The 57,671-nt window shown below is 39.8% G+C and carries 52 protein-coding genes (2 of these 52 cut by a window edge); 21 read left to right on the forward strand and 31 right to left on the reverse strand.

The window, feature by feature from the left end:
* The 11 genes from AC23N5_RS19610 to AC23N5_RS19660 all read right to left on the reverse strand — a co-directional run.
* Positions 1-433, reverse strand: partial view of a hypothetical protein gene (locus AC23N5_RS19610; RefSeq protein ID WP_487756897.1) — the 5' portion only. It extends 56 nt beyond the left edge of the window; the window shows 433 of its 489 coding nt (coding positions 1-433); it begins with the start codon at positions 431-433; the stop codon falls past the left edge of the window.
* 1 nt (position 434) lies between these two features.
* Positions 435-992 (reverse strand): hypothetical protein, encoded by a 558-nt coding sequence (locus AC23N5_RS19615; protein WP_487756898.1) that lies wholly within the window; start codon positions 990-992, stop codon positions 435-437.
* A 14-nt stretch (positions 993-1,006) separates the two neighbouring features.
* Entirely contained in the window at positions 1,007-1,690 is a 684-nt protein-coding gene (locus AC23N5_RS19620) for a hypothetical protein (protein WP_487756899.1), read from the reverse strand.
* A gap of 14 nt (positions 1,691-1,704) precedes the next feature.
* Entirely contained in the window at positions 1,705-2,112 is a 408-nt protein-coding gene (gene tssD / locus AC23N5_RS19625; protein ID WP_487756900.1) for a type VI secretion system tube protein TssD, read from the reverse strand.
* A 39-nt stretch (positions 2,113-2,151) separates the two neighbouring features.
* On the reverse strand, positions 2,152-3,501 hold the full coding sequence (locus tag AC23N5_RS19630) for a type VI secretion system contractile sheath protein TssC (protein WP_487756901.1): 1,350 nt from the start codon (positions 3,499-3,501) through the stop codon (positions 2,152-2,154).
* Between the two features lie 35 nt (positions 3,502-3,536).
* Positions 3,537-3,986 carry a hypothetical protein gene (locus AC23N5_RS19635; RefSeq protein WP_487756902.1) on the reverse strand — a complete coding sequence of 150 codons (450 nt, stop codon included), beginning with the start codon at positions 3,984-3,986 and terminating at the stop codon, positions 3,537-3,539.
* Positions 3,987-4,011: 25 nt separating this feature from the next.
* On the reverse strand, positions 4,012-4,758 hold the full coding sequence (locus AC23N5_RS19640) for a hypothetical protein (protein ID WP_487756903.1): 747 nt from the start codon (positions 4,756-4,758) through the stop codon (positions 4,012-4,014).
* Between the two features lie 114 nt (positions 4,759-4,872).
* On the reverse strand, positions 4,873-5,910 hold the full coding sequence (locus AC23N5_RS19645) for a hypothetical protein (RefSeq protein WP_487756904.1): 1,038 nt from the start codon (positions 5,908-5,910) through the stop codon (positions 4,873-4,875).
* Between the two features lie 51 nt (positions 5,911-5,961).
* Entirely contained in the window at positions 5,962-6,900 is a 939-nt protein-coding gene (locus AC23N5_RS19650; RefSeq protein ID WP_487756905.1) for a hypothetical protein, read from the reverse strand.
* Positions 6,901-7,048: 148 nt separating this feature from the next.
* Complete coding sequence (locus tag AC23N5_RS19655; RefSeq protein WP_487756906.1) at positions 7,049-7,594, reverse strand: hypothetical protein; 546 nt, start codon at positions 7,592-7,594, stop codon at positions 7,049-7,051.
* A gap of 121 nt (positions 7,595-7,715) precedes the next feature.
* On the reverse strand, positions 7,716-10,214 hold the full coding sequence (locus AC23N5_RS19660) for an ATP-dependent Clp protease ATP-binding subunit (protein ID WP_487756907.1): 2,499 nt from the start codon (positions 10,212-10,214) through the stop codon (positions 7,716-7,718).
* A 248-nt stretch (positions 10,215-10,462) separates the two neighbouring features.
* On the opposite strand from AC23N5_RS19660, the gene AC23N5_RS19665 reads away from it, so the two are divergent.
* Genes AC23N5_RS19665 through AC23N5_RS19685 form a run of 5 tightly spaced genes read left to right on the forward strand, consistent with a single transcriptional unit; the run spans position 10,463 to position 15,554 of the window.
* Positions 10,463-11,197, forward strand: coding sequence for an FHA domain-containing protein (locus AC23N5_RS19665; RefSeq protein WP_487756908.1), 735 nt, complete (start codon positions 10,463-10,465; stop codon positions 11,195-11,197).
* 18 nt (positions 11,198-11,215) lie between these two features.
* Positions 11,216-12,559, forward strand: a complete 1,344-nt coding sequence (locus AC23N5_RS19670) for a hypothetical protein (protein ID WP_487756909.1) — start codon at positions 11,216-11,218, stop codon at positions 12,557-12,559.
* A 10-nt stretch (positions 12,560-12,569) separates the two neighbouring features.
* Positions 12,570-13,235: an FHA domain-containing protein gene (locus AC23N5_RS19675; RefSeq protein ID WP_487756910.1), complete on the forward strand. Its 666-nt coding sequence runs from the start codon at positions 12,570-12,572 to the stop codon at positions 13,233-13,235.
* A gap of 6 nt (positions 13,236-13,241) precedes the next feature.
* On the forward strand, positions 13,242-14,747 hold the full coding sequence (locus tag AC23N5_RS19680; RefSeq protein ID WP_487756911.1) for a PP2C family protein-serine/threonine phosphatase: 1,506 nt from the start codon (positions 13,242-13,244) through the stop codon (positions 14,745-14,747).
* Between the two features lie 3 nt (positions 14,748-14,750).
* A complete protein-coding gene (locus AC23N5_RS19685) occupies positions 14,751-15,554 on the forward strand; it encodes a caspase family protein (protein WP_487756912.1) in 804 nt (267 codons plus the stop codon).
* Positions 15,555-15,559: 5 nt separating this feature from the next.
* Here AC23N5_RS19685 and AC23N5_RS19690 read toward each other — a convergent pair whose 3' ends face one another.
* Genes AC23N5_RS19690 through AC23N5_RS19745 form a run of 12 tightly spaced genes read right to left on the reverse strand, consistent with a single transcriptional unit; the run spans position 15,560 to position 34,621 of the window.
* Positions 15,560-16,588 carry a WG repeat-containing protein gene (locus AC23N5_RS19690; RefSeq protein WP_487756913.1) on the reverse strand — a complete coding sequence of 343 codons (1,029 nt, stop codon included), beginning with the start codon at positions 16,586-16,588 and terminating at the stop codon, positions 15,560-15,562.
* Positions 16,589-16,623: 35 nt separating this feature from the next.
* The gene (locus AC23N5_RS19695; RefSeq protein WP_487756914.1) at positions 16,624-18,894 is read right to left on the reverse strand and encodes a hypothetical protein; all 2,271 of its coding nucleotides are present in this window, start codon (positions 18,892-18,894) and stop codon (positions 16,624-16,626) included.
* A gap of 13 nt (positions 18,895-18,907) precedes the next feature.
* Positions 18,908-19,849 (reverse strand): hypothetical protein, encoded by a 942-nt coding sequence (locus AC23N5_RS19700; RefSeq protein WP_487756915.1) that lies wholly within the window; start codon positions 19,847-19,849, stop codon positions 18,908-18,910.
* A gap of 6 nt (positions 19,850-19,855) precedes the next feature.
* On the reverse strand, positions 19,856-20,590 hold the full coding sequence (locus AC23N5_RS19705; protein ID WP_487756916.1) for a hypothetical protein: 735 nt from the start codon (positions 20,588-20,590) through the stop codon (positions 19,856-19,858).
* 16 nt (positions 20,591-20,606) lie between these two features.
* Positions 20,607-21,929, reverse strand: coding sequence for an OmpA family protein (locus AC23N5_RS19710; protein WP_487756917.1), 1,323 nt, complete (start codon positions 21,927-21,929; stop codon positions 20,607-20,609).
* 7 nt (positions 21,930-21,936) lie between these two features.
* Positions 21,937-23,070 carry a hypothetical protein gene (locus AC23N5_RS19715; protein ID WP_487756918.1) on the reverse strand — a complete coding sequence of 378 codons (1,134 nt, stop codon included), beginning with the start codon at positions 23,068-23,070 and terminating at the stop codon, positions 21,937-21,939.
* Between the two features lie 4 nt (positions 23,071-23,074).
* A complete protein-coding gene (locus tag AC23N5_RS19720) occupies positions 23,075-24,208 on the reverse strand; it encodes a hypothetical protein (protein ID WP_487756919.1) in 1,134 nt (377 codons plus the stop codon).
* A 27-nt stretch (positions 24,209-24,235) separates the two neighbouring features.
* Positions 24,236-25,210: a TolB family protein gene (locus tag AC23N5_RS19725; RefSeq protein ID WP_487756920.1), complete on the reverse strand. Its 975-nt coding sequence runs from the start codon at positions 25,208-25,210 to the stop codon at positions 24,236-24,238.
* A 28-nt stretch (positions 25,211-25,238) separates the two neighbouring features.
* Positions 25,239-26,777 carry a hypothetical protein gene (locus tag AC23N5_RS19730; protein WP_487756921.1) on the reverse strand — a complete coding sequence of 513 codons (1,539 nt, stop codon included), beginning with the start codon at positions 26,775-26,777 and terminating at the stop codon, positions 25,239-25,241.
* Between the two features lie 40 nt (positions 26,778-26,817).
* Complete coding sequence (locus AC23N5_RS19735; protein WP_487756922.1) at positions 26,818-27,726, reverse strand: formylglycine-generating enzyme family protein; 909 nt, start codon at positions 27,724-27,726, stop codon at positions 26,818-26,820.
* Positions 27,723-31,307: a T9SS type A sorting domain-containing protein gene (locus tag AC23N5_RS19740; protein ID WP_487756923.1), complete on the reverse strand. Its 3,585-nt coding sequence runs from the start codon at positions 31,305-31,307 to the stop codon at positions 27,723-27,725. The genes AC23N5_RS19735 and AC23N5_RS19740 overlap by 4 nt, the downstream gene beginning before the upstream one ends.
* A complete protein-coding gene (locus tag AC23N5_RS19745; protein ID WP_487756924.1) occupies positions 31,304-34,621 on the reverse strand; it encodes a T9SS type A sorting domain-containing protein in 3,318 nt (1,105 codons plus the stop codon). The genes AC23N5_RS19740 and AC23N5_RS19745 overlap by 4 nt, the downstream gene beginning before the upstream one ends.
* Before the next feature lie 968 nt (positions 34,622-35,589).
* Between AC23N5_RS19745 and AC23N5_RS19750 the strand changes: the two genes are divergently transcribed.
* The 5 genes from AC23N5_RS19750 to AC23N5_RS19770 all read left to right on the forward strand — a co-directional run bounded on the left by AC23N5_RS19750 (position 35,590) and on the right by AC23N5_RS19770 (position 41,589).
* Positions 35,590-35,937, forward strand: a complete 348-nt coding sequence (locus tag AC23N5_RS19750; protein WP_487756925.1) for a hypothetical protein — start codon at positions 35,590-35,592, stop codon at positions 35,935-35,937.
* Positions 35,938-35,951: 14 nt separating this feature from the next.
* Positions 35,952-36,761 carry a hypothetical protein gene (locus AC23N5_RS19755; RefSeq protein WP_487756926.1) on the forward strand — a complete coding sequence of 270 codons (810 nt, stop codon included), beginning with the start codon at positions 35,952-35,954 and terminating at the stop codon, positions 36,759-36,761.
* A gap of 9 nt (positions 36,762-36,770) precedes the next feature.
* Positions 36,771-38,279, forward strand: coding sequence for a serine/threonine-protein kinase (locus tag AC23N5_RS19760; RefSeq protein WP_487756927.1), 1,509 nt, complete (start codon positions 36,771-36,773; stop codon positions 38,277-38,279).
* Between the two features lie 21 nt (positions 38,280-38,300).
* Positions 38,301-39,038, forward strand: coding sequence for a lysozyme family protein (locus tag AC23N5_RS19765; protein ID WP_487756928.1), 738 nt, complete (start codon positions 38,301-38,303; stop codon positions 39,036-39,038).
* A gap of 901 nt (positions 39,039-39,939) precedes the next feature.
* Complete coding sequence (locus AC23N5_RS19770; protein WP_487756929.1) at positions 39,940-41,589, forward strand: IS1182 family transposase; 1,650 nt, start codon at positions 39,940-39,942, stop codon at positions 41,587-41,589.
* A 46-nt stretch (positions 41,590-41,635) separates the two neighbouring features.
* On the opposite strand, the gene AC23N5_RS19775 is transcribed toward AC23N5_RS19770, so the two are convergent.
* From AC23N5_RS19775 to AC23N5_RS19810, 8 genes are all read right to left on the reverse strand, one after another.
* Complete coding sequence (locus AC23N5_RS19775) at positions 41,636-42,295, reverse strand: PD-(D/E)XK nuclease-like domain-containing protein (RefSeq protein WP_183980053.1); 660 nt, start codon at positions 42,293-42,295, stop codon at positions 41,636-41,638.
* A 73-nt stretch (positions 42,296-42,368) separates the two neighbouring features.
* Entirely contained in the window at positions 42,369-43,187 is an 819-nt protein-coding gene (locus AC23N5_RS19780; RefSeq protein WP_487756930.1) for a DUF932 domain-containing protein, read from the reverse strand.
* Between the two features lie 83 nt (positions 43,188-43,270).
* On the reverse strand, positions 43,271-43,930 hold the full coding sequence (locus AC23N5_RS19785; RefSeq protein ID WP_487756931.1) for a hypothetical protein: 660 nt from the start codon (positions 43,928-43,930) through the stop codon (positions 43,271-43,273).
* 412 nt (positions 43,931-44,342) lie between these two features.
* On the reverse strand, positions 44,343-45,773 hold the full coding sequence (locus AC23N5_RS19790; protein WP_487756932.1) for an AAA family ATPase: 1,431 nt from the start codon (positions 45,771-45,773) through the stop codon (positions 44,343-44,345).
* 250 nt (positions 45,774-46,023) lie between these two features.
* On the reverse strand, positions 46,024-47,019 hold the full coding sequence (locus tag AC23N5_RS19795; RefSeq protein ID WP_487756933.1) for a hypothetical protein: 996 nt from the start codon (positions 47,017-47,019) through the stop codon (positions 46,024-46,026).
* Positions 47,020-47,024: 5 nt separating this feature from the next.
* Positions 47,025-47,981: a ParA family protein gene (locus AC23N5_RS19800; protein WP_028524410.1), complete on the reverse strand. Its 957-nt coding sequence runs from the start codon at positions 47,979-47,981 to the stop codon at positions 47,025-47,027.
* Positions 47,982-48,046: 65 nt separating this feature from the next.
* Positions 48,047-48,958, reverse strand: coding sequence for a relaxase/mobilization nuclease domain-containing protein (locus tag AC23N5_RS19805; RefSeq protein WP_487756934.1), 912 nt, complete (start codon positions 48,956-48,958; stop codon positions 48,047-48,049).
* 41 nt (positions 48,959-48,999) lie between these two features.
* Complete coding sequence (locus AC23N5_RS19810) at positions 49,000-49,281, reverse strand: plasmid mobilization protein (protein ID WP_487756935.1); 282 nt, start codon at positions 49,279-49,281, stop codon at positions 49,000-49,002.
* Positions 49,282-49,420: 139 nt separating this feature from the next.
* Here AC23N5_RS19810 and AC23N5_RS19815 point away from each other — a divergent pair, with 139 nt between their 5' ends.
* From AC23N5_RS19815 to AC23N5_RS19865, 11 genes are all read left to right on the forward strand, one after another.
* Positions 49,421-49,846, forward strand: a complete 426-nt coding sequence (locus AC23N5_RS19815; RefSeq protein ID WP_487756936.1) for a hypothetical protein — start codon at positions 49,421-49,423, stop codon at positions 49,844-49,846.
* Between the two features lie 5 nt (positions 49,847-49,851).
* Positions 49,852-50,550: a P-loop NTPase family protein gene (locus AC23N5_RS19820; protein WP_487756937.1), complete on the forward strand. Its 699-nt coding sequence runs from the start codon at positions 49,852-49,854 to the stop codon at positions 50,548-50,550.
* Positions 50,547-51,056, forward strand: a complete 510-nt coding sequence (locus AC23N5_RS19825; RefSeq protein WP_487756938.1) for a hypothetical protein — start codon at positions 50,547-50,549, stop codon at positions 51,054-51,056. The genes AC23N5_RS19820 and AC23N5_RS19825 overlap by 4 nt, the downstream gene beginning before the upstream one ends.
* A gap of 93 nt (positions 51,057-51,149) precedes the next feature.
* Complete coding sequence (locus AC23N5_RS19830) at positions 51,150-51,812, forward strand: hypothetical protein (protein WP_487756939.1); 663 nt, start codon at positions 51,150-51,152, stop codon at positions 51,810-51,812.
* Positions 51,813-51,830: 18 nt separating this feature from the next.
* Entirely contained in the window at positions 51,831-52,154 is a 324-nt protein-coding gene (locus AC23N5_RS19835; RefSeq protein ID WP_487756940.1) for a DUF4134 domain-containing protein, read from the forward strand.
* Position 52,155: 1 nt separating this feature from the next.
* Positions 52,156-52,485, forward strand: a complete 330-nt coding sequence (locus AC23N5_RS19840; RefSeq protein ID WP_221225785.1) for a DUF4134 family protein — start codon at positions 52,156-52,158, stop codon at positions 52,483-52,485.
* Entirely contained in the window at positions 52,482-52,928 is a 447-nt protein-coding gene (locus AC23N5_RS19845; protein ID WP_487756941.1) for a DUF4134 family protein, read from the forward strand. Before AC23N5_RS19840 ends, AC23N5_RS19845 begins: the two co-directional genes overlap by 4 nt.
* Before the next feature lie 4 nt (positions 52,929-52,932).
* Positions 52,933-53,274 carry a DUF4133 domain-containing protein gene (locus tag AC23N5_RS19850; protein WP_028524419.1) on the forward strand — a complete coding sequence of 114 codons (342 nt, stop codon included), beginning with the start codon at positions 52,933-52,935 and terminating at the stop codon, positions 53,272-53,274.
* The gene (locus AC23N5_RS19855) at positions 53,271-55,775 is read left to right on the forward strand and encodes a TraG family conjugative transposon ATPase (protein WP_487756942.1); all 2,505 of its coding nucleotides are present in this window, start codon (positions 53,271-53,273) and stop codon (positions 55,773-55,775) included. Before AC23N5_RS19850 ends, AC23N5_RS19855 begins: the two co-directional genes overlap by 4 nt.
* Positions 55,776-55,794: 19 nt before the next feature.
* On the forward strand, positions 55,795-56,703 hold the full coding sequence (locus AC23N5_RS19860; RefSeq protein ID WP_487756943.1) for a hypothetical protein: 909 nt from the start codon (positions 55,795-55,797) through the stop codon (positions 56,701-56,703).
* Between the two features lie 6 nt (positions 56,704-56,709).
* Positions 56,710-57,671 carry the 5' portion of a TraJ family protein gene (locus tag AC23N5_RS19865; RefSeq protein WP_487756944.1) on the forward strand. 91 nt of this gene lie beyond the right edge of the window, so the window shows 962 of its 1,053 coding nt (coding positions 1-962); the start codon lies at positions 56,710-56,712; the stop codon falls past the right edge of the window.

The following is a 57,671-nucleotide window of genomic DNA, read 5'->3' on the forward strand; positions in this document are numbered from 1 at the left end:
ATACTTCACTATATAGTTTTTTTAAATTTGTTATATAGTTCACTCGTCCCTTATTATCAAGCACAGTACTTGAATTTGGCAAGTCAAAAACAACTTTTGAACCCCGACCGTGAAGGCCATTATAGTAATTATGCACTTCATAGTGTATCAATACACAAGGGATAACATTTTGATAAAAATTACTTAGTTCTAATTCTGAAAACAAGGGTTTTAAGTGCGTTTTTTCAATAATATGATGCCAGTGCCAATTTTTATCTAATCGTATTTTAAACTCATCTGATATTATACTTTTCAAACCACTATTTTTGGCATCAGCATACCTGCTACAGAAGTAATAACTATCTGTTGTCTGGGGTTTTCTAAACACGAACAGAAGTACACCATTGTAAAAAGGCACTAAACCAGAATATGAACCCTCGTAACTTATATTCATTTTAAATCAGTTTAAAATCCTTCAAAAACGCTTGTATCGCTTTCACATCATCTCTGATATACACCGTGGTGGGTGGCACAATTTCTTTGATGTATTGTCGTTCAAGGTGAGGAAGGCATACCTGTGAAGCTCCTCCCCAAAAATTGAGTCGCGTCGTAAAATGACGTGCATACGTTTGGCCTTCTTTGGCATAACCTTTCTCGGTTTGGGGGCCAATATCCCCCGCAAAACCCACAATGGGTTGCGTGGTTTGTATCACAATAAGGCAAGTGAGGCCGTTCCAATTGTGTAATACGGCATTTCGGGCGCGTACACATTCCAACAAGGTTTTGCCTGTTTTTTGGGCATACGCAAGGATGTCAGCCAAATCGCCCATCGTTCCCCAAAAAGGAGAAATCGTTTCTTTGCATTCTTTATCCAAATTGAACAGTTCCCAGTCAGTAAACTTATAGAAGTAGGTGCCTACTGGGATAGTCACTTTCTGAGCTCTTCGTCCGTTAAAGGAGTTTTTCTGAGATTCTTTTAAATCTTCAAAAGTGAGTGTTTGATTGAGAATCATACGTCATTTCAGGTTTAAAATTCGTCACCAAGGGTTCTAAGTATCCAGTTTTTAGTGGTCAAGTCACTTGCTTTGGGCGTTCCCCATCCTTCGTCACTGTTTGGTTTGATGTACAGCGTGGTATCAGCTTTTGCTTGCTTCCACTGCTGTTTAGCCTTTTTGAGTGCCTTTACTCTCTCGTTGTATTCCTGAGCGGGCAAGGTTTTCAACTGCGTGCCTTGGATAAGTTGCCTCTCAATGTCGGCGTCAAATGCTTTTGGCTGGTACCATACCCTCAGGTGGATAATCTCAATACCCACCTGCTGTTTTTGATAAACAAACCGCCTCACAACCGTCTTGGTCTTGGCAACCATGTACTCGGTACTGAGGGTAGAGTCCGTCTCCAAAACTTTGTAGCTGAGCGCTCTCCACTTTTGCGCTGTTTGCTTTTGAGAACCTACAAAGGGGAGCATAAGCACGAGATCATTTGTACGGCCATCGTACTTTTCCGTCGGTACCACAATGTCTTGATGCCATCCTATCCAAATAGTCGGCTGACTTAGTCGGTGCTTTTGTAACGCGGTCGGAATCGTTGTTTGAACGCCAAATAATGATTCCGACCACAATTGTGGCAGTTGATGGCCTGTGTAAGCACAAAGACTTAGGGCGCCCAGCAACCCTAAAATGTTTTGAATGTGCTGTTTGTTATCTTGAGCCATCAGTTCAATACTTTTTATTCGCGATTCAGCACCAACGTTTTTCCATCAACGTCTAAATCTCGAACCGTGATGGTAAAGCTTTGAGTACCTGCATGTTCACCACCAAGGGAGAACGTTTCGCTAAAATTGACTACAGCACCATGCTTGAAAGTAATTTTACGTACCGATTCATTCTTTTGGTTGAAAAACTCTGCATTTCCCGAGACATCGTCCTTGTGGGGTAGCAGCATCAACTCAATGATTTTGGCATTATCGCCCATTTTATCACCCTTGCGCGTTGCGACAGTGAAATCAATATTACCCCCAAAAATCTCTGAGGTAGTTTCGTTGGTATGCGGGTTTACGTGTTGGTGAAAAGAGTACGAACAGTTCAGTACTTCAAACTTTACACCATCAATTTCAAGCGTTGCTTTGTGTGCCATTGTTGTATTGGTTTTGGGTAAATATAAAATTGTTTGATTTTAAGATTTAATGTCTGAGTCCCAGTCACCTTTGGTTCCAGTGAGGCTAATATTAAATACCTTAGCAGGAAAATAGGGCTTCAATTTGACATCTATTATGATTCGTGTTGGGTTCGTTTTATCTCTTTCTACTTTTAATTCGGAATAGCCTTCAATTACTTTTCCTTGAATCGAGCTAAGAAAACGTGAGGTCTGCTTTTTTATATCTTCAAGCATCGCATTACTAATATTCTCGAACGTTCGTCGGTTGAGAAAATCTTGCATGATTTTGCCAATCCAGTCGAAAACCCGTACTACACTGTACGTTTGAAGGCCCACGTTGTCACCATCAAAGAGGGTTTTTGCCGATTGGGGTATCACACGCCCCCACGAATAGTCAAGAGGGATAAGCCCCATGCTTTCGAGTTGTGCCACTTCATTTTTACGCATTGTAAAACGTGTACCGCTTGCCATCTTGAGCTTACCATGCTGCAAGCCTGCCGATGGTTGTGCAATGCTACCTCCCCAAAGAAGTCCACCAAGGGCCATGGCGGGAGAAGCATAAAGATGTTCTTCTTGGCCCAGTTCGGTATAGGCTTCGCGTCCTACAATGTAGTTGCAGGGCATCATCACGTGGGCTTTGTGGGCGTCTGAACCAGTGAGTTTGTCTTTGGCAAAAGCCACTTCAACATCTTCGGCACTATCCAAGTGGCGATAGTCAGTGATAAGCATCACTTTGTTTTTGTGTGCCAACTCTGCCCACTTGTCCACGATGGTATTTTTCTTTAGCCATCCTGGAATGATAAGTAGGGAGTAGTTGTTGGTCAGGTCAAATTTATCGTAACCCTCGTTGAGTTCAAACGCTACCTGAGAGAAAATTCCTTTGGGATTACTGAAACTATCGGCATCGGTGGTGGCATCGTTGCCTGCATCGAATAGTACCAAATTTTTGATTTTTTCCTCGGCTGTATTTTCAAAGAAAAGTCCCAACGAGCGATACGATTGTTCTAACTCTTGCGTTTGTTCTAAGCAATTGAGAAGATTTTTTTTGAGGGTTTCGGAAGCAGAAGCTGCACGCTTTTCAGCATCAGACACCATATCGGCTATATTTTCGTGGGCAGATACGATGTCGGCAATTGCCAAGAGCCTTGCTTTTAATTTCTTACGGTCGGCTTTGTTGTCTTCCTCTTCCATAAACATCGCTTTGCGAGCCTTTTTGGAAGGATCCATATTGTCAGCACCATCTATAATGGTTTTGAGGAAGTCAAAGCCGCCAAATTTTCCGAGTGCCGACACTGATTCGGATAAGGGGCGGGCGGGCTGCCGTTCTTTGAGTTGGGTTTCTTTGCGTTGTAGTTCTTCTGCTGCCATTTTGTTTTTTGTTAAAGGTTATTTGCCCTACTTGGCTAATCTGCATTGTCCAATTCTTCGACCATGGCGTTGATGGCATCCAAAAAAGCGGCTTTTCCAGCAGGGTCAGCGAGCATTTTTTGAAATACTTTGTTGGACATGAGGCGCTTAATGAGGGTTTCAAAGTCTTCCTTTTTCCCTTCTAACTCTTGTAAAAAGCCGCTTTGCTCAATCATTCCTTTCACTGTAAAGGCAGATAGATTGGTAAAATGCAGCGTTTCGTTTACATCCGCCCCATCCTCTGTTTGGTGCGTTACATCCACCTTGGGTTCAAACCGGTCAAAGGCATCTTGAAGTTTTTGGATACCTTCTACGGGCGAGGCATCCAATGAGTCTGCGGTCAGTTTAGTGACCATTGCGGTTTTATTATCATGAAGCAATTTGATGGCTTCACTCGTGCCTTCATCTATGATGACACCGCCAAGTTGTGGTTTTTCGATTGCCATGAGGTTATTAAGTTATAGTTACTTGTTATTTAATTTTCCTGAAACTTTCATCTGCTTTTTCTTGATTGGGGGTGCGCTGTAAAAATAGATTGGTTTTTCCAGCTCCAACAGATTCAACAAAATAGTATGTAAATGGTACTTCCTTACCGTCTGCGAGTTTAAAACAAATAGTACCATTTTTGGTAAACCATCGCGCACCAGAATTGATGAGGTTTTGTACGTCTGTAGCTTGCTCCCAGCCATCGTCAAAACTTACACCGTATCCACCACTGTAGGTTACCGCCGAGGTCCGCGTTACAATTTCCATTCGCCCATCTTCGTACAAACCCAATCTTTTTTGATTTTTAACTCCCGCCCTACTTTGTCGAATACTTTCCCAGACCCCTACTAAACGCGCGTCGCGAGGGAGGTTTGCCACACCCGCTGCTGGTTTGGATGTACCTTGGGCTCCCGAAGGCTTTTGAGCTGTGGGAGTAGTACCGTTGTTTTTTTGAAACTCACCACTAAGTATCACAATGTCAAACTGATGAGCCTCTAAGTAAATTCCTTTTTTTGAGGGGTTTATTACACTAATATTAGCTAAACGAAGGTCTAATTCTCCTGAGGCTTCAGCTATTTTTCCTTCGTAAATTTTATCATTTTTTTTTGCCCTTATTTTATAAGTCAGCTCTGACCCGTTGGCCGATAGGGTCACAGTTCCAGTAACATTGTCACCTTCTACCTTCAATGACATTATTGAAGGCACTTTTTGATTGGGTAGTAATGAAAGCATACACTCCCCTGCATAATTTCCACTAGTGATAGTCTGACTCATCGCTATTGATGAAAGTAAAACAAAAAAAAGTAGGTAGGTTTTATTCATAATGCCAATTTACTGTAAAAAGTATTAAAGCAATGCAGTTGAATCCAAATTAACATTGTCATATATTCCGTTGATGAGCATCTTTAAACGTCGCCCATATTCCTCTTTAGAGCTATGCCATGGAACAAAAAGAGAAGAACCAATAAGAGGCACACCAGCCATTAATGCACGATTTCGGATGTAATTATCTGCTGCCTGAGAATTCTTCCAATAGTTCTTTAACTCCATAATTCGATTAAGTTTAAGTTCTGGAGTAAGAGTTTTAGTCCACCACCTATCTCTAATTTTTAGTTCGTTTTCAGTAAGAATGATAGGCATGGCATTACAGTAAAGGTCAGTTAGATCCGCCAAACTATATGGGTCTTCAAAAAAACCAGGATCTCCCCCAATTCCCCCATGTGAAGTATCAAAGGACTCATGCGCCCAAGGCAAAACTAATAAAGATTTAAACATATAGGGGCGCGATGTAGATTTGAAAAATTCAGCATCTATTCGGTTTTTAATGTTTGCAGATTTCCTAACTGCATTCGCCAACATCCGTACATTTTGGGTCGAAATATTTATATCAATGCCTGCTGTACTATCTACGGCATCATATAACCCAATAAAATTGATTTTAATAGGATAGGAAATATTTTTTTTACTCTCTATCACTCGTTTTAGTCCATGCATTTGTGATTCTACAGGGCGATTGAGGGATTTTGCTTCACTCCACCACGTGGAGCGTGATTGAAGCATCTCGGCTATTTTTAAAACTCCAAATCCACCACGGCTATGACCCACTAAATTAAGCTTAATATTTTCCTGTTTAATTCCCTGCATAATTAGGTTTTGTATTTCGTCTAAAACCCATCTTACGCCATCTAAAATACGATCAATCATAAGAAACCCTAAAGTATCAGGTCCATCAAGATATGCCTTTTTATGCCCCCCAAAATCATTGAAAAACCGCCGTACGTGGCTATTTTGCCCCCCACTATCTCTCCATTTGGCAGATCCAGTTCCATCAATGGAAAGTAACAAATGATGGTCTCCCACCTGAGTGTTAAATTCTAATGGCATAAAATTCTGATTTATCTAAATGACTCTACATGAACTATCTCTTTTAAGGCATTACATCCCAACAATTCTTTTGAGCTGTTGTCCCCGAATTTCATCGCCTTCTTGCCACGGGATATGTTGTGATTGACCTGATAAAGGAACATTTGCTTGCTGTGCTTGACTCCTAAGAAAGGTATCAGCATTAATTGATGATTGCCAAAAACCTCGAACTTGTAAAATTCTTTCTTGCCTTGACCCCTGTGGCCGCCAAGAACCGTAAGGGTTAAATCGTTGTACCCAGCCTTCTTCTCCAATTAAATCCAGTGCATTACAATAGATGTCTGTTCCTGCACCTAAACTCCACTGTGTAAAGAAACCAGGGTCTCCCCCAATCCCGCCATGAGAAGTGTCGAATTGGTTATTGGTTGCACTTGGAATACCAATCCCACTAAAACTGATACGGCTTCGATTCATATTTTGCCTGATGGCATGCGCCACTTTATTGACATTTCTTAGGGATAAATCCCCCTCTGTCTCTACTGCTGCACGCTTTACAGCATCGTATAAACCGATAAAATTTACATTTAGTGAAGGTGGAATGCTTTGTCCCATGGTACGATTAAAAAACTGAACCTCTTGAGCACCTCTACTGGCAGGTCTTACAAAAGAAATGGGATTTTGAAGGAAATTAGCGATTTTCAACACTGCAAATCCCCCTCTGCTATGCCCTACAAGGTTTATTTTGATATCATTGAGGTTAGCTCCATTCGTCAAAGCACGTCCAATCATTCGATACACATCCCGTACACCTTCGTCAATAATACTACCTACATCAAGTCCAGAGGCACCAGCGGGACCATGTCTAAAAATTTTAGAAACGCCATACCCTCCTTGAAAATCAGACATGAATCTATGTACATGACTATTTAAGCCATCTCTTCTCATCCAATCAGATGAACCTGTTCCATCAATTGCCAATAGAATGTGGTGATTAGGCATTGTTTTTTTCATTTTTTATTTTTTCTCCCATTCAAACGCTCCATTCTCTCCCATTTTCAATTGTATCTGGCTGCCCTTGAGCAGTTATCCTGCATTTTTACTTTTTGATGGTTTTTATTCTCGGATTGCAAATTCTGATCAGAAAAGAATATGAAGTAATCTATATAATAGAAACACGCTGAAGACTGCTTGTTACACTCAACTCAAGTGCATACCCTCCAACTGGAAAATCAACTACCATGATTTGTGGATCAGGTTTCCCTTTTGTCCACAAGGAGTAATTACCATAAATTAGATGGCCTAAATTTCGTAAGTCGTCCGCACGCTTTGAACCTTCTATTATTCCTTTAACGGCCGATGGCCCCATTTTTATAAGTGGTTTTAGGTAGATGATTGAACTTTTTGCAAATTCCGCCCAGCGTGCGCCCAATGATACAGATAAATCTATGTTTTTTTGTGCTTCCCATGAATCTTTAATCAATACTCGTGGGTGAGGGCAATTGAGTGCTATAACCATACACCCCCCTAAGCCTCCTCCTAATCCCAAACCAAATTTGATTGATTCGATGTTGAGAGTTACAGTTTCAAAAGTTTCTAAATTGACCATCCAACATGAGTTAGTTTCTACACCTACTGCTCCAATTATGCCTCCATATTTTGCACCTACGCCTATCCAAGTAACACTTGGTAATTTTTCCTCTGTCATTATTATTGCTTGTTTAAATTTTAGAAAGCTATATTCAAGGTTAAAAACCTGTAATGTAGTCTATATAATAGAAATTTTTAATAGCGAAGTGAACCATTACGATGGTAGAATCTTCGAATTTTCAATCCATTTTCTCCCAACCAAACGCTCCATTCTCGCCCATTTTCAATCGTATCTGGCTGCCCTTGGGTAACTCACCCGCTACAATCATACGCGAGAGTGGGCGGCGAATTCGATTGCGAATAACGCCTCTAATAGGCCGTGCGCCATATTTAGGGGTAAAACCTTCGAGGGCAAGTGCTTTACGAGCGTCGTCATCCAACATCAGGGTGATTCCTTGTTTTTCAAGGAGATTAGTGAGGGGCTTGAGTTGGATATTAAAAATATTGATAACTGCACTTTCGGTAATGGGGCTAAAAGGAATGATCTCCGTGAGACGCCCCAAAAACTCTGGACGGAAGTGCTTGGTCATCAAATCTAAGATGTCATTGGATGCTGGAATTTTACCCTTACCAAACTGATCGGCTATCCATTCGGAACCAATGTTAGAGGTAAACAAAATGATTGCGTTGGAAAAATCTCCTTCACGCCCGAGGCGGTCGTGAAGTGTGCCTTCGTCGAGAATCTGCAAAAACAAATCAAATACTGATGGGTGCGCCTTTTCGATTTCGTCGAAAAGCACAATGGCAAAGGGCTGCTGCTTGATTTTGGTTACCAACAGACCACCTTCTTCGTAGCCCACGTAGCCTGGAGGAGCACCGTAAAGAACGGCGGCCGAGTGTTCTTCTTTAAACTCCGACATATCAAACCGAATCAAGGCTTTTTCATCGTTAAACAGAAAGTCGGCCATGGTTTTGGCCAATTCGGTTTTGCCCGTGCCCGTAGGACCCGAGAAGAAAAACGAGCCAATGGGCTGCCCTGGGCGGCTCAGTCCTGAACGATTTTCTAAGATGGCGTCGGCAATTACCTTAGTTGCATGGTCTTGCCCAACTACCCGTTTTTTGAGGTGTTCATCGAGTTGAAGGAGTTTTTCTCGTTCTTTTGATTGAATTTTGCCCAACGGGATTCCAGTTTTGTGCGCTACCACAGCGGCCACATCACTTTTTTCGACGGTCGTTTTGCTGCCCCCCCCGATGGTTTCGAGTTGGCCCAATAAATCAGTCAAGTAATCGGCAATGACTCCAGGGACTTCCATTTGATTGAGATCGGGCTGATCTTCAAGCTGCCCTAATAGTATCGGACTGAGGCGATCTTTGAGTTGGCGGTCAAACCAGCGAAGTTCTTGAGTGTAAATTTGCGGGTCCTTGGCATGATTTTGGTCTCTAATAGCTTCTAATTCAATACGAAGGTTATCTATTTCGCGCTGGGTAGTTTCACTCATGAGGCGCATAGCCGCCATGGTACGATCTATGAGATCAATTGCAGCATCAGGTAAACGACGGTCTTTGACGTATCTACGAGCCAATCGTACAGTTTCGGCTATAGTATCAGAGGCAACGCTTATTTGGTGGTGATTTTCAAAAAGTGTAACCACCTTGCCTATCATACGAGTAGCCGTAATTTCGTCGGGTTCTTCGACTTTGACCAATTCAAACCGTCGAGCAAATGCTTCGTCAGGTTCCATGTATTTACGAAACTCATCAAGTGTTGTAGCCCCAATGACCGTAAGTTCTCCACGAGATAGCTCTGGTTTGAGCAAATTCACTAAGCCCATTGCTCCACTTTGAGGATCCATTAAAATATGTATTTCATCAATAAAGAGTAATGCTTTTTCAAACTGCTTTACTTCGGCAATGATATTTTTGAGGCGGTCTTCGATTTCACCTTTGTACGATGCCCCCGCAATAAGGGCTCCCATATCCAATTGAAATAGCGAAGCGTTTTGTAAATGCCCTGGTACTTGTTCGGCCACAATTAACTGTGCGAGTCCTTCCACCAGTGCAGTTTTACCAACGCCAGGTTCGCCTACAATAATGACGTTTGGCTTGGTGCGTCGGCCCAAAATCTCAACAGTCATCCGAGTTTCTTTATCGCGCCCAATTATGGGGTCAAGCTTTCCATCACGCGCTACGGCTGTTTTGTCTATACAAAATTTAAGCAAGGCTTGCGCTGAAACTTTACCTCCTGCTGAGGTGACAGATTTAGCTTGACTTGGCAGACTACTACTAACTGCATTTTGAACTCCCACTTCTGCCATAGCTTTCTCGAGGAGCTCCGTTTCATTAAGAGGGAAGGATTTAAGTTGGTCTTTTTGAAAGGCTACGCCTGGACGACTTATGGCCGTTAGTACAGCAAGAGGAGTTATTTCATCTTCTCCAAGTTTCATTCGTATAATATCCGAGACTTCCAGTGTGGCTTGCACTTGCCCATCTCCCCGTGGTTCAGGTTCTGTTCTAGCAGATTTTGGATACTTTTCTATGCGAATATCAGCCCAATCTCTTAAATAGTGAACATCTACACCCCATACAGCCAATATACTTGCTAACCCCACATCATTATGCAAGATACCTTTGAGCAAATGGCCTGCTCCATACGTTGTATGATGATTTTCTTTAGCTAATGACTGCGCGACTTGGATAGCACGTTTGAGGTTGCTATGGAAAGAAATACTCGAAATCATAGGGTGAAAGGCTTAGAAAAATATGTTTGAAAAACACAACTGAAAGGGCTTCAAAAGTATTGTTTTTTTTCTCTAAATCAACTGTTTGTCATCGAAACTTATCTAACGGTCATAAGAACCTTATCTTTTTGTCACGATAAATAATCCTGCAATTTTATATAAGAAAAATGATTGGAAAAATACGTCAAATGACGTATTTTTCCAATGCGAATTAAATCACATCTTTGCAAGATTACTTAGTACTTTTTATGAACATCTCCAAACGAGTAACAATTGGCCGTAAACCAGGCAATACCATTGTACTAACAAATGCTGACGTAAGTGGTGATCACGCAGTTCTCACACTTTTAGATGAAAGAACAAATACTTGGGAGTTACAAGATTTAGGATCGAGAAATGGTACTTTAGTAGATGGAGTACGTATATATCGTAAGGAAATTAGCCCAATAAATCAAGTAATTTTTGGTCAAACTCCTCTTGAATGGTCTTTAGTCCTTAATTCTTCTACAAAAGAACCTCCTTCTACTACTAATACTCCACCTAAAATAGTCCCAACCCAAGAATTAAAACTTGAGCCGATTGTTGAGTCTTCTAATCAAAAACTAAAAAAAATATATGAAGACTACATGGCTAAGAAAAGTAGATTGGAAGAAATTCAACGAAACGAGGCCCTCAATGCTCGTTATCAATCCTTAGGTATCCCAATAGCAGCCTTGTTTGGAGCTTCTATTGCTTTTTTTCCTCCTGAATATCGGTTTATCTCAATAATAGGCTCACTAATCTCATTTGCTATAGCCAGTTGGTCTTTTTTCAATTCCAAAAAATTTGCGAGCGAGAAAAGAGGACTTAATCTTACTAAACTTAATGAACAATTTGACATTAACTATCGCTGTCCACACTGTCAAATTAAAATCTCAGATCCATATCCTGTGTTATTACAGGTAAAAAATTGTAGGAGTTGTAAAAAACCTATAATAACATAACTTTAAATTTAAACTCAAATGAATCCACTTGATTTTGAAAAAACTCAGCTATTTGCTCAAAAAGCAAAAGAAGCTGCTCCTCCTCCATCTTTTACACCTCCTCCTATGCCTTCGATGCCAAAGGCTACCATAAAACCCAGTGCTAAGAAACTAACTAAAGAGGAAAAGATTTTGCTGGCTACGGGCGGGGTGCTGACACTTGGTCTGGGGGCTATTGTTTTTGTTAATCTTTCAGAAGATGCACCACCTCCCCCTCCTGTTGTTAATGAAGTACCTCAGGTCGTGGAGGCACCTGTAATTGAAATAGAACAGAAAGAAGTGTCCAAAGACAATCCCACCATAGCAGAATCCAAACCTCAAATACCTTCTCCAAAACCCACGCCACGCCCTCAGATAGAAGAAAAATCCCATTCTTTTATTGATGTCCCCAATGAAGCAGAGGTAGCGACAAAAGTTGATGATGAAATGTCGTTTGAAGAAGCCTTTAAAACCGCAAGAGCAGAAGTCGGCCCAGGGGGGCTTTTTGTTTGGAATGATACCTACTATGGTACTTATAGTGAGAGCGAATGGGAAAGTCTTCCAGACAATAAAAAAGAACAATGGTTGAAAATGGTTGAGCCTATTATTGATCCCGTTGAACCAGAGCCAGCAGCAGTCACTTCTGATAGTCATATAGTGATTGCCGAACGTGGTGAGATTATGTGGACTGGCATTGATAAAAATGAGGATGGGATTGCAGAGGTACTGACAGCGAGAATCCAAGGTCAGCCACCAATAGTGATGATAGATACAGATGGTGACGGAAAATTAGATACCCGTTACACGCTCGATTCGGCTACGGGAGCGGTTTATTCTTCTGCTATCGAAAAGACTGCTATGTCGATGACTGACATTAGCCAAATTCCCGAAGTAGAAAACGGCAGTGAGTTTCAAAATGCTTCATATGTAGGCCAAGTACCCGCCGATACATCAGATTTGCCAGTCAGTATTATTGAAAAAGAGGGTGGGTACATCGTTGGACTTGATTTGGATAAAGATGCTTTAGTTGATGTCATTACCCTCAATCAAGATGGAAAAAATACATTTGTAGCAATGGATATGAATAGTGATGGGCAAGTAGAAACAGCTTTTATGTATGATGAAGAACAACAAAATATTGTTTCAAATGAGATGCAACCAATGGAGTCTATGACTGTTAGTGAGTATAATTCTTCTCATGAAGAAGTCACCGAAGAGGAAATAGAAGCGCAAGATATGGACGATGACCAAGAAAATAATGATACGATGTCTTCGCAAAATGAAGAAATTTCGGACCCTTATTTTGATAACGATTCTAACGCTGCCAATGATTTTTTAGGTTAAAATTAAAAAGATGGAAATTACTTGTAAAAAATGTGGTACAAGGCTTAAAATTACCAATACAGGCAGTCCCATTGTCAAGTGTGGCAATTGTGGGTATCCAAACCCCGTGACGGTTAGCTCAAGCAATAATGCAACGCCCCAAACCCCTGTAGCCAAAGTAGCACCAGCCTCGGTAACACCTCCTCCTCCAATTCCTAATCCGAGGCCCAATATTAATGCAGGCACGGGAGTCAAACAAGACTATGGATGGTTGATAGTCCATGATGAAAATGCTCCAAGTCAGACTCACACACTTCGTTTGGGAAGGCAAGTCATAGGACGACTCAACAGCAGTAGTCCCTGCGATATTATGATCAATTCTCAGGATGTATTTATGAGTCGTAATCACTGTGTCTTAGAAGTCAAGCCTAATCGTTCTGGTGGTTTTGACTACTTACTCTCTGATAGAAAAACAAGTAGTGGTACCCCCGAAAATATGAGTACGAATGGTACATTTGTCAATGCAATTGCCAAGCCTCTTCAGCCAAACGATGTGGTTTATCTTAATGATGGAGACACTATCCAAATGGGAACAACTAAGGCTATTATCAAGACCATTAAAACGGTTGCAAATGCCCAAGATGCCACTCGAATTGTTCAAGACTCAGATTATACTCCTACGGTTATCATAAAGTAAAATCTAATGAAAATCTCTATTCATCAACCCGTAGGGTTTTCTGAAGTTGGCGGAAGAGCCAATAATGAAGACTCTATTTTTCCTCTACCCAATACCACTAATCAGGTCGAATTGTTTATAGTCTGTGATGGGGTAGGAGGACAAAGCAAAGGTGAAGCGGCAAGTTCGCTTGCTTGTGAAAGTATTGCAGAATTCTTTATGAACCACCCCCCTAAGGTAGCAGATGAGGGGTACATGATAAGAGCGCTGGAATATACCCACGAAAAATTCAAGCAAAAAGAGCAGCAAAATCCTGAGACACATGGTATGGCCACTACCATGGCACTGGTGCATTTCCATGAAGCAGGAGTTTCCGTAGTGCATATTGGAGATAGCCGGGTGTATCATATTAGAAACAATGAGATTTTAAGCGTAACTGAAGACCATAAATTCATCACTCTTTTGCTTAAAGAGGGACGTATTTCCGCTGACGAGGCAATGATACATCCAGATAGGAATCAAATCACTAAAGCTATTTCTGCCGATAGGAGAGATACCCCTACTGTCCAAATCATCGGTGATATACGCCCAAATGATTACTTTTTTCTTTGTTCTGATGGTGTTTTGGAACAAATACATGACGACCTCCTTCTGTATCACTTACGCAACACAGAAGACAATAATATAGAGGATGTAGAAAAACTTGAAAATATTCGCCAAGAATGTCTTGGTAAGACTAGAGACAATTTCTCTGCTTATTTGATTCGAGTTCAAGGCGTAGAAGGCAAAATACCTCTTGAATATTTAACTTCACCTCTATCAACAGTACCTTCAAACAATAGCTCATTCTCTGCTAAGACACAGTTTAATACATTTCAAGAAGATACACCTACTCAATTTGTTCGTTCTCCAACAGCTGCCACAAAGTCAACGGAAGTAGCTGGTACTTCCCCCAAAAAGAATCTATTGCTGATTGGAGCTGCTATTTTTCTAGTAGGAATGGCGCTATTGGCTTGGTATTTTGTTGAAAAAAGTTCCTTACCATCTCCTAAGCCTTTGGTAGAAAAAACGATTGATTCAAGCCATACAAAGCCATCAACCACTCAGGCTTTGTCCGAAGCAATCATAAGACCTAAAAAACAGGTATCTCCAAGAACGATTTCTACAAACGAACCCACCCAAGAAAAACTATTTCCAGTTTCCAAAAAGTATAACTTTACTATTTTCAAAAAAGGTAATGATTATTTCTCGTGGGAACCAGCCAAAAAGAAAGAAAAAAAAATCGTTTTTGACGAAGAAAGTTACCGCGAGGGCGTTTGTGTAGCTTACTCCTATGATGAGAAAAGTCTAAAACTCTACCTCATCAGGCCAGATAAGCGCTTTGAGGGCATCGAAAGTTTAGAAATCATTGGGAATACACAAATTATCTATGAGAAGGAAGGAATCAAACATAAAATAGACCCTAATACTGGCAAAGAACCCCCCTCAATCCAAGAACTTAAAACAAAGAAAATAAAGAAAGATTCGGTTTAAAATATGATTACTCCAACCTCAACATCCTTACGCTTTTATGCGACGCTGTTTTCCCTATTGTGGTACTTCAATATCAAGGTTTTTAGTCAAGCTACTTACGCTGTTGTGGTGGGAGTATCCAATTATCAAAAATTCAGGCCTTCAAAAGGGGATTTACATTTTGCAAGTCGAGATGCACAACTGTTTTACAGCTATCTTACAAATGTCAATGGACAAAAGGTACCAAAGTCTAATGTGATTTTATTACTAAATGATATGGCCACTAAACCCAATATTCTCAATGCACTTAAACTATTTACAAAAGCCAAAACTGACGACCAAGTGATTTTTTATTTCTCTGGTCATGGCGATTCGGGCGTATTTTTACCCTACGAAACCAGCGGTATCAAAATATTTGTATCACATAAAGAAGTGAAAGAAGCATTCAAAAACTGTAATGCGAGGCTTAAACTGTGTATTGCAGATGCATGCAAATCAGGCACTATTAAGAAGCAATCTTTTCCAGAAAAAGATGAGATTCAGCATGTCTTAAATACAAATGTCATTGTATTTTTGTCTTCTTTAGCCAATCAACTCTCGGGAGAGTACGGGCGTTTAGGGCAAGGAGTCTTTACTTTTTACCTCCTAAAGGCATTACAAGGTGAAGCAGACAAAAATCAAGACCAATCCATCAGTGCCTTGGAATTATATCAGTATGTAAACAAAAATGTACGTCAATATTCCAAAAAATACAGCCCTGATAAAAAAGAACAAATCCCTACTATGTATGGGCGTTTTTCTAAGGACTTAATCCTTGCCAACTATTGAGCGTTTTATTTGATTTCATTTCCAAAAGTATCTATTACAATCGGTTTAAGTTTTCCGTTTTTTAGTACAGTCGCTTTTCCATTTTTAAATGCCGATACTTGAGCATATTGGTACGGAATCACAAGCTCCCCCTTTGTATTGATGTAACCCCAGCTACCCTCACGGCAAACTGCCGCCAAACCTTGTTCAAAATTTTCAATATCACACCATTGCGGCTCAGCTAAAATTTTTTTTTCTTTATCCTCATCTATCAAAAGTCCCCAAGATGCTTCCTGCTCGTATGCTTTGAGTAGAGGGTCTCTGCTCACCATCTTTTTTGTTAGGGACGCATTACTTAGAATTTCTGCAAAATTTACGGCTTCTTTTGAGTTATCTTCGCTTACTATCACATTTTTGGAATAATCATTTTCATTATCTCGGGCATCCAGAAAACGAATCGCTCTTATGTATGCTCGCCAGCGTCTCTCTTTTTCCATTACTAATTCTGCTACCCGCCCTACGGACTTAAATTTGTATCCATTTTCAGCTCCGCCATCGTATTGAATAGTAAAATACGCCTTCACAAAAAGAGTAGAATCAAAGGGGGTATAACAGATTTTTAGTATAGGTGCTGAAACCGTCACTTGTTTTCCCTGATTTCGATTTTCACCATTATCTTTCGTACCAAAATGTGTGGCCAGATAGTCAAAATAATCTTCTATTGTCAATTCCTTTTCAGAATCTGGCAAATCTTGAATATCTCTAATGGCAAAATCATTCTCATAACTTTTGCTTGCGTTATCCCAAAACATCCGTTCTTCTCCTGGAGTCAGTAAATCACCCAATCTGTCTTTACGTTCTTGTACACTTGAAGTAAGAAAATGGTCATATTCTTTTGGTAATTCCGTGATTATATTTCGAGCGGCTTGTTTGATGATACGCTCTTCTCCTTTGGTAATAGTCTTTTTTTGTGCTTTTGTATTGATTGCACTCAGAGCAAAAAAGCAAAAGAGAGTTGTCCAAATACGCATTTTTAGTGAGATTTGTTGAATCAAACAAAATTAACGCCGTTTTACTATCAAACAATCAATTACGGGAATTTACCCACAAAGAAATCAAATGTCCCTCCACTAAATAGAAACGCAGGGGGAAAATTAACAGCTGCTCCGTAAAACCCAGTGAAATACAATACCGTTTGACTATCATTAAGCCTTATAAAAACAGCGCCATCTGGCCCAGTACTTCCAGTCGTCTTTACCCACTTGAAATTACCATTGGTGCCATAAGATGCTACAAAAATATCTCCTTGTCCGACCGACCGAATAGATGACAATGTGCCGAAAGTCGCATTGTCGCTGTAATATCCTGTCAAATAAATATTTCCCTGGTCATCTACGTCAATACCATTGGCTCCATCTCCCCCAGATGATCCTGCCGTTTGAACCCACTGTACAGCCAAGCTTTCTTTTGCATACTTACCCACAAAAGTATCTGTACTACCACGATTAGGAACGGTCAAAGAACCATAACGAGTCCCATTCATAAGCCCTGAAACGTACACAGACTCTCCCTTCACTTTAATATTTGTTCCAAAGCTATTATTACCAGAATTAGCAGCATGAAAAGCCATGAAGTTGCCTACTGAACTATATTTGGCGATAAAAATATCTGGATTGGCATTGGAACTTTGCGTTGAAGATGCCCCAGAGGCTGATCTAAATGTTGCTGGCGAAGCAATAGAACCTGTGAGATAAGCTACCCCGTCAGGATCTACCGAGACACCACTGATAAAATCATTTTCATAACCACCTATCCCCACTGCCCATATAGGAGTGCCATTACTGGTGTTCAATTTAGTCAAAAATCCCTCCTGCTTACTAGCCTCTCCATTAGGAGCAGACACTCTTATAGATCCTATATTGATAAAAGGAAACGTAAACGTGCCCGCTACATAAACCCCCGAAGAGTGTAAATCTATCGAAAGCCCTTGTGCAGCATTATTTCCACTAAATACTTGCCTCCATATAAGCGTACCGTTTGTATTGTATTTTACTACAAACACATCGTTGGCTACGTTATTGAAAGATTGAGCATTGGTTGAATTGCGCGCATCGGTAGGGGTTGGAAATACACGTCCTCCTGCACTTACCTGCCCTGTCACATAAACATCTCCATTAGCAGGATCTATTACAATTGACTTTCCTTCATCGTTGCCATTACCCACTACTCTTTGTACCCATGAGAAGCCACCAGTACTGTTGTATTTGGCAATAAATACATCATTAGAGCCCGCTGGACTGATGCTACCATTGCCAAAATCAATAGCACCACCATAATTTCCAACCACATATACATTGCCAAAACGGTCTGTGTCAATAGCATTCCCTCTGTCATCTCCTGCCCCACCGGCTCTCCATCCAGAAAAACTCCCATTCGATGTGATACCAGATGTGGGCGTTGTATATTCAACCGCTCCGAGCCTTAAATTAGTACCCCCACATTTGTCGCTGTACTGTACTTCGATGCGGTACTTTCTATCTTCCAAAGGTAATGTTACGCTTGAAGAGGGGGCAAATGGCGACGTAGAGTAGCTTTGATCAAAAACGATACTATTATTAGTTACATCTGTAACAGTCCATTTGGTTGAAGACAAATCATTAGTAAATCCATCAAAAGCCAATGGAATACTGAGGCCACTATTGGCTGGAATCGCTCTTATATTACTTGGTATGGCACAAGATTTAGGAGCATAAATGTCTGAGGTAGCTGTGCCTGAATTACCACATTTATCACTGAAACTGGCAGAAATATTATACGTTTGTCCCCTTTGAAAATCAAAGTCAAGGATAAAAGGGGTACTGGCATTTTTATCAATGATTGTAGTGGTTCCATTGCGCCAACTTACTGTTGAAATATCTGATGTGTTACCTTCCAGTGTAAAAGTAGTTTTAATAGGGTCTTCATTATTGGGCGAAAACAGTAACTTATCGTTTGGGCGTTGACAGCCTGCTGATGTATAGGTGGTTCTTAGTTCACCAGTTTCTCCACAAGTAGTTCTATAGGTGGCTGTTAAAGTATATGTTCCACCGACAGCTACTGTTGCACGATAACCTGCTGTGTTGTTTTGAGTGACGGTAGGATTAGCCGATGGCCCCGAAATATTCCAAGTAACCTGCGATACATCCTGTGTATTGGAAAGAGTTACTGAAAACTCCAATCTATTTGATCCTACTTGTGAGGGCATCTCTAAAGTTGGCTTCTGACACTGTTTGAGCGTTTTATTGGTGGGTAATTCTTCCCAATTACAACTGGTAATACACAACAAAAACACCATTAAGAAGACTTGCTGTAAATATCTCATTAGTGACACAGGTTTATTTTTGTTCAAAAAAACGCAAAGACCGAATCAAGACTTGCCATTCGCCTGATTTGGGGTCAGGAATAGCTATCATCTCGGCGACTCTCTTTGCCCCCGTTTTGAATGTCTTGTTCGTCTGGGTATTTTTGCCTTGGTAGTTGATGGTATAATTAACTTCCAAAAACAGTGATTCGGAAGTTGAGGTGCGAGACATGGGGCGAACATTGCCTACGATAATAGAGGTGAGAGTCACTATTTCTTTTTCATTCACAAATTCACCATTTTCTTTTGCTCCGAAATACGCCCCTAAATCGCTAAAATATTTAACTACTTTTTTGTCACGTTCCTTTTGTGGTACTCTATCCCTGCTGTCAAAATCATCTTCTACAATCGTTCCATCATTTTCAAATATGCGTTTTGAACCTGGCAAAATCATATTGTTGATAAGTTCATTCCTTTCAGATAGTTCGTAAGATGAGAGTATGTTGTTATAATAGCTTGAAAGCGAATTGATAGTCTCTCTTGCTTTCTTTTTAATATCTCTTGTTTCTTTCTCTGTTACTGGAATATTTGCTTTTTCAGGACTTATCACTGTCAAAACCGATGTTTGTTTTGGGGTTCCTTGTTTTCCTTTGGAGGCTCGTATCTGAACAGTATGTACACGGTCTTTAGAAAGGTTTAGTTGTCCAGTAAAAACATTGTTGATACACTTGGCATTGATAGAGTTCAAATCTACCGAGGCATTATCTACCAATACCTCAAAGTCTGTCACGTCAAGTGCAGCATCGCTTTGGGCTTTAACTTGTATCTGTATGGGTTGACCCGTATTGTCAATAGACTCTGTCGAAGGAGACATCCACTCCAACTTTTCAAGCCTTACTGTGTTAAGGTAAAACTGTCCTTGTGAGCTTAATGGTGATGTGGCTATAATTATAAAAAGGAAAATAATTTTTTTCATGATGTTTCAAAGTTTATAAATCATAGTAATGCCCATTTGTTCATTGGAGGGAAATAGGCTAAATTTCTTTTTAGAAGCTTTTTTACCTAACATCAAATAGGTTTCTACACCCACTGTTACGGCAGCTATGCCTAATAAAGCATTGGCTAAACTTACTTTTCGAGCTGATTGAGCCTCATTATAGGCTTGATTCCACTGTGAAAATTGGGGTTCTGAGAGCGTAGATGAACGATTGAATTGCGCATCTAAGTTCTTCAAAACATCTAATTTATTTATGTAATTTTTTCTCAAAACAAGTGCTCCAACGCCCGAAGCAATTCCAATACCTGCGACACCCAACTTTAAACTAATAGGATATGGGGTTTTTCTATCCATTTGACGGGCAGAAACTGTTTTTTGGGGATAGGTATTTTTGCACTGTTGTACTATTATAGCAACATCAATTTGACCATCTACATAAAAGTTATCAGCTTGATAGTCCCAAGACAATAGATGATTGCCTGCCTTGGCTTCTGATAAATCTCCCGAAAGTGCTTTTGCTATTATTTTTTGTTGTGTAGCTACAATCGTAATTACTACCGATTTGACATTAACACAACTTTCATAATCTTTTACTTGATAGTAAATTGCAACTTTATTATTCTCTAACTTTACTTGATCGGGCTTAATGGTTTCCTGACTCAAGCAACAAAATGGCCAAAATATCAACCAATACAGGCTAATGTGTGTTTTCGTATTCATTGTTATTGAAGAATGATTATTTCATTTCGTTTTCAGATACAACTTCCTTGATTTTTATCTCGACTCGTCTATTCATTTTTTTATGTTCTTCTGTATCATTAAGTGCGGCAGGATACTCCCCCCCAAAAGCCCTCCATTGCAGCCGTTTTTCTGAAACACCATGATTGATAAGATAGCTGTAAGTTACTTTGGCTCTGAACTCAGAGAGGGTGAAATTGATTTTTGGGTCTCCTACATTATCAGTAAAACCTATGATATCAACTTTAAATGATGGATGGTCTATCAGCCATAAAGAGAGTGAATCTAATGTTTTTGTTGCTAAAAGGGTGAGTTCATATTTGCCTTGTTCAAATAATAAAACTTGAGTTTGGGGTAGAGTAGCTTTAGTCGTTTGTGAAGCTGTAGGACTTGATGGTGGTGGGGTTTGAATATCTTGTAAATCAATAGATGCAAGGTATAGACCATTCGCTTTTTTGATTGTATATTCTTTAGTTGAGGCGCTTGGGTTGCCTGTACTTATATGTAGAGCATAACTCGCTCCAGTAGTTATTTTTGCAAAACCATGATTTGAGTCAATCATAACTACTGGAATATTTTCATTATTCTGGTTTTTCAATTTTGCATTTGGCTTTAAAGAAGTTAATACCAAAAATGCCAAAAGCGATGGCGTTTTACTCAAAGCGATTTCGTAAATAGAAGATTGATTGTCTAGATTTTCAATAATTAAATTACCATTATAACTCTGATAACCTTCAGCTTTAACGACAACTCCTACAATATCTTTTTGATTGAAAATTACTTTCTCTCCTTTAGAATTTTGTTTTACCTGATAGCATTTTTTTGAGGCATCAGTTGTATAGTACAAACAAATATCAGCATTAATACCCTGTCGGCTTTGTTCATCAATGATTTTAAAATATCGAGTAGCTGTATTGGTAGAGCTATTTGTTGAAGTATTTTCAAGGATTGTGTGCTTTTGCTCTGACTGGAAGTAGGGTTTATCATTACTCTGTTTGTCTATTTTATAGAGAGACCACTCTACAAAATATGTCTTTTTGTCTGTATTTCCCATCACTGGAATAGTCAATGGACGATACCCTGAAGCCTCAATAAAAAGCATATTAGCATTACAAGGAAGGGTCATCGAAAAATCACCATTACTTGTACCTTTACCCACAAGTTGCTTTTTATCCGCCATTTTAACATAAAAATAAGCGGAGACTCCGTATTTCTCGATAGCATCTAAAGTGCGACCTGTCAGCGTTACGCATTGACTGCAACACACTCGATTTCCAAAGAGTATTAGAATTGATGTAAATATTTGAAGACCTCGAAGCATGTTTTGGCTATCGATTCTGTTCAACCTGTATATCTCCTAACAAAATATCGTACTTTTCTAACTTTACTCCTTCCACGATTTTTTCATATGGTTGAAGTTTTACTTTTTGGCGTTTGGGGGTCATATCAGTAAATCTATCAGTCAGAAAAGTTTGTACATAGGAGGCAATCCCCCAGTAATTACCTTGTTCGTCTCTTTCAAAGTCTTGTACAAATTTTATGTCAGCGTAAGTAATAGTAACTTTTGAATATGAAAGTGCGCTCAATCTTGTCAAATAATCCTTTACTGAGCGTTTTACTTTTAGGGTGGGGTTGTTGATAGATGAAACTTCGACAGTAGCTTCTTTTGTAAACATTTTGACTGCTTTTTCAATTGCTTCATTTTTTTCTTTTGGACTTCGATTTTTGTCAACTATGTCATTTAGATACCCTCTTAAATCTTCCATTTTATCAATAGACTTAGCTTTTGCTATTTTTTGCTCTTCACTGGTTAGTTGATACCTTTCTTTAGGGGTAGGTTTAGGCGCTGGTTCAGTAGGAATTGGCTTGGTAGGTTGTGAGGTAGTTTGTGTGAGTACTGGCGATTCTATCTTTTTTTGTATCCTCAGTCTTCGGAAATCAGCAGTCATCTGAGATAGATTATCCACTATCTCAGCTATTTCTTTGTCAGGATTTAGCCAATGAGACCCGTTTTTACGGATGAGCCCTATTAAATTGTTTTTATTGATAGATGCAGGCTTACCATCAATGGTTACATAATTAATGACCTCCTCTAATTCATTACTTATCGTGCAGGCAATAATCTCCTGGGGGATTGCCTTAATCAAAACATCGTTGATTTTTATATTGTCCAGCGATTCACTGTAAAAAGAATCAATCTGTTTTTGGGCTTGGACATCTTCAGTGGAAATATCTCTGATGGTTATATAATTTCCTATTTTATTAAACGCAATTAAGATTTTATCTCGTCCACCATAATAGAGTTTCCCACCATCAATCACCGTTTTTACTTTACCATCTTCGCCTCCCTCGACAGATACAATACGCCCTTCGATACTAGATCCATTCACAGTATAGATGGTTTCTTTTTGGGCAAAACAAAAAGTAGAGACTGAAAATATTAATATAAAGAGCGTTTTCATATGTTTATTGTTTAACTTCAACTTGAATATCTCCAAGCAAAACTTCATACTTTTCCAGTATTGTTCCTTCCACAATTTTACTGTAGGGTTGGAGTTTTACCTTCTGATTTTTTTTAGTAATATCCTTCATTGATCCAGCCTCAAAAACCTGACTATACGTGGCCATACCCCAGTAGTTGCCGTTTTCATCTGGCGCAAAATCTTGTACAAAATTCACCTCTGCATATGTAATCGAAACAGAAGAATATTTGAGACGACTCAAACGTTCAAGATACTCTTTTACAGTGCGTTTATTTTTGATATTTGGATTATTGATTGATGCTACTTCCACCGTAGCGTCCTTCGTGAACATTTTAACAGCTTTCTCTATAGCTTTGTTTTTTTCATCTCTGCTTCGATTATTATCTATTATATCATTTAACAAAATCCTTAAATCTTCTATTTTATCTTTAGATTTGGCTTTTGCTATTTTTTGCTCTTCAGCGGTCAATTCTTTCCGCTCTTTTACAACAGGTTTAGGGGAGGAGGGAGGGTTTTCAATACTATTTGTTTGCTTTTGAGGAATGTTAGCGTTTTGAATGATTTCTTGCTTTTTTGAATTTCTCAGCCTTACGAAATCACTATACATCTCGGATAGGTTATCAACTACCTCTTCAAAATCCTTTAAAATAAGATGTTTACCATCCCTAAATATAATAGCTAAAAGTTCATCCTTTTTTATAGAGGCAGGTTTTCCATCTAATGTTTGATAATTGACAACCTCATCCAGTACTGCACTAATTTTACAAGGAATAACCTCTTGCGGAATCCCCTTAAATAAAACATCATTGTTAGTAGCATTACCTTTCTCACTATAAAAATTTTCAACTTGCTTTTTAGCTTGAGAAGCGTCTTCAGATATGTTCTTAATGACTAGATAATTGCCTACATTATTAAAAACCATCAATAACCTTTTTCGATCAGAAGTATAGGGTTTATTACCCTGCATGAGTGTTTTTATTTGCCCTTCTTCTCCCCCTTCAATATCTACAATTCGCCCTTCCATGCTTGTCCCACTGCTGTAGTAAAGTGTTTGTTGGGCGTGTAAGACATAACTTGACATCAAGGTGAAAAGTAACATTTGGATGATTGTACGCATTTTATTAATTGTCTTAATAGAAAGATATTACTTTTTCATTTTAAATCTCCAAATTTGATATTTGGAGGCTTTTGCTCCTCTATCAGAACTGAAGTAAACAAAGTCATCGACAGACCAATAAGGGGCAAAATCATTTGACTTGTTGATGGTGTATTGGCGCAGATTTTCACCATTGACATCTACTACATATATATCCGAGTCTATTTTATTTTTCTTAGTGAGTTGAAAAATCAAATTCTTACCATCAGGACTCCAGTTAGGGTTGGTAGCATAGCCTAAATTTACATCTGTAATTTGACGTGGTGAGTCTCCTTCAGAAGACATAATCCAGAGTGTACCAGTTTCTTTAGACTTACTTTTATCTAAATCGTACTTTACGAACGCAATATTCTTGCCATCTGGCGAAAATTTAGGGAAACTACCTTCTCCTATCATTTTCAACTCTTTTGTTTTTAAGTCTTTAAGCCATACTTGATTTTTTTTGACAGCTACACCTCTGTATTCTTTAGAGGCAGAAGCGACAGCATAGGTTTTGGGGGTAGCTCCCTTTTCAAAGACAATAAGATTGCCATCAGGCGACCATGATGGATTATATTCATCTTCGTCGGTATTAGTTACTTGTGTAATGGCCTTACCTTTACCAGCATCTATATAATAAATATCAAAGTTAGTTTTATCAAAATACTGAAATACAATCCGATTATTAGCATTGCAATAGTTAGGTGATAAATTAATATTTTTACCACTTGTTTTTTGCACAATTGCCTTAGTCAATACTTTTTCCTTCATGTAGATATTGTACCCCCCATCATCATCTTTTGATACATAAACCAAATTTTCACCTAAATCACCTCCATTGGGATAGAGGCATGGCTTTTCAGAATCACTTATTTGAGTTAGAGCATCGAAGTTTTCTCCTTCGGAGGTCATTTGAAAGGTTTTGGGGGCACAACCAGTCAGAACCCCAACCAGTAGTAACATATTCGGCAAAATGTGTTTCATTGTAAAAAAAGGTTTAAGTCAGTAAAAATTATAATAGCTTTATGTCAATATGTTTTAATATAATAGTCTCATTAGGGCTTTGACTTTTAAAGTAAAACCCTACCCCCCACGTTTTGAATTCAGTATTAAGATCAATCCTGACAGGTTTTTTGAAGTTATCCTCTCCATTTTTAACTTTATGCTTTAAAGCTTGTTCATTGATTTTGTAAGAAAGATCTCCCTCCCCTTTATAAAAAACCAGTTTGATTTCATCACCTGTTATAATTGTTTCAATAGGGTTGACCCCCAACATAAATTTTTGTGGTTGTCCTTCTTTTATAGCATTTACTTCAAATTTTTTTTTACTCGTATTGTAACTAAAAAAAGAATAATTTTTGTCGTTTTGGTATTCCCAAACTATTCCAAATTCAGCCATTTGAGGCTTTGAGGGGTCTATTTGAAAAATCGCTTCCATTTCAAATGGCTTTTTATAAAAATCATATGTAATAGGTAATTGAATAAACCCTTGTTGCTCCTTGTCTGTGCTAGCCACTCGATATGCTTGCATTCCCTTTTTAAAAGAATTTTGAAAATTACTACTATTAACAAATTTCCATTCGGTATCGGTAGATGGCTCACACAGAAAATCCTGAGAATAAGCTTCATATCGTTTTCCTGTACTACTGATAAAGACACATTTGCTTTTAGGGCAACTCCCTATAAAGTCTATTACTGAGACACCAAAAATTTCTTGCTTGCCCTCTTCTTGGTTTGTAGTAGAATTATAGCCGCCCCGAAATATCCCAATTTGTTTACCAGTATTATCAAAGATATATTCTTGAAAAGATTTTCTTTTTCCCTCTAAATTGAACTCAACCTGCGAAATAGGGGATAGTGATGTATTATATTTAGTTTCTTCAATTATTCTCCCGTTCCGGTACTTACGAATACTTTTTGCACCGTTTTCTTCGTAAAAAACACATTCACCGTCGTACTTATTATTATTTGTTTCATCTGAGTTATAGCGGCTATATTGTCCTACAAACTTGGGCTTATCACCATTCGTATAAAAATCCTGCACTTTATCTCTGGGTTGCCCAGTCCGCTCATCAAATTGTGCCTTTCGGTAGTAGTAAGATTTATCTTTTTTAGTTAATCGACCCATTTTATCAAAATACTTGGTATTTTGATTCTCTACTTCCATCACTTCCACTTTAGGCGTTTCGGTAGGTTTGAAAGAAAGTATATTTTCTGTGACTTTACTATCCGAGGAGGACTTAACTTCGGGCTTAATATTTTCTTTTACTACTGGTTTTTGTGCAGAGGTAACTTTGGTTTTGGAAGGTATCGGTTCTTTTATTTTTTCAAAGTTATTGGTTTTTGGGTTTGTTTCTTCTTTTTTTAAGTTTTTTACAGGTTCGGTGTTATCAGCAATCATATCGTTGGCTTCTACTTTTGTTATTTCCTTTTTCACCTCAAATAATGGCAATGTATTGAGGCGCTTACTATCACTGATAGCCGTCAAAACCTTGACAGTTTCTTGGCTTTTAGCGACCAAAACTACCGATAGCACGGCAACGATTATCATACTTGACGATACTTGTAGCTTCAATTGGTTCATTGCTTCATTATTTTTCTATGACTTGCATCAACACCCTAAACCCCACACGCGGATCGGGCAGGGAGTATGTTTGTAATTTATTTACGGCACAATCTGCTAAAAAACTGTCCCAACTCCCCCCTTTGATTTTACCCGAAGCGGTCATCTCTGCCACGTTTCCAATCACGTTGTAAAGTCCCCGCCTGTTAGGCGCGTATGCTTTGACAGGAGCAGTATATGGATAGCCATCGCCATCATAGTTAGCGGCGTCATCCTTTTCTATTTCGTAATAATCATGATACTTGATGTTACAAAGGGCGGGTTTACCAATAGGGTTGGTATAGGGTAGAGTACCATACCAAGGCAAAGTATGGTTGGGTAATGGGTAGGCGGCAAAAATCCACTCCCACTCAAGAGGCAACCGGAACACCACCTTATTGAATTGACGCTCAGGTTGTAGATTGTAATTTTCCGTTTGCCAAGCACAGTACGCCTGCGCAGCTTCTTGGGTAATATTGACCACGGGATATTTGCCAAAAGCAGGGTGACTGTGATAGTATTCCATCATTGGGTCTCCACTAGTGTATTTGAAAATCAAAGAATCACACCGATAAGAGGTATGTTTTTCGGTTTGGCCTGTGGCCAGCAAGTGGTTCAGAAATGACCGATATTGATTGTTGCTGACTTCGTATTTACTCACAAAAATGGTGTCTCTTGCCTTGTTCTTATCAAGTTGACTATATTTGCTTTTTTCGAGGCTTTTGAGCGGCACAAAATCACGCGTGATTTGCGCTAAACCCCACAGACCGCTCAAAATCACAGCAATAGAAAGGCAATAAGCCTGCCAACGCAGAAAGCCACTAAATCGGTTAGTAGATACCTCCTGCGTAGGCATGACAAAATCATCCTTTTTTTGGGGCTTATTGCTCAGACTCATTGTTTTACAATTTTCTTGGTAATAACCTTGCCATTTTCTTTGATTTCTACATAATAAACCCCCGCTGGCAGGTGCCCCACAGAATAGCGTTCCTGTATCCTGTCTTGGCTAAAATGCTGCAACTCCCGCCCCCAACTGTCCCAAAACCTGACTTCTACTGGGGCACTGGGCTTGGCTTGATTTTCTACTACTATAGACTCCACTGCGGGGTTGGGATATACCAGCCAATACTCATTTCCATTTATTGAGTTTTGTAATGATGTAAATACACCTACATAATAAGGCTGTGAAAATTTGAGACCGCATCCATCTCTATTAGCCCTCACAAGATAGGTAGTACTATGCTCAGCTCCAAAAACGTTTTGAGAGACTACGTTCATATTATTTTGCTTGTATGGAGTATAGTTAATAGTATCAGATAGAGACATGGGCATACCTTTCTTAAAAAACCATTGATATTGATTATCACTACTTTTAGATGACTCCAAAGTATTGTGGTCTAAGGCTGCAATGGTCACCCTTGAAGGTTTAAAACTAATCTGATTAGCTATAGATGTAGCTTTGCAACCGTCTTTAGTGAGATTTACTACATAGCTCCCGCTCGTAGAAGCAGCATAAGTATTACCCCCTTTTTTTATAACCGTACCATCCTGCATCCATTCATATTCATATTGAGCTATAAAACGAGACTCCGAAGGGACGGCAGCGAGCAAGATGGGAGTTCCTTCACATGTGGGCGGGGTATTATTCGGGGTCAATGATACTGTAAATGTACTAAGTGCTTCTATGGTGATTTTCTCTGGGGATTGTTGACTTGTACAACCATTGGCACTGACTTCTGCATAATATTGCCCAGACTGAGATGGAGTGTAGTTAACCCCAGTGTTGGGGGGGGGGGCGTTTTCTCCATTATTTCGTTTCCATGTAATTGTAGAATTGTTAGGGTTTGCCGTAGCAGTAAGCTGAATAGGAATACTATTGCTCCCTGAACACACAAGGATTGGATTGGATACCACAGGCGACTTAACACTAACACTAAGTAGTTGCTCTTTTACGGTCACACTTTTGGTGTCCGAACAACTTCCTCTACTGATCCTAACACTGTAGGTACTGGGCTGAAAAACCTTGTATTTGGCTTGGTCTGCCCCTGATAAGCCACCACTCCATTGATAAATAACCCCTGCGCTACTATCTATGACTGCACTAAGTTCGATGCCTTCGGTACGGTTGCAGAGAGTGGCAGGGTCTGGAGTGATACGAAAATTTCGCAAGCTGGGGTCTATTCTCACCGTTACACTATCAGTAGCACTACCACACATACTGGAGCCTCGTACTCTATACACCCCTGAGCGTACAGCAGTCCCCGTTAATGCTACTGGATTGGCCTGAGTACTGCTGTAGCCATTAGGACCTGTCCATTGGATATTACTAAATCCAGTAGAAGGGCTGGCACTTAGTGTCAGTGAAGCGTTTGACTCACATTGTTGTAACGATTTACTACCATTGGCAGTAGCAGCTATGGTAGGACTTGTGATAACATTAACCTTGACCTCTTCTCGAAGACTTTCACAACCATTCGTATTTTGGGTAACATAATAACTCCTTGATTGGGTAACCGCAGAAGAGGGCGGTGTAGGACTACCAGTACCACCAGAAGCAGAATCGTACCAAAGGAGGTTAGATCCATTAGCCGTAAGCATAGGTCGTTCCCCTGTACAAATAGTGATAGGCATGATAGTAGGTTTGGGCGATGGGGGGGCTAATACCAGTGTATCAACACTTGGCTCTGAAAAAAATAGTTTCCCACCTGAACTTGGGACAGCAAATGTTCCTACATATACGATGTACGCCCATTGTATCGTAGGTGTGGTAGGACGTAGAGTCACAGTAATTTCACTGGAATTGCCGCCGTTATAGCCAACACTTTGATCATTTATAGTAGATAAATTTGCAAGTCGTAAAAATACGCCCAAAAAAGACCAACTATATACTCCTGGTGTAGGGGTGGCATCAAAACTCACTTTGAGTGTATTATTGCTCCCTACGTTAATTTCATCATTACAAAACTTTTTTTTGCTTAATCTTACATTTTTGATTTCGAATTTTATCGGTAGGTTACCATCTTTATCCAATACTTGACAATACACATCAGCGTTGCAGTTCGTTCCGTTGCGTTCGTCTTTCCAAATAAAGAAAATATTGCCATTAGTTAAACTAAAACAACTCATTGAAGATTTATTTCCTAGAGCATTGGAAACCAGTTTACCATTATCACCCCATTCCCTTACGCCAAGGCTGTTATTATTGTCAAATCTTATGACTTGTCCATGAAGTTCTGTTGCATCGTTCCCGCCATTTTTTCCAATAACAGCATATTTTTCAGGCCCGTCTGAAATTTTAGAGCCAGAGTGTGTAGCAGCACCACTTGAATTAATTTGAACAATAGGTGTTTCTGCACTTCTTAATGCGGTCCCTTCAAATCTTTGAATATTTTGACGATTATTTCGGGTAAAAAAGAAGGTAGAATTGGTTGAGAAACCATGCGCCGTTTCAATGTTACTGTAATCAAAACTACTAACCACTGTCAACGGTTGGTTAGTAGTACTGGTTGAAAGATTAACTCGATATCCCAATAAATTGCCTTTTAAGTTTGGAGCATCCCCAATAGCATATACCGTCAACTCTCCCGAATCATCTAACTTAGTTTGCACGTCCGTAATGGGAAGTCCATTATCTGAAATAGAACCTAATCTAATAGTTTCACCTACTGATGAAATGGTATTATTTGAATTAATAGTAAACTTTCTAAAATTTAAAGTGGTCACTTCATTGCGATAAGCTAAGTATATTCTGTCTGCAATTGCATAGAAATTAGGTTTTGTCTGATTTCCAATCAACTCATATCGAAAATATACCAATGGACCATCCAAATTAGAAACATCTATAATAGCTAGTCGAATATCTGTACCATTGCTTGTACTTCCTCCCCCACCTCTATTATTATCATTAGGGTTATTTTTTTGTTGCCAAGAAACCAACACTTTCCCATTAGAATCTATAAATTTAGCCCTTACATGCAAGTCAATGTCATTTCCATAATTATACCCAAGGTTATATCCTTTATCTTCATTATTTTGATTCCTCACCTTAGTACTTGCATCTGAAAGAGATATAATTTGGTACTGCAAATATTGAGTATGTGTCCCTGAACTCATTATTGTACCTTTTAAAAGAATAGTAAAAGTAATATAAACATTATCTGAGTTTTCATGTCTGAGTAATTGGACGCTTGTAAAGCTATTATCTTCACAACTACTACTACCCGAATGCGAAAACAATCTTTTTTTAGCAATGGCAATTGTCCCATCCGAACGATACTTTTGAGCATACATAGTTGCCCCTCCCGCCTTGGTTTCTCCCCAAACCACCAAAGCCCCACCCGTATCATCAGGAATAGCGGCAAAGCATGTATGCCCATTGGAAGTGACGCGAGTATTCTGTCTTAAATCCGTACTCCACTGCCCATAGCAAAGCCACTCTACCCCTAAAAGAAAAAACAATATGATAGCATTGCGTTTCATTTCTTTAGTATCTTTCGTATGCTTGTTTTACGCTCTTCTTTGATTTCTACATGATAAACCCCCGCCGGCAGGTGCCCCACCGAATAGCGTTCCTGTGTCCTCTCTTGGCTAAAATGCTGCAACTCCCGCCCCCAACTGTCCCAAAACCTGACTTCTACTGGGGCACTCGGCTTGGCTTGATTTTCTACTACTATAGACTCCACTGCGGGGTTGGGATATACCAGCCATTCGTTTACAAAGGTGGGCGAAGAGGCAGTTATGACGCTCACATAATGCGCAAAAGAGTTTTTGATACCGCAGCCGTTGCGGTTGGCGCGCACATAATAACTCCCCATGTCGGCCCCCAGAAGCGTGCGGGCCGTAAAATTGGGCAATAGCTGATAGCCCAGTGAGTCGGAAAAGCTGCTAGCTCGCGTATTTTTATAGTACCATTCATACTTGGCATCGCCGCTGGTAGAGGCTTCTAAGGTGTTGATGTCCAAGACCGTAATGGTACTACGAGCGGGTTTGAGCGTAATCTTACTCACCGCCGACTCTGCCTTGCAGCCATCTTTGGTAATCTTAACCACGTAGTTAGACTCGTTGCCCAGCACCAATGTATTATTAGGGTAGTCCACTACTTTACCTGTGGTAAGAGTATTGCCTGCTGTGCCTATTCCTGCCTTGACATTCTTTCCATCTTGAACCCATTCGTAGGCGTAGATATCACGGTAGGTCGCGTGCGAGAGTACAGGCGTGAGGTTGATGGGACGATCATCACAGAGGGGAGCGGGATTGCTGGGACTAATTGAAATCGAAAAATTCGTGAGGGCTTCTATTGGAACTTTCTGTGGAGAAGTAGCATTACAAATGTTGTTAAAATTGGCAGTGGCATAGTACTGTCCTGATTGTTTGGGCAAATAAGTGCCGCCTGTGTTGGGCGTAGGAGCTTCTTCACCATTGTTGCGCATCCACTTGATGGTAGCTGTACTCAGATTGGCAGTAGCTTTTAATTCCACGGGCACGGCACTGTTACTTCCCTCACACACAATGATGGGATTGGACATAAAAGGGGCAGCTACATCTATCTTCAATTCTTCTTCTCTCGGCGAAACGGATGCTTGTCCTTGACAAGCACCTCTGCTAAACGTCACACTGTAATTACCTGCATTTGATACGATATACTTAGTAGGGTCGCTATCAGAACGACCACCACCACTCCACCTGTAGCTGATACCCGCGCTACTATCGGTTAGGGCAGTGATGGTCAAACCATTGGCCTTGTTGCAGATGATGGCAGGATTGGGAGTAATACGAGGGTTTTTGATGGCAGGATCTACTGCTATCTTGATGCGCTGTGGAGCATCTTTTTTGGGGCAGCCACTCCCCGTCAATGTCATTTCTAAACGATATGTACCCGCTACTACCGCAGGTAATGTTTGTCCTTTTTGGTTGGTAATTTCAGTATTGGCATCAGCCCCACCAAACCACTTGTAGGTAAAATTACTGACAGTATTAGGGATGTTTGTTCCACTGATGTTGGCTGTGATGGTAGAAGTCTCACCATTACAAATCCGTAGATCAGTAGCCGAATTGACAATAGTACCAGTAGCGCTTATACTCGGCACAAACACCCCAGACTCTACTTTTACAGTTGCCTCTTCCTGACAAGTACCACGGTCAAAACTCACCTTGTAGTCTCCTGCTTGGGCGGCACTAAGGGTATTGGCCATACCCGTAGACGGCCCCTGCCAGTTGAACGCAATCCCGTCGGTAGGCATATCGGCTACTGCTGTAAGCACGATGGCATTTTCGGGATCGCCACAGATGATCGCCCGTTCTTTGCCTGCTGGTAGGGTGATTTTTGCCCCCGTGATAGCTCTGTCGGTATTGATAGACACTTCAGCAGAAGTCTTGGATTTACAACCAGTTCCTTTGGAGGTAATTTCTACGGTATATTTGAATGACCCCACTTCATTGGTCAGTAGTAGCGTAGGCGTATTACTGCCCATAGCCATGCCATTGCGCTTCCAAGCATAATCAAACTTGGCGGCATCGTTGGAATTGGCACGTAAGGTGATAGGGGTCTTGGAGCAAAATGCAGGTGGTGCTGTAGCAATGTTTGTATCGTATGTATTTGGCTCAACTGTTATTTTTTTCTGCTTAGTACATGCCCCACGTACCATATTGAGAATATATTCCCCTGCTTGGGTTATGGTCAAGGTTTTTTGGGTGGCATTGCTTACGCCTGGCCCTTGCCAGTTGTAGCTAACATCGGTCTGTACCGCCGTAAGGACGATACTAGGCTCATCGGGGGCACCACACAAAATAGGACGTTCTTTCATGGCGGGGAAAGCAATGGCTTCATCGCTGATAGGCGTACTCGCCACCAGAGCAACGACGTCGGAAGTTTTGGGGCTACAGCCTGTATTTTTGGTCGTAATACTTACTGTAAATGTTCCACCCACGTTAGTTTGATAGGTGGGGGAATTACTCCCTACATTCATACCATCTTTTTTCCATACATAGTCAAATCGGTTGGCATCGTTGGAGTTGGCACGCAAGGTGATGGGAGCATCGGCGCAGAAAGTTGTAGCACTTAAAGGAGCAATGTTACGGTCATAGCTGTTTTCTTGTACATCTATGACTTTACTCCTAAAACACGCTCCTCGCTGCATATCTACTACGTAGCGCCCGCCTTGACTGACAGAGATACTGCGACTGTTGCCAAGACCGCCCCCGCCTTCTCGCCGCCAATTATACGATACTCCCTCGGGGTTGGCAGTGAGTTGCATAGAGGTTTCATCGGGAGCACCGCAGATAAGACGATTAGCCTTAGATGGACTGATCTCTTGATCAGGAATAGGAGTATCAAAAATAAGCCTAATGGAATTGGAAGACGTTTTAGGGCAATTTACACCCTGAGGTGTAACCACTACTTTATATTCTCCTGCCTGACGCCCCTGTATAGTCTGGCCATTGCCTACATTTTGCCCGTCTCGGGTCCAGCTATAATTGAATGAACCACTGGGACTGGCAGTAAGGTCTATCGCTTCCCCATCGCATTTGGTGGTGGTAGAGGGCGGGTTAATGCTGGGATTAAAGGTAAAGACTTGGACATTTATGCTCTTGGTTACGCTTGGGCAGACATCAACTGTACCATTAGAGCCGGCTATCCTTCTCTGAACAACGGCTCGATACTCTCTACTGACAGGACTTTGAATAGTAGCTCCTCCATCTGGCCAACTGACCGTTGAATTGGCCGGATTATTAATACTTAAAGTAAGAGGTTCAACATTGCATAAAGGTAGAGGTTTATTGGCCGTTACATTCATGTTAGCGGGCAAAGGTGCTCCAACCCGAATGCTTATGGAAGAATTACCTCTTGCATTTCGTGATTCAATCGTTAAACTTTGATTGTCTAAATCTGGTACACCATAATTAACATAAGGAGTTGAATCAAAGTTAAAATTATTATCTGATGTAACGGTTGCTATTTGGGTACCTCCTGCCCAAATAGTAGCATTTGAAGGACTATCACCATAAACACCAATTTGTATTGTCTCTGTATTACAAACTGCATTATCATTGGTGCCGAATATTCTAATAAAGGGGGTTGTACTTCCTCGAAAAGTTAAAGAAACAGGACGAGATCCTGAAGAACCGGGAGCATAACCTGTTGTACTTACAGTTAAAGTACAATTAATCGTTTCATTACCAGTAAAACTTATATTGCTTAGTGTAGCTTTCCATCTCGTTGTCTTTGATTCTATATTTGAACCACACCAATGGTAAAAGCCTGATGTTGGAAAATTAGCTGTACCTCCAGAAATAGATGCATATTCCTCATATGTATCAGAATAATTACCGCCTGTAACAGTAAAAACAACATTAAATTTTATATATGCTTCACTGCGCGAGTTAAATCTAATTGATATATTGGAGATAGTCGAAGTATTATTAGTGCATCCTGAAGGATTAAAACCAAAAGAAAATTCTCCGGGATTTCCACTATAATAGCCAGCTCGTACATTATAATTGCCCAATAAAATTGATAAGGAAAGAATAATTTTAAAAGAAATAAGTCTCGGCGTAAATGTTTTCATTATAACCACATGTTTCAAAGCGAGTAAATAGTACTGCCATTTAACATCGCAACATTAGCAAAAAACTAAACATGAAAAAATACGTCAAATGACGTATTTTTTATATTACTTGTTTTTTCGTATTTGCATACGTTTTTGGTGAGTAGCGCATATTGTAAAATTATCAGAAATTATTTTTTGTACCTTTTACTACAAAAATGAAAGTTAAAACCTTGACTATTAACCTATTGTCAACATTTTGGCTACTCGGTTGTACCAAGTATGAGAAGATTGATTTTCAAGTAGAGCGGTGTAAACAACCTCCTTCCAACCAAGTTATAGCCACCAAAGGGGCTAATCTACGGTGGGAGTTTTCACTTTCAAATAGTAGCAATGACATCAATACCGAGCCAGTGAGTGTGGCGTGGGTCATAGATGAGCGCACTTTTGTGGCACAGCGGGTCTCGTATCAATTTGATAAAAGGGGTAGTTTTAAGATCCGAGCAGTACTTACTAACCGATGCTTTATGCAGACAGAACGCGAAACATCCATCATCGTAGATTAAAAACAGTGGACGGTATGAAAATAAATTTACTATTTTGGTTTGGTTTGATGTTTTGGGGAGGGATGGCCGCTGCGCAACCACGCCTCACCAACGTTCGCTTCAAAATCAACGCCGAACTCAAAATGATTGAAATCAACTACGATGTTTTTGGGGTACGTTTATCTGATTCTATTTATGTAACGGCTGTCGGCAAAAAATCTGGAAAACTCAAAGCTCAATCCCTTTCAGGAGACATCGGTCGTAATATTAAACCAGGGTCAAAAAAAACCATTTTGTGGGATGTCATTGCTGACAACGTACGCATTGACGAAGAAGTAGAGATAAGTGTTTTCTTAGCATTAGCAGATGCCCTCACTATCATAAGCCCCGACTCACTCAAAAAGAAAGTAACTCCCCTGGTAAAGAAAGAACCAAAAGGTAAGAGACTGAACGGCGGTGCCTTGTTGATGTTTGGGGGTGGCTTGGTCGCTGGGGCGGGGATGTACTACTGGAGTACCCTTTTAAAAACCTATAGTCAAGAAAGTTATGCCTTATATCAACAACGTAACTGGATTCATGAAGATGGACTCAATCTAAAAGTAAACGATAGTAGCCTTCAAGCTCGGTATAATTCTTTTTTGGAGCAAGCCAACGCTGATTTGAGCAAAGCTAATCGTCAAAAACGTTTGGGACAAACGATGCTCATTGGAGGGATTTTAGTAGCAGTCGCAGACATTTTTCTGGTTGGTCCTCAATTACTACAGCCCCGAAACGAAGCCATCCAGCTAAAACTTGAAACTAATGAGTGGGGAGGTCCATCGGCAGGAGTAACAATAAAATTTTAAAATGTAAACATGACCACAGAAGAGTTTTACGATCGCTTTGAATTCAATCCCTCTATGTCTGGCAGCCTGCTAGGTCGGGGTGGTTTTAGTAGCGTTCACAAAGTATATGACAAAGTGCGTAAACGCTACGTAGCCATGAAACGTAGTGAAGTGGGAGCATTTTCAAAATTTGACCTTGAAAGAGAAGTCAAAGTAGCCAACGAAATTGATGTGCATCCTAATATCATTCGATATGAAAATGTATATCGAATTAGCGACCGTGCTGGAACATTTGACTATGCTATTATGAAGTATTATGCCGAAGGGAACCTCGACAATGTACTTGTGCGACATCAACTGAGTGATACCGAAAAGCAACAAATATTGAAGGGTATATTGAAAGGGTTGGCACACTTACACCAAGTGCCTATCATTCATCGAGACTTCAAAGCAGCCAATGTACTGATGGACAGGAATACTGACGGAACATGGTTGCCTGTTATTGCTGATTTTGGATTGAGTCGTTTGATTGATGCTGACAAAACCTTTGTTGTTGACAATTCTCAGATTGCAGTAACACCAAGCTATGCTTCGCCAGAGCAACTTTTAGATAAACAAGCAATTCGTCCAAATGCCGATTTGTGGGCGTTTGGGGTAATGACATACAAAATAGTGACAGGGCGGCTTCCGTTCAATACCGAAGGAAGTAGCGGAGAGTGGGACGCTTCGAGCAAGATGAGAGGCTTAATTTTGTCGGGTACACTGCCCCAAGACATCAATTCCATAGGAGAACCTTTCCAAACTATAATCACAAAATGTTTGATAGTCAATCCTGAAGTGCGTGTCAAAAGAGCAGAAGAATTGCTTTCTATCATAGAAAAAGAGCCTCAACCCAAAGAAAATAAGAAAAAATCAACCCCACCTCCACCGCCACCCATACCAAACCTTTACGATGGAAGAACTCAAGTAATTCCCCCTATACAAGAAATCAAAGAGGTTCCTCCCCCAGAAACTCCCAAAAGAGATGAAGTAATTGAGCCAACCCCTACAAAGCGATGGCCATGGGAAAAAGCCTTTTTGGCATTAGCTGTTATCTTTACCTTTGGAATATTTTGGTGGATTTGGAATAAACAGAAAGAGCCTACCCCACTTTTAACCCCAAAAGTAACCGTAGATACAGTCTCAAAAGTGAACTCTATTACATTACCCTCAAAAGACACTTTAAAAACCTTACCTCAACCTATTAATTCTGGAAGTTTACCAAAAAAAGTAGTTTCACCCAGTTTACCTCAACCTCAAAACTCATTGCCTTATGGTTATTTGGTAATATATACTTCTACCTATAGTTTTAAAGTATATATTGATAATGAACTACAACCATCCACTGCAGAGATTGGCAGAAAAAATATATACAAAATACCAACAGGTGAAGGTAGGCTATTTAGATTGGAAAATACGAATGGTATAGGTGTACCAGAGGGAGGGAAAGGAGCCATTACAGTTAGATCTGGGCAGTCTTATGAAAAGAGATTTGATTGACAAACTCAAAAACGTGAAATTATGACAAAATATCCCTTTACATATCATCATGAAATAGGCCATCAAGGGCAAAGCCTTGTGCCTCACTTCCCTGGCGGTAATTCGGGTGTTACGATTGGCCCAGGGTACGATTTGAGTTTAAGAACCCCTTTAGAAGTCTTTGAAGATTTGACAAAAGCAGGAATTGACCATCAAACTGCCCAAGTATTATCAGAGGCAGCTTCCCTTTCAGGATATGAAGCTCAGAAATGGATTTACCAACATGGCGGTATTTTTATCAGTGAAGAGCAACAAGAATTCCTTTACAACCAAGTCTTAGTTCCTGAATATGAACATAGAATGATGTCCCAACTACAAAATTTTATTGAGCATCACGAAGACCCTCAACTCAAAATGATAGACGTCGCGACACTTGATAGCCGCCAAAAAGAAATTCTATTTGATTACACTTATAATGCAGGATTGAGTAGGTTTCCAACTTTAGTTGAGGCGGTGCTAAAAGAAGATTGGGTGACCGTGAGTCTTCATTCAGAGAGGTTTTCTGGTGATATGCCCCTCACCTATCGCAACGAAATGTTCTATCAATATTTTTTATCGGCTGAATCAGACGAGAACTTTACTTCTTTTAGAGAAAGTGACGATACACAAGAAATCTCTGTGTTATTAGAAGATTTTATGAATGAAAACACAAATTCTGATAGCCATTTAGATTCAAACGAAATAGACCATCTTTTAGATGGCTCTCAATGGGAAGTTTAACAAGCAACGTTCTTATACTTTGATAATCAGAAGTTTACCTTAAAATCCACTAATTGAGAGCAAACAATCGTAGTGTAATTTTAGTTATTTTATTGCTTTCAGGATTAACCTACTGATAAACAGATTTTTTGTCGGTTAACGGGATTATTTCTCATATTGATTCCTTTTTGAAGAAGAAACTCGGCAGAACTTTGAAAATTGATTCCGCTATGAATTCTCTCAAATCGGAGCGCTTTTTATGATTCATGCAGGTTGAACGCATGAGCAAATTTTCTTTGACTCTTAGGTAGAATCAAGAAGCTGGAAATACATCTTCTATTTTCTGCAAATCGGGTGCTAAAATGGTGGCCAACAAGTCTCCCAAAATAGCCTTTTTTCTGACTGATGCCACGGTGTGGGCGAATCCATGAACGCAGAACATACCCAATGCCCTCTTGCATGTTGACGTGAACCTCGCTAAACCCGTCACCATCCTCGTCTCGTGCATATTCACCCTTTAAATGGCAGAATTAACAACGCCGACAAGTCTGATATACCGTATCCGTAAGGTCTTCAAAGTGGTTGCTGCATTTACAGTACTCATACCTTTGGCGATATGGGTAGCTGTCGTAGAGGCCTACTCGTCCATCAATTTCAATAGATTTATCTGCATCTTTTTGCCGATAAGGTAGTGATTTGTGCCAGCTCCTTGCTTCTACCTAAGAGCGAACAATTATTATTTGCTTAGGCTATACCTGAGCGTAACATCATTTATTTAGTACCATCTTACTTTCTCTTGAGCTAACCATTATTCCTCCCCTCTGTTCTTTTCACTTGAGGCTGTCCAAAAAGTATTTGGCGGCCTCTTTTTGTTTGGTTATCTACCTGATATTTAGTATATTAGCTGTATCAATATTTGATTATGGCAAAGGCACTTTTCAAACCACTCCCGCTAAATAGTCCTGAACTATTTCCTGTCAATATCTTTGAGAGAATTCCTAAAAATCATCCAGTTCACTTGATAAGTGATGTGGTCGATAAATTGGACATCTCCAACATCACTGCCGAATATAAAGGTGGTGGTACCACCGCTTTTGCTCCCAAAATGATGATTAAAGTGTTGTTTTACAGCTATTTGAGCAATGTTTATTCTTGTCGTAAAATTGCCAAAGCACTCCATGAGAACATACACTTTATGTGGATTTCAGGCAACTCTACTCCTGATTTTAGGACGATTAATAATTTTAGGGGGCAAAAACTTAAACATCATATCCATGATTTATTTGCCGAAGTGGTTAAAATGCTTCAAGAGTTGCAAGTATTAAGTCTTGATATTCAATACATTGACGGCACTAAAATAGAGTCATCCGCCAATAAATATACTTTTGTATGGCGTGGTTCGGTAGAAAAGAATAAGGCTAAGTTGGAGGAGAAGATTAAAAAAGTATTGGGAGACATTGACCAACAAATCCAACAAGATAATCAAGAATCTAATCAACAAGAAATTCCCCAAAAAATTGATTCTAATCTACTAAAAGAGAAACTTGGAGAGATTAATCAGAAGTTAAAAGAATCGCCCAAATCTACTCAAAAGCAAATTGAGAAGCTTCAAAATGAACATCTTCCTCGTTTAGAGAAATACGAACAACAACTCCAAACCTTGGGTGATAGGAACAGTTTTAGCAAAACCGATGAGGATGCTACTTTTATGCGTATGAAAGAGGATCACATGAAAAATGGTCAACTAAAACCAGCCTATAACCCCCAAATATCGACGGAGAATCAATATATCACCCATTTCAGTATCCATCAAAAAGCCAACGATACAACTACTTTATCTGCTCATTTAGAGGGATTTAAGCAAAAATACAATAAGCAGAGTAAGCAGGTAGTGGCGGATGCAGGTTATGGGAGCGAAGAAAATTATGAAATGTTGGAAAAAGCTACTATTGAAGCCTTTGTCAAGTTTAGTTATTTCCATAAGGAACAAAAGAGAAGTTTTAAGAATAATCCATTCGGACTACAAAATCTATTCTACAATCAAGAGAATGATTTTTATGTCTGTCCTATGGGGCAACGCATGGAGAAAGTGTGTGATGCCAAACGTACCAGTAGCAATGGTTATGAGTCAAATGTTAGTATTTATCAGGCAAAAAACTGCCGAGGTTGTCCACTTAGAGGCATGTGTTATCAAGCTAAAACTAATCGACGATTGGAAGTCAATCATCGGCTTAATGAACTCAAAGCCAAAGCAAGAGCATTACTGCTGAGTCCAGCAGGCATAGAACAGCGAAGTAAAAGACCTGTTGAGGTAGAAGCCGTATTTGGGCAATTGAAATCAAACAATAAATTTAACCGATTTACTTTGAGAGGTTTACAGAAAGTCAATATTGAGTTTGGCTTGATGGCTCTGGGGCATAATTTTAGAAAATGGGCAAAAAGGCTTGCTGAAAAATCGAACAACAATAGTGTATTTTTAGACCTTTTCAACAATCTACATCGCTTAAAACGTTTAAAATTCTTCAAATTTGGCTTTGGGAAGCCAAGGATAGAAAATTATAGATTTCTATGAAAATGAACATAAAAAAGAGGCTATCCTTTTGAGACAGCCTCTTTCTTTAAGCAGCTTGTAAAAATGGTTGTTTTGATTCAGTTCTTTGCCAACTACTGGGTGTAAAACCAACTTCTTGCCATGCTTCCAAAAGACATTCATATTTATTTCTGCCTTCTGCTATAAACTCCCGACTCGGTTCATAGATAAACAAATCGTACGGATGTATTTTCTGAATACCGACAAAAACAAATCGCTTCCCTCCTACTCCATCCAGATAATACGCAGCTTGGCGGTCGTAATCGTATGTATGGCAACTTTTTACAAAAGCGGCGTATGTGCGCTGGCTGGTTGTTTTTAAATCAACTACCAAACTTTTCTTATACACCAAATCTAGCTTTGATTTGCAAGGTAAGCCTGTCGCTGGATTGGTAAATAGGCAGACACTTTCTTTTCTTGCAAACTGCCTTAGCCAACTGCAAAAACGATTTTTCAGCACTTTTTCTTTTAAAATATTTAGTAAATCCGCATCCATATCTTCGGGAATAACCGTCTGTTTCTTAGGCTCTAAAATCAGTTCATGTAATGTGCTTCCAAAAGCAAAGGCTTTTTCAGGTTTGAAACTCTTTAAACCAAACAGGTGGTCACGAAATTCACTTAAATCCGAATTGGCTATACGGGGAAGTTGGCGGTACTGGGTATCACTTAGGAATGGTACAATGTTCATTTTTGATTAAATTTAGTGGTTTATAAAGGTATAGATTGGGTGTTTTGATTAGTCCCCAAAGTCTGTTTCATTTTTAAGCCATTTCAAGGCAAAACCGAAAAGCGTCTTCATTCATGCGAGCTAAACTACCTACCGCATTACCAAACACGACTTCTTTTGGCTTTTTAATGTGCGTAGTGTAGTGGGTTATGCCATTTAATAACCCAAATAGATTGTCTCCCAAGTCTGCACACTCTCGTTCTATTGAGTAGTTCATGGCATTTATTACATTGGTTTTGCGGGTTGAAAGTTCTGTCTTCCCCAACTTTTCCTCTTGCGTCATACGCGTTAATCGTTCGGTTAAAGCAGACTTAATACTTTCATCTATTTGGACATTACCCAAGCGTTCAAATTGGTCAAACAGTTTTGTACGCTCCTCCATAAACGTTTCAAAATAGCGTAATAACTGGTTTATTTTAGTGTCGTGGTTCTTGGTGTGATGAACTTTTAACTGACGAAATACCTTTGAAAACCGATTTTTACAACGAATCATCATATTTGAATTTCCCATAAAAAAACCAGTACTACTATCATGGCTGTTGCCAATCATTAAGTAGTCTTCAAAACTATGTCCTCCTACTTGAATCGGTTCGGTGCATTGTAAAAAAGCCAATACTTTCTTACCCCCGTCAAATTCATCAAAACACTTGATAGGAAACCCCGTGATGTCATTCATTTTTTGGACTACCTCCATAAATCGTTCGTTGGAAGTAGGGGTATATGAATCTTTACAGACGTTAAGTAAGTGGTTATTATCACTTCTAAAAATGGCCTTGTAACCATTAACTACTTGATTGTTGGAATATATAGGCTTTTCTACAACATCCCAACTTGATTGAAATATTACGGGCATTTTCATGTTCTTATGGTAATTTAGAAAGATATTGGAGGTTTAAAAATGAGAGGGTTGTACTTTACCCCCTCACTTATATTTATCTATGCTGCTTGTTTGAACTCTTCGATAGTAGGTTCTTCTTTTTCTTGCTCGGCTAAAGCATTATAGAAACAATCTGCGACAAAATGGTAAATAGCGCCGTTAGTTAGAGTATCTAATCGGTAAATACGATTACAGTCTGCATATTGCCCAAAGGCTTCAATGCGCTCAGGCATGGCATCTTCCATTTTAAACTTAGCAATAAAATAGGTGGCTTTGGGCTTGATTTTGGTGTTTTCATGCGATTCAGGCGTCATGGTCAACACTACTTCTGATAGTTTTTTACGCTTATAGAAAAGCGGTTGTATCAGTTTTTGAAGCTCTTTTACCGAACTGTTATTGAACATAATGACCGACAAGCAGTTTTCACTATCAATGAAAAAAATTTCTGCCCAAGTTTCTTCCCTTTCTCTACCAAATAGGGTATCCGTAAAAATACGCCACGCCAATGGCTGAAAAGTAAACGATTTCAATGGTTGGCCATTATGGTCTGTCAAAATCTCTTCTTCCCCTAATTTAAACGTACCGTTACGGGCATCAAAGCGATAATCACGGGGTTGTCCTTCAATGTAAAGAATTTCATCGCCGAAATCAGGGTTTAAAATTTGGACATGAGAATTCTGGGCAGCCAATTCGGCTACATTTTTTGATTTGGAAAACATAATAAATGAGTTTTAAAAGAAAAGCTTTGCCCGAACTAAAACGACTGTCGGGTATCAGTCCCTCAAATTTGGGGTTTGTTCCTCCTTATTTGATAATATAAAGGTACAACAAAAACGGACACAAATCAAGACAAAACTCTAATTGTCAGACACTTGCAAAACTTTATATAACCCATTATGTTTACTTGTGGAGAGGTATAAGCTCAGGGGATATATTCCACTCTGTTAAGTGGGATGAAGAAGCTGATTGGTTCCGATTAGCAACACATCGGAGTACGCAATGACAGAAGACTTACAAATTTGAAGCCATAACCTTCGGCCTGTCCAATGAAGGCAAGACAAAGGTTATGAAAGGTTTAATGAGGCTCACTCACACGTGTCACTCTTATTTGTCGATTATAAAACAAGTTTTTCAATCGAAACTATCCAAAATAAATAGCTTATCCATTGTGACTATATGATCAATTTGGCTACTACTGTTTTTGCTCTGCTTTACTCCGTAAGTCGTGATGAGGGTATTAAAAAGGGCTTTTTTTGTTTTTAAAAGGTTTCTAAACTGTTCTCTTCGCTGCCGTAAACGCCCCGCATATGCTTCGTTTATCGACAAATCGTCGTTGTAAAACTTAATTTCACATAAATTGATAGCGCGGTCAGCCCTATCTATAAGCATATCCAATTGAAAACCTTCATACTCCTCATTGCCTTTATGAAAATAACTTGATGTTTCCGTATAAATACCAGATATACCCAACGCCATTTTGATAGCCTCAACGTGTTTGATACATAAATTTTCAAAGGCATACCCAGCCCAAACACTGTATTGTTCTTCCGAAGACTGTTTTAGCCAAATATTTTTTCCCGTAATCGCTTTCCCTTCAATAAATTTTAGGTAGAACAAAGAATATTCGTCCGTAAGACGATATACAAAATCTTTACTTTTTTTCTGAAAAGACGGTATGCCCATGATAAATGACGATGCTTCCAATTCTTCTAATATTTTGCTTAATCCACCGCCATCTTTAAATTTTGAACCAGCAATGATTTCTTGTCTAGTAATACCCCGCCATTTTCCAGCAAGTAATTTTATGATTTCGATATGATTTTGATAATTGTCAAACAGGGCGGCATAGAGGTTGGCGAATTCGTATCTAAGTGACCCATCTTTTGTAAAAAACAGTCTATCAATTGTTTGTGTAGGGGTTTCACCTTGTTTTACCTCTTGTAAGTAGGTTGGAATACCCCCCACGGACATATAAAACTGGATAATTTGGTAATCATCCCACCGTATATTCAGGCGTTCAAGATATAATTTAGTTTCAGCCAATGTAAATGGTTTCAAATTGATTTTTTTAGTCACTCGATTGTGTAACCCGCCTTTGTGATTAATCAATTTTTTGAGCATCCAAGAAGCTGCCGAGCCACACACGACTACAACAATATTTTGACGAGAAGCCCAGTCATTCCACCAATAGCCCAACTCCTCTAAAAAATTTGACCGTGGTGTGTCAATCCAAGGCAATTCATCAAAGAAAACAACCTGTTTTTGGGTTGATTTAGACAAACATATTTTCAGTTGATAAAAAGCTTCATACCATGTTTTAGCTGTTTTAATCTTTCCTAAATCACCGAAATATTCTTTTATCTTTTCGGTAAACTTAAAGAGCTGATTAGAGAGCGTTGCATTTTGAGTACCCGTAAACTCAAAACTAATATTACGCTGATACACATTTTTGATTAAATAGGTTTTTCCCACCCGCCTACGTCCATAAATAGCCAGCATTTCTGCTTTGGGGCTTTGAAGCAAATCTTGCAATATCTTTACTTCATCTATTCTTCCAATCATTTAACAAATCTTTATTTATCTCGCTGAAACGCACAAATATGACACATTTTAGCGAATTACAATAATATATCTCGCTGAAACTGTAAAAAAAACAACGATTCAGCGAGATATAGAGTATAAAACCATTCAAAAGACCATCTGTTAAGTGGGATGAAGAAGCTGATTGGTTCTGATGCGTTGCTAATCGGAACCAATCAGTGTGCGTAGATTAAAACTTATTTATTTAAAGCTTCCCTCCTACCCCTATGTTCTAAAGTATCTTTTTCAATTCTGTGGCGACTTCAATCAAACGCTCCAAATCCTTTACCGAAATTTTAGGAGCCTTCAATATTTTGGTCATTGTAGCTGTCAACTGCTTCTGAAGAGCATTGCGGGATTTATCAATTACTTTCGGCTCATCATCTCCCGAAAGAACATTTTCTAACTCTTCTACATTCTCAACTAAGTCTTTTTCTTTCCGTTTAGCCAGTTTTTGAATATCCGTTTTCCCAATCTTAATTTCGCCATTCAAAATTGCTTGTTTCAGCATTGGTTGCAGTTGATCAAGACCTGCTGCGAATTCTGCATCTCGCATTATCGTAGCCCGACTCACCTTATATTCTTGTGCTAATTTTTCGGAAGTAGAGCCTTCATTTTCAGCGTTTTGGCCATAAGTATCATTTTGAGACTTATCGTTTTCATTAGCCGTTTTAGCATAAGTATCATTTTGAAACTTATTATCTTCAATGGTCATTTTAGCATAAGTATCATTCTGATACTTATGCTCTTTTCGATCATATTTCCCCTTTTCAGCCTTCTCAATATTATACCGTAACCCTCTAAAATAAGAAGCCTGTTGAGGCGTTAGATTACGCCGCCCGAGCTGCAAATCAATCATGTAATCCTTGACCTCTTTCAAAGATTCAAAACGCATCACCTGAACGTTAAAATTGATTCCCCGTTCTCTACAAATTTTGAAACGGTTGTGCCCATCCACCAAAATATAAACGGGCGCATCAGGGGTTAGGGAATTTTCGTCAATTACCCGCTGTGTAGTTTCCCAAAGTAAAAGAGCATCTTTGCAGCCATTTTTTATAATGTTCGCTTCCAGCTGAGTCAGTTCTTCATTAGTTGGAGACGGAATGAAGCTTCGGAGTTCCTCTAAAACAACAATACTCTGTTTGATTTGCTCGGAGCTAATGTAACTATTGTTGAGCGATTGCTGCGTTTTTTGGCTTATCGCTGCTTTAAAATCTATCTTGGCCATGTTTGTTATTTTACAACTTGTAGGTATTGAATAAATTCATCGCAAAAATCTCGGTAGTTTTTGGCAGCTTCTGAGTTATCCGAAAATTTGGCGATGGGGCTTTGTAAAATCTGTGATTTTTGAAAATCTACCAAGTGTTTGATTTCGGTATTAAATACTCGAAATGGCACACTGCTCTTGACATTTTCTTTGATACCTTCGTGAACACTATTTTTCTTAACCATTGTAAAAACAATCCCATCAACCACAAGCTCTGCGTTTAGGTTTGTTTTTACTTCCATCACCCGCTGCAATAGCGAGTTCAGCCCTTTTACTGCCGACATTTCAGGCAGGAGCGTAATGAGACAGCTATTTGAAGCATTCATAGCCGAAATGGTAAGCTTATTCAACGAAGGCGGGCAATCAATCAACACATAATCAAAGGTACTCAAGATTGGCTGCAATTTGTTCTTTAACCTTAAATCCCCTCCCACACTCAAAATCAATTGGATTTCGGCATCGGCCAACTCAATATCTGAAGGAGATAAATACAGGTTTTCAGAAATTTCAACAATGGGCAATGGAATCGCGTGATTCAAAAGTGCTTGGGCCACTTGGCTCTCGGGAGCATCAATACCCAAAATCTGACTTAGGTTGCCCTGCGGGTCTAAGTCAATCAGGAGAACCTTGAATCCGCGCCTAGCCAGTGCCTCTCCCAAAGAAGAAGTGGTGGTCGTTTTGCCAACTCCGCCTTTGTGGTTGATAATCGAAATCACCCTGGCTTTTTCATAAAGGCTGTCAGAATACCCATATTTCGATAAGATGGGGAATAAAGCAACAAGATGTTTTTCGCTGAGGTTGCGAGTCCCCGCCAAGGTTTGAGCTATTGTTCCTTTTGGAATAGAGGCTTCTTTTTCAAGCGTGGAAACGGTTAAGGCAGGGTTATGCCTCAAAAAATTAATCAGGTTTTCTTGAGTTAGCATAGAAGATTTTTGTAATATTTACTTCACAAATAAACTCAAAATAAATATTATTTGTATATATTTTATTACATTTTTTTAAACTTTTTTACTGGCTTTTTATGGCTCATTGTTTTTGCATTTTGCTTTATTTGACGCAATTGCATTTGAGCTTGCCAAAGAGATTTTTCTATTTTAGACAAGTCGGCCTTGGTTTCATTGACAGATGCCCTAACAACCAAGTAATCTGGCTCAAAAGGTACTGCTTCCTTTTTAGGCAGAACCTCCTTGTCGGTCTTTAATAAATCAATGCCGTTGCGGCTTAAAAGTTCATCAATCTGCTTTGCTTTAAAACCTACTTCGGTTCCTTTAATGGCCACTTCGTTGACCCGAAAACTACAGCCCACCAATTTATCATTACGGTCGTACTTGAAACGACTCTCAATCCCAAGGCTGGCCAGCTCCTCGCTGAGCTTATCAATGCTATTGATTTTTTTAGCAATCAATAGAGAAGTTAGCGCCTCTTTCACTTTTTGACGAGCTTGCATTTTTGGGGGTAAATGGTCAGAAAGGCTTGTTCTTTGCGCTGGTAAAGGCTGAAAATTTAAGTTTCTTTCAATGTCTCGACACACCTTTACATTGCGTGCATAATTATGACTTGAATCTAATGCAGCTCCGCCACCAATCGGAACACGATTCAAATAAATATGAATATGGGGATGTTTTTGGTCAAAGTGCTGGTAAACAACCACTTGATGTTGGGCTAAGTTTGCACCAATTCCCTCACAATACAACCGAGCCGCTTTGCGCATTTTTTCCTCATCAATGGCTTCGTTCTCGGGCCAGCTCAACGAAGTATGCCATACAGGATTTTTGCACTTGCTCCTATTGGCTAAAGTTTGCATTTGTAGTGCAAAATGTTCGGCGGTTGTACCCATTACATTATGGGTATCAATGAGCTTAGCTTTTTTCGTTGGTTGTTTCTCTGCTGCTCCGTACAAAATTGCTCCCGAAAAACTACTTCCAAGTACCGTCTTTGCTATCATGTTAAGCGCTCGAATAGGGTATCCAAGATTTTATTAATTTTACCTATGTTCAATTTACCAGCGTGGGCAAAGCGGGTTAGCTGGTTAAGGTTATTGGCTACGCCAACAATAATTCGGTGCTGTTCCTCGGTGAAGGCTTGGGTGACTTCAATCCCTAATGCCACCTGTCTCATATATTCACTGACAGAAATTCCCGCCTTCCGTGCCTTATTTTCGATTAACGTCTTTTCCTCTCCTGTTAAGCGTAGTTCTATCTTTTCGTCTTTTAGTGGTTTCATTTTTCCTCAATAGCTTGCGTCATTCTACGACTTTGGCGAAAAATTTGTAAATTTTTTGTCAGGACAAAGTCATGGCTTGCTAACGCTTCGCTTTCTTTTTAATCTCCCATAATCTCCTTTTATCCCCGCTAATCTCCTTTTGAATTCACGAACTGTCCTTCTTTCTTTGCCTCGTATGCCACCTTCGGAAACACACTTTATCAGCAAAAAAGACCTCTGTGACGCTGTACTATCAAAGGTCAGAAAACGCAATGTTATGTTGTACGCCTTCTATCGCCCATATATCATCTCTGCTTATTCATCTCGATATGTAGCCGATAAAATCACTGCGGATCTTGGTATTACTATCAGTGCAAAAATCATCGAACGGATTCGTACACAAAAACACCGAATGGCTATTCTTGCCGCTACTCTTACAGTAGAGCCTCATATTCAATCCCAAACCCAATCTCCTCTACCAGCATCCAAGCCAGTCAATGAAAACCAAACAAAAACTGACTTTTCATTTTCTGACCCAAATCATACTGACGAACATTCGACCAAAACAAATCTCAAATTCCTATAAACACAATGAAACAGTTTCACTTTATCCTCCAAGCCAAAGGAGGCGTTGGGAAGTCTTTTTTAGTCTATCTATTGGCGCTCAAACACCAATCACAGCCTGGGACATATTTCGTGGACGTTGATGCCTCTACACAGACGTCCTCTCGTCAGCTTGCTTTTCTGAGCGGTACTGGAAGGATTGCAGCTCTTTCTATGCTGGACGAACGTCAGAAAATAACCCGTGACAAACTTTTATTTTCATTAACAGACTTGAGCCAACTTCCTTTTGAGAATTGCTATTTAGACTTTGGCGCGCCAGAGAGCGAACAAATTCCTGCCTTATTCTCCGTTGATTTTAGTACGGAACAGCTTTACGAACTAGCCCAACACCTGCATTGCCAATTTATCTTTGACGTTGTCATTGCAGGAAATACTTCCTATTTCGCCTGTACGCAGTACCTTCAGCAGATGCAGCAAATTATTGGTAATACCTTTCCAATTTGCATTTGGATCAATCAATATAGCTTTTACAAACACCCCCAACTCATTTCTGAAATTCAGTCGTATGCCACTCAGCATCAACTAAAAGTTAATTTTTTTGGTGACATAGATACCAGCACCCAAGTAGGAAACCAAATTTTAAAAATGGTGCAGCTAGGGCACGGGTTAGAACGATATGATTTCATAACTGCAATGAAATTAAAAAACGAATTGGCAAAGTTATGAAACCAATTACCTCGGAGCAGATGACACGCTTGCAGGGTCATTACCAGCAAAAATACGGGATTAGGCTTGACGAAACAGTCACCTCTATTCTTTGTGAAATCGAACAAATGGGGATAAAAAATAACAACACCATACAATCTGTTACTGAAAGTATCAAAGAACGCGCAAAGGTCATCCGCTTTGAAAATGACCGTCAAGCTTTTTGGTACGCGCTTGGTAAATTCGGGATACCTGGCATAAGTCTGCCTCTGCTCATTATTTTCGGCTGGATATATTTTACCAATTTGACCCAATATCAAACCATGCTGCGCCTAATTGACCAATATCCTACTTACAAAAAATACGCTCAACTAATGAAAACAGCACAAACTACCACAACTCCTCAAGGAACATTTATGGTGCTAAAGCCTACAGAAAAAACAAAAATGGTTGTCGGTGTTCACTGCTTTTACCACGCGAATAAAAGACTTATCTATGTTCCAATAACGGTTAATGAAGGATTTTAGCTTGGCAAAAATAGCAAATAATTAAATATTAATAAATTTGTATTTTAAATTATATTAAATTTAATTTGCATCTTTATTGATTTGCCAACATTTATGTTCACCCTAATTTTAGTATATATTACATTGGGTCAGTACACCCTGTATTGCTTAATTTTCATGGTGGTATGGTCGGGGAGTGTATTCTTATTTCACTCCAAATCCCCCACGAAGGCAAAACCACAAAGGGGAGATATAGAATTTATATCCCTCAAAAGCCCTTCGGTCAAATCCCCAGCTGTAGTACCTAACCTGGCCCCTGAAATTATAGAAGCTGATTTTTTTAGTTCAATCCCTGAAATAAGCAAAAGTAACGTATCAACACCCACTGTAGATTCGATTGATACATCAAACGAGGCGTTTCAAACCCTCCTAGCCAATCAAATTGAACCACCCGTTGAGCTAATAAGCGAAGAATTTGAGACAATTGCAGAGTTAGATTTCAAAGATAGTCAATGGCCATTCACCGAGTTGGACGAGGAGGAGAGAAGTGGAGACTTCATCAATGATAGCTTCAATGACAATGAAAGCCAAGACCATTTAACAGACGAAATCAATCATAACGCACTCTTAGAAGAACTTTTAAGCACGCATGAGCTAGTTTGTGAAATGCAAAAAGACCTTGGCTGTGACTATATGACGGCTATTGCAAATTTGCCAGAATCAACACAGGCCATTTATGAACGAGTGGGTTTTCAACCCTACATATCCGATAATTAGTTTTTTAACCATCAAATTATGCTTTCTAAATTTTCAAGCAAAAAACACGCAATTTGGCTGACTCTGAGCTTATGTTCATCATTCGTCTATTCTCAAAATCGGGGCATTCAAGCAGGAGCACAGGCTTTGTCTCAGGCAACCAATGACGTAAAAGGGTATTTTGAACCAGTTACCACACTCATTTACGTCGTCGCGGCAATCGTTGGGCTCGTAGGTGGTTTTCGGGTTTACAACAAATGGCAAAATGGAGACCAAGAAGTTCAGAAACACGCCGTTGGCTGGTTTGGGGCTGTATTGTTTTTATTGGCCATCGCCGCTATTCTTCAAGCAGTCTTCTTCTAAAATGAAAATGATTTTTCTCGATATTGTGGGCAACGGAAGTGGACATACGACCAACACCCAGATTGACCACCTTATTACGGAACCATTGATTGGCATGATTGGAAGTGTATCCACCTTTAGTTACACCGTTTGTGGGTTATTGGCATTGGTAGGGGGATTTAGAATTTATAATCATTGGCAAATGAATGGCAGTGATGAGATATTGTCAATGACAGCTCGATGGTTAGCCGCTATTATTGCTGTTCTTATTTTAGGAGGAATTATCCAAGCGATTGTCAACTCACAAGGTGTTTTTGATCCAAGTCTCAATGATAAAATCATGTCTCGATGAATGCCCTCAATGGAATTTACGACGAAGTTAGATTGATATGTGTGGCACTTCTCTCCATTGCGGCAGTTATTGGTGGGGTTCGAATCTTTCAACGATGGAACCAAGGTCAAGATGGTGTTGAAAGCAGCCTGATTCATTGGTTTGGAGCACTAGCTACTTCCTATGGCTTAGTAGAACTCGTCGATTTCGGCATCAAAAGCCCCTATGGTTACATTGGCTCTGGCAATGCCGCTGGGGTTATACGAGATGCCGCTCCTGAGGTGTATCAAGCAAGCGTTTATCTAGGCATTGTGTTTGCCATTATTGGTATGATACGCGTTTTTATAAAAATTCAAAATGGTGACGATGATGTATATGAATTTGCCTTAAAATGGCTGGGGTCACTCATGTTTTTGTTTCTAATCGGTTACATTATCAACCTTACCTTTAGCAAATGGGCGTAGCCACATGAAAGAATTTATTATTTTCAAAGGAGTTGACCATGAAATAGAGTTCAAGGGCTTGCGGGGCAAATACTTTTACCTTGGCGCTATAGGAGGCGTTGGCAGTATTTTTAGTTGCCTCATTTTGGTCATTATAGGTATCCCCTCCATCGTCGTTTTTTTGTTATTGTTGCTTTTATTGAGCGCAACAATTAGCGCAGCTTTTCACCTGAGTAAAAAATATGGCCGATGGGGGATGGAAAAACAGCCTGTTCAAGAGCGAAAACCTCATTTTATCCATCAAAAAATGCCTTTTCATAAAATTGTTCCTGTCAAAGCCGTATTGAAACTTGCCACTAAAAAATGACCAAAAGTAAAATCAAAAATATTGAGCATATTTTCCCAATTTTGGCCGTAGATGAATCCACAAACGTGGTGGTTTCCAAAAATGCGGACTTAACGATTGGTTTTAGGTTGAAGCTCCCCGAAGTGTTTACCCCTTCGGATGCAGACTATGATACACTACATACAACCTTTGTCAGGGCATTGGCTACATTACCAAATGGATATGTTGTACACAAACAAGACTGGTTCTTAGAACAACGTCATCAATTAAGCGATGATACAAGAGCCTACATTTCCAATAACAATTACCTAGCTTATGAAAATGAGTTACACTTCTTAGAAAGAACGTATATTGAGCAACGTTCGTATGTTTTTATCACTCGACCTACCCAAGAAATTACTCGTAGAAAAAGTCTCAACTCGTCATTGCTAAAGAATCATTATGTGCCTAAAGATGCCTTAGACGCTAAGTTTTGGAAAGAATTTTTGGATACTGTTATCCAATTTTCATCCATATTAGAATCCACTGCAAAAATCAAGTGTGACATAATGAAGCCCGTTGATTGGTTAGGTAGTGAGACTGAGTCGGGAATTTTTCAACAATATTTCACCCTTTCATTGACGGACACAACTTTACAGGATCTTCAAATGAAAGATGAGCTCAGGGTAGGGGGCAACTATACCCAGACTTTTACCCTAGCCGATTTAGAAGACTTTCCAACTACACTCAGTAATGCACAAATTCTGGAGAAATACTCCACAGATTCCACTAAATTTCCGACCTCACTTGGGTCGCAACTGGGGCTCATGCTTGGATGCAATCATATCTACAACCAAGTATTTTATCTGGAAGATTCAGACCATTTAAGCAATAAACTAACCGCAGAAATGCGCAGGCACAATAGTTTCTCAGCTTGGTCAAAAGAGAATATGGTCGCCTTCGAGGCCAAAGACGCCTTTATTGAAGAAATGAAAGCAGAAGGCCGCCGCCCCGTGAGAGTTCATTATAATGTACTGGCTTGGCACGAAAATAAAGAAAAACTGGAAGAATATCGGTCCCAAACCGCATCGGCTATTTCTCGAATGGGCTTTCGTCCCCGCATTGCCAATTGGGATGCCGAAACCCTTTTCTGGTCGTGCATTCCTGGCAATGCGGCCGAGATTGGGTTAGACAATCTAGTACTGTGTTTTTCCGAAGAAGCCGTTTGCTTATGGAATATGGAAGGCAATTATCAAGATACCGTATTTACCCCCAATGGAGTACGGCTCACAGACCGCTTCGGCAAACCGATAATGGTTGACCCTTTTTTCAAACCCATGGAAAAAGGACTCATTAACAACCGTAATTTTATGGTGGTAGGGCCATCTGGTTCGGGTAAATCATTTGGGATGAATGCCTTGTTTTATTACTTGCGTTCTCATGGCGTACACATCAGCATTGTGGATGTTGGCCACAGTTATCGTCGCCTTTGTGATACCCTGGGCGGGCGTTATATTACTTATGAAGAAAGCAACCCACTCAGCTTTAATCCTTTCTACGTCAAAGGGTTGCATCCAGATGCCGAAACAGAAGAATCAATTGCCAATTTATTGGAAGCACTTTGGAAAAAGGACAATGAGCTGACTACCAAATCTGAGGAAATCACCATTTCTGACATCGTTTCCAATTATTTTGGATTTCTAAGAAAAGAGTGGGAGGGAGGCCGTAAACATTTTCCCTGTTTCAATACCTTTTATGATTATACCCAGCAGGTTTACCCTAAAATTTTCACCCAAAATCAAGGGCGGGCTAACATCGAGTTTGATTTACAGAACTTCCTCTACGTATTACGTCCTTACGCTAAAGGCGGGAAATACGAGTATTTGCTCAATTCACGCCAGAACATTGACCTGATGGAACTCCCCTTTGTGGTGTATGAATTAGACAACATCAAAGACCACCCCGTTTTGTTTCCAGTTACTACCATTATGATTATGAACAACTACGTTCGTAAACTATTTACCGTCAGGGGAGTCTTAAAAATGTTGGTGATTGAAGAGGCATGGAAGGCTTTAGCCAAAGACAACTTTGCAACCTTCTTGAAATGGTGTTCAAAAACCGTAAGAAAGCACTATGGCTCGTTGGGAGTAGTTACCCAAGAAGTTGACGATTTGGTAGGAAACGCCTTTGTTAAAGATGCAATTATCAACAACTCTCCCATCAAATTTTTATTTGACCAATCAAACTACGAAAAGCGTTTTGACGATATTATGCAAACCCTAGGCTTATCCGAAAAACAGGCCAACATCATTTTGAGCATCAATCGAATGAACGATTCAAATCGCCCCAAATACAAAGAAATGGCATTATTGATTGGCGATTACACGAAAGTTTATGGGGTTGAAATGTCTAAAACAGCCTACGCCACTTTTACTACCGAAAAGCGAGAAGTAGAAGAAATAGCTGATTTAACCCTTCATCGCTATCATGGGAACACGGAAGCAGGCATCAAAGCCTGGGCGAGAGGGGAACGATTTAACTAAGAATCATTAACGAACATCTATGAAAAAAACGTTATTAGGCCTTGCGATAAGCCTTTTTATTTCTGCGGGGACGCAAGCGCAATTTGTGGTCTCTGACCCCATTCATACAGGCATCACCACGGCCATCAAGCTACTTCAAGACCCTAGTTTCAAAGAATTAGTGGGGAATGTCAAGAAGCTAATGGAAGTCGCCTCTGCCGTACAGCAATTCAATCGCGGACGAGAACTCGTTGGGAACGTCCAAGGTGCCATGTCAGACATGAATAAAATGGCCGCAGTCATTTCACAAGATAAACACATTCATCCCAGAGAATATGGGCGTGTTTTGGCAGGGTTTCAAAAAATAAACAACGAGGGAAGCTCAATTATGATTGCAGCCTCCAATGCACTCATCCAACGCCATGCTAAAATGACTGATGCAGAACGAATGCAATGGCTGGAAGACATGTACCAGAAAGTGAATGGTTTTCGGGCAGTGATGAATGAATTTTATGGAAGTATTCGGAAATCCTCCATCAGCCGTGCTAGGACTAACCAAGACCGAATTGCAACCGCTAAACTTTATGGATTGGCACTCAACGGATCTACGTATCACAAAGGGTTGACCTCGGGAAATTTTGGAATTCCAATCTCAGGAATCCACGCAAGCAACTATGACGTCATTGACTCAGGTTTGGGAGACACTAGCGTACAGGGCAATGAAGAAGCCAAGAAAGTGGCTGAACGCATGACCGCCTACCAGAGCGAACTGCGCATTGCAGAATCCATTATCAATGCCGACATAGTTGATATGTTTGAGCCCCTCCTCAAAAACTGCGACAACAGTGAAGGATGTAAAGCCCGAGTGAATGCAGCAATGGAAATAGAACGTGAAAAAATACTAAAAGAAATAAGAGCCAACTTACAACGAAAGTATGGCATTATATAACTCACTATGAACGAGTCTTTTGTAGAAATTATTCGTACCCAACTTTATCAAGAGCTAATCAATTCAACTCAAAAAGGGACGATTCAGATTTTTGAAAATTACGCCAGAGTAATTGCAGGAGCGGGCGCGATGCTTTACATTGCCTCAAGGCTTATTGGCCAAATCAGTCGCAACGAACCCATTGATTTTTTTCCCCTTTTAAGACCATTTGCCATTGCATTACTGATTGGTTCATTGGGGCGAATAACCAACGCCATTGATGCGGGAGCTGATAGTCTGGTATCGGCAGTTACTCAAAATGGTAACTCTACCACTGAGCGCATCGCCTACATCATCAAACAACGCGAAAAGGCCGTAGAGGATAAGCTAAAAGTTTTCCAAGAACAACAAACTGAAAATGACTCAGGAGGTGATGAATCGTGGTCTGAGACCTTCAAATCTTTGGGTCTAAAATTCTCTACAATTGCCGATTACACCGCCGCAAAAATCGACATTGCATTACAAGAAATGTTCCAAAATCTCTTGGTAGCAATTTGTAACATCGCCGAAGGAATATTGTATTTGATTTCTATCTTATTCCGAATTGTGCTTAGAATCATAGGGCCAATTGCCATTGCGCTGGCCGTATTTGATGGTTTTACGGGTAATATAGCCGAATGGTTTGGCAAGTACATCAACTTCTCCTTGCTACCCGTTGTAGCCAATATATATGGTATCATCAGTTTCAAAATTCATGAATTATACCTTACCAATTACTCTCCTGCGAGTCAAACCAACGAGTCGCTCACAGGTGACGGTTTTCTAGGCTATGGCTATTTAGGGTTGTTGGTGCTTATTCTAATCGGCTATTTTCAAGTACCTGCCGCAACCAATCTAATTTTATCAGTAGGCGGCGTAGGAGGCATAACCCAAGGGATTTCCAACTACGCCCAAGCGGGTTATCGAAGCATGAAACCACCTTTAGACAG

This window comes from Runella sp. R5_40 (assembly GCF_057652295.1).

Excerpts from the sequence above, each read along its gene's own strand:
- AC23N5_RS19615 (WP_487756898.1), bottom strand. The coding sequence starts at position 992 with ATGATTCTCAATCAAACACTCACTTTTGAAGATTTAAAAGAATCTCAG.
- AC23N5_RS19620 (WP_487756899.1), bottom strand. The coding sequence starts at position 1,690 with ATGGCTCAAGATAACAAACAGCACATTCAAAACATTTTAGGGTTGCTG.
- tssD (WP_487756900.1), bottom strand. The coding sequence starts at position 2,112 with ATGGCACACAAAGCAACGCTTGAAATTGATGGTGTAAAGTTTGAAGTA.
- AC23N5_RS19630 (WP_487756901.1), bottom strand. The coding sequence starts at position 3,501 with ATGGCAGCAGAAGAACTACAACGCAAAGAAACCCAACTCAAAGAACGG.
- AC23N5_RS19635 (WP_487756902.1), bottom strand. The coding sequence starts at position 3,986 with ATGGCAATCGAAAAACCACAACTTGGCGGTGTCATCATAGATGAAGGC.
- AC23N5_RS19640 (WP_487756903.1), bottom strand. The coding sequence starts at position 4,758 with ATGCTTTCATTACTACCCAATCAAAAAGTGCCTTCAATAATGTCATTG.
- AC23N5_RS19645 (WP_487756904.1), bottom strand. The coding sequence starts at position 5,910 with ATGCCATTAGAATTTAACACTCAGGTGGGAGACCATCATTTGTTACTT.
- AC23N5_RS19650 (WP_487756905.1), bottom strand. The coding sequence starts at position 6,900 with ATGAAAAAAACAATGCCTAATCACCACATTCTATTGGCAATTGATGGA.
- AC23N5_RS19655 (WP_487756906.1), bottom strand. The coding sequence starts at position 7,594 with ATGACAGAGGAAAAATTACCAAGTGTTACTTGGATAGGCGTAGGTGCA.
- AC23N5_RS19660 (WP_487756907.1), bottom strand. The coding sequence starts at position 10,214 with ATGATTTCGAGTATTTCTTTCCATAGCAACCTCAAACGTGCTATCCAA.
- AC23N5_RS19665 (WP_487756908.1), top strand. The coding sequence starts at position 10,463 with ATGAACATCTCCAAACGAGTAACAATTGGCCGTAAACCAGGCAATACC.
- AC23N5_RS19670 (WP_487756909.1), top strand. The coding sequence starts at position 11,216 with ATGAATCCACTTGATTTTGAAAAAACTCAGCTATTTGCTCAAAAAGCA.
- AC23N5_RS19675 (WP_487756910.1), top strand. The coding sequence starts at position 12,570 with ATGGAAATTACTTGTAAAAAATGTGGTACAAGGCTTAAAATTACCAAT.
- AC23N5_RS19680 (WP_487756911.1), top strand. The coding sequence starts at position 13,242 with ATGAAAATCTCTATTCATCAACCCGTAGGGTTTTCTGAAGTTGGCGGA.
- AC23N5_RS19685 (WP_487756912.1), top strand. The coding sequence starts at position 14,751 with ATGATTACTCCAACCTCAACATCCTTACGCTTTTATGCGACGCTGTTT.
- AC23N5_RS19695 (WP_487756914.1), bottom strand. The coding sequence starts at position 18,894 with ATGAGATATTTACAGCAAGTCTTCTTAATGGTGTTTTTGTTGTGTATT.
- AC23N5_RS19700 (WP_487756915.1), bottom strand. The coding sequence starts at position 19,849 with ATGAAAAAAATTATTTTCCTTTTTATAATTATAGCCACATCACCATTA.
- AC23N5_RS19705 (WP_487756916.1), bottom strand. The coding sequence starts at position 20,590 with ATGAATACGAAAACACACATTAGCCTGTATTGGTTGATATTTTGGCCA.
- AC23N5_RS19710 (WP_487756917.1), bottom strand. The coding sequence starts at position 21,929 with ATGCTTCGAGGTCTTCAAATATTTACATCAATTCTAATACTCTTTGGA.
- AC23N5_RS19715 (WP_487756918.1), bottom strand. The coding sequence starts at position 23,070 with ATGAAAACGCTCTTTATATTAATATTTTCAGTCTCTACTTTTTGTTTT.
- AC23N5_RS19720 (WP_487756919.1), bottom strand. The coding sequence starts at position 24,208 with ATGCGTACAATCATCCAAATGTTACTTTTCACCTTGATGTCAAGTTAT.
- AC23N5_RS19725 (WP_487756920.1), bottom strand. The coding sequence starts at position 25,210 with ATGAAACACATTTTGCCGAATATGTTACTACTGGTTGGGGTTCTGACT.
- AC23N5_RS19730 (WP_487756921.1), bottom strand. The coding sequence starts at position 26,777 with ATGATAATCGTTGCCGTGCTATCGGTAGTTTTGGTCGCTAAAAGCCAA.
- AC23N5_RS19735 (WP_487756922.1), bottom strand. The coding sequence starts at position 27,726 with ATGAGTCTGAGCAATAAGCCCCAAAAAAAGGATGATTTTGTCATGCCT.
- AC23N5_RS19740 (WP_487756923.1), bottom strand. The coding sequence starts at position 31,307 with ATGAAACGCAATGCTATCATATTGTTTTTTCTTTTAGGGGTAGAGTGG.
- AC23N5_RS19745 (WP_487756924.1), bottom strand. The coding sequence starts at position 34,621 with ATGAATGTAACGGCCAATAAACCTCTACCTTTATGCAATGTTGAACCT.
- AC23N5_RS19750 (WP_487756925.1), top strand. The coding sequence starts at position 35,590 with ATGAAAGTTAAAACCTTGACTATTAACCTATTGTCAACATTTTGGCTA.
- AC23N5_RS19755 (WP_487756926.1), top strand. The coding sequence starts at position 35,952 with ATGAAAATAAATTTACTATTTTGGTTTGGTTTGATGTTTTGGGGAGGG.
- AC23N5_RS19760 (WP_487756927.1), top strand. The coding sequence starts at position 36,771 with ATGACCACAGAAGAGTTTTACGATCGCTTTGAATTCAATCCCTCTATG.
- AC23N5_RS19765 (WP_487756928.1), top strand. The coding sequence starts at position 38,301 with ATGACAAAATATCCCTTTACATATCATCATGAAATAGGCCATCAAGGG.
- AC23N5_RS19770 (WP_487756929.1), top strand. The coding sequence starts at position 39,940 with ATGGCAAAGGCACTTTTCAAACCACTCCCGCTAAATAGTCCTGAACTA.
- AC23N5_RS19775 (WP_183980053.1), bottom strand. The coding sequence starts at position 42,295 with ATGAACATTGTACCATTCCTAAGTGATACCCAGTACCGCCAACTTCCC.
- AC23N5_RS19780 (WP_487756930.1), bottom strand. The coding sequence starts at position 43,187 with ATGCCCGTAATATTTCAATCAAGTTGGGATGTTGTAGAAAAGCCTATA.
- AC23N5_RS19785 (WP_487756931.1), bottom strand. The coding sequence starts at position 43,930 with ATGTTTTCCAAATCAAAAAATGTAGCCGAATTGGCTGCCCAGAATTCT.
- AC23N5_RS19790 (WP_487756932.1), bottom strand. The coding sequence starts at position 45,773 with ATGATTGGAAGAATAGATGAAGTAAAGATATTGCAAGATTTGCTTCAA.
- AC23N5_RS19795 (WP_487756933.1), bottom strand. The coding sequence starts at position 47,019 with ATGGCCAAGATAGATTTTAAAGCAGCGATAAGCCAAAAAACGCAGCAA.
- AC23N5_RS19800 (WP_028524410.1), bottom strand. The coding sequence starts at position 47,981 with ATGCTAACTCAAGAAAACCTGATTAATTTTTTGAGGCATAACCCTGCC.
- AC23N5_RS19810 (WP_487756935.1), bottom strand. The coding sequence starts at position 49,281 with ATGAAACCACTAAAAGACGAAAAGATAGAACTACGCTTAACAGGAGAG.
- AC23N5_RS19820 (WP_487756937.1), top strand. The coding sequence starts at position 49,852 with ATGAAACAGTTTCACTTTATCCTCCAAGCCAAAGGAGGCGTTGGGAAG.
- AC23N5_RS19825 (WP_487756938.1), top strand. The coding sequence starts at position 50,547 with ATGAAACCAATTACCTCGGAGCAGATGACACGCTTGCAGGGTCATTAC.
- AC23N5_RS19830 (WP_487756939.1), top strand. The coding sequence starts at position 51,150 with ATGTTCACCCTAATTTTAGTATATATTACATTGGGTCAGTACACCCTG.
- AC23N5_RS19835 (WP_487756940.1), top strand. The coding sequence starts at position 51,831 with ATGCTTTCTAAATTTTCAAGCAAAAAACACGCAATTTGGCTGACTCTG.
- AC23N5_RS19840 (WP_221225785.1), top strand. The coding sequence starts at position 52,156 with ATGAAAATGATTTTTCTCGATATTGTGGGCAACGGAAGTGGACATACG.
- AC23N5_RS19845 (WP_487756941.1), top strand. The coding sequence starts at position 52,482 with ATGAATGCCCTCAATGGAATTTACGACGAAGTTAGATTGATATGTGTG.
- AC23N5_RS19850 (WP_028524419.1), top strand. The coding sequence starts at position 52,933 with ATGAAAGAATTTATTATTTTCAAAGGAGTTGACCATGAAATAGAGTTC.
- AC23N5_RS19855 (WP_487756942.1), top strand. The coding sequence starts at position 53,271 with ATGACCAAAAGTAAAATCAAAAATATTGAGCATATTTTCCCAATTTTG.
- AC23N5_RS19860 (WP_487756943.1), top strand. The coding sequence starts at position 55,795 with ATGAAAAAAACGTTATTAGGCCTTGCGATAAGCCTTTTTATTTCTGCG.